The organism is Streptomyces sp. NPDC025833 (assembly GCF_055558055.1).
On sequence record NZ_JBVHNF010000009.1, the window covers coordinates 168262 to 225180 of the forward strand.

Below are 56919 nucleotides of genomic sequence, written 5' to 3' on the forward strand. Positions count from 1 at the left end.
CGTCCGGACGGCCGACGGGGTGGATGCGGAAACCGGTGTCACCGGGTGCGCCGGCGCCGTCCGGGGCGGGGAGGAGGCCGTGGGCGCGGGCGGAGACGTATCCGAACGGGAGGCCGTCGCCGTGGCTCACCCCGAAGGCCCCGGACGCACCGGAGGCGGGCCCGCCGCGGAGGAAGCCGCCCCCGGGCGACGGCGTGCCGCCGCCGTCCTCGTCGCCTCCCCCGGGGAGGCCCTGGAGGCGGGCCAGGAAGCTCGCCGAGGGCGGCGGCGGGGCCGCCTCCGCGAACACGTTCTTCAGCGCGCGCTGGGCGTCGGCCTCCGCCTTGCAGCGGGCGCAGGTGGCCAGGTGCGCGAGGACCCGCTCACGCGCCTCATGACCGAGCTCCCCGTCCACCAGGGCGGAGAGCCAGTCTCCCAGGTGCTGCTCCGCGAGACGCGCCTCGCCGGCAGGTTTCGGTCGTGATCCACTCACGCGGTCGCGCCCCCTCCTCCCAGAGCCGGGACCCGGGTCAGGAAGGAGCGCCGCTCGGCCGCGCGTGCCTCCGGAGAGCGGTGCGCGAGGGCCTTGCGGAGCTGGGAACGGCCGCGGTGGATGCGGGAGCGCACCGTGCCCAGCTTCACGCCGAGGGTGGCGGCGATCTCCTCGTACGACAGTCCCTCGATGTCGCACAGGACGACGGCGGCGCGGAACTCGGGCGCCAGGGTGTCGAGGGCCTGCTGGACGTCGGCGTCGAAGTGCGCGTCGTTGAAGAGCTGCTGCGGGGTGGGCTCGCGGCTGGGCAGGCGCTCGGCCGCGTCCTCGCCGAGGGCGTCGAAGCGGATGCGCTGCTTGCGCCGGACCGTGTCCAGGAAGAGGTTGGTGGTAATGCGGTGCAGCCAGCCCTCGAAGGTGCCCGGCGAGTATGTCGACAGCGAGCGGAAGACCCGGACGAAGACCTCCTGCGTGAGGTCCTCCGCGTCGTGCTGGTTGCCCGTCAGCCGGTAGGCGAGGCGGTACACCCGGCCGCTGTGCGTGCTGACGATCTCGTCCCACGTGGGCGGAGTCCACGCCTGCCCGTCCGCGTCGGTGGAGAAGGTCGCGGTCTGGGCGTCGCCTGCGGCGGCGCGGCTGTCAGCAGCGGTGTCGGTCACGAATTTCGGCCTGCCCGCCGACCCGAGGAAGCGCCGTAGCACTCCGCCCCGGTCCCCGGGTGCGGCCGCACCTCCCCTGTCGGCTCTGGTGGTGTCCAGTGGAGCCCCTACCATAGCCACCTCGCCCGTTAGCTCCGGATAAGCGGTTTTACGAGAATTTGATACGTGCTGATACGGCTCATACGGCTGCGTCAGCAGTTGCTCGGTGCCCCGATCCACCTCTCGCCCCCCGTCGCTTCCGCGGCCACCTTCTCTTCCCTGTAAACGCCTGGTCCCATCTGCGGGTTCCCGTCGCCAACGGATACAGTCACGCCGAGGCAACCACGGGGACAGGAGAGGGTCATTACCGGCAACCGGCAGACGAGCTGGGCGTTCGCCGACGCCTTTGTCGCCGAGGACGAAGCGCTGCACTGGGCCCGCGACCGGGCCCGGGAGGCAGGGCTGCGCTCGGTGATGCCCAGCACGGGCGCCGCGCTGCGACTGCTCGCCGCCTCCGTGGACGCGAAGGCGGTCGCGGAGATCGGCACGGGCTGCGGGGTGTCCGGCATCCACCTGCTGCACGGGATGCGGCCGGACGGGGTGCTCACCACGGTGGACCTGGAGCCGGAGCACCAGCAGTTCGCCCGGCAGGCGTTCCGCGTGTGCGGCTTCGCGAGCAACCGGGCCCGGTTCATCCCCGGCCGCGCCCTGGACGTGCTGCCGCGGCTCGCGGACGCCGGCTACGACCTCGTCTTCTGCGACGGCGACCGGCTGGAGTACCCGGACTACCTCGCCGAATCGTTGCGGCTCCTGCGGCCGGGCGGCCTGGTGGTCTTCGAGGGCGTCTTCGCCAACGGCCGTACGGTCGACTCGGGGCCGCAGCCGACCGAGGTGCTGCGGCTGCGGGAGCTGCTGCGCACGGTCCGCGAGAGCGCGGAGCTCGTCTCGTCGCTGCTGCCGGTGGGCGACGGGCTGCTGTGCGCCGTCAAGCGGTGATCCCGGGCGCGGAACTCCCCGGGGACGCGGCTGCCCCGGCACCGCGTACGGTGCCGGGGCAGGCGTAAGGACAGGATCGCTGGGACGTCAGACGACGACCTTCTTGAGGGCGTCGCCGAGCGCCTCGGCCTCGTCAGGGGTCAGTTCGACGACGAGTCGACCGCCGCCTTCGAGCGGAACGCGCATGACGATGCCCCGCCCCTCCTTGGTCACCTCGAGCGGGCCATCACCCGTCCGCGGCTTCATGGCCGCCATGCTCGTTCCCCTTCCTGAAACCCAGCTCATCGTCTGCCGACGGCCCACGAGGGCACCGCCCGTCCGCGACGGACACGCGACACCGGCATCGAACACATTGCTTCCAGGCCATTATCCCGCATCGCAGGACCCGATGACCAACATCGGTCGGCATCGCTTGGGCAACGCGCGCGAGCAAAACCACCCAATTCGGCGATGTGGCTGCGATACTGCGCCACCGCACACAGATCGACTGCCCGGCAACCCCCCGGATTTCTTTGACGCAGGTCACACGTCCACTCCGGCCCCGGGCCCGTGATCTCCGCCATGCTGTCCTCAGACAGGGGCGTACCGAGCGGTACGTCACCAGCCCACCGGAGGGGATGCGCCCATGGCCGACACCGTGCTCTACGAGGTGAGCGACGGACTCGCGACGATCACGCTGAACCGCCCCGAGGCGATGAACGCCCTGGACACCGCCACCAAGGTCGCGCTCCGGGAGGCGGTGGAATCGGCGGCCGGCGACACCGCCGTACGGGCGATCCTGCTAACCGCCGCCGGGGACCGGGCGTTCTGCGTGGGCCAGGACCTCAAGGAGCACATCGGGCTGCTGACCGCCGACCGCGAGACCGGGTCCGAGCGGACGATGAGGACGGTCGGCGAGCACTACAACCCGATCGTGCGGGCGCTCGCCGGGGCCCCGAAGCCGGTGGTCGCGGCGGTGAACGGCGTCGCGGCCGGCGCCGGGTTCGGCTTCGCGCTCGCCGCGGACCACCGGGTGGTGGCCGACACCGCCGCCTTCAACACCTCGTTCGCGGGCGTGGCCCTGACCGCGGACTCCGGGGTCTCCTGGACGCTGCCCCGGGTGGTCGGCCCGGGCCGCGCCACCGACCTGCTCCTCTTCCCGCGCGGCATCGGCGCCCGGGAGGCGCTGGAGCTGGGCATCGCCGACCGGGTCGTCCCGGCCGCGGAGCTGCGCGCCGAGGCCGAGAAGACGGCCCGGGCGCTGGCCGACGGGCCGACGGTGGCGTACGCGGCGATCAAGGAGGCCGTCGCCTACGGGCTGACGCACTCGCTCGCCGAGACGCTGGAGAAGGAGGACGAGCTGCAGACCCGGGCCGGGCGGTCCGAGGACCACGCGATCGCCGTGCGGGCGTTCGTGGACAAGGAGAGGCCGAGGTACCTGGGACGGTAGCCCGGCCCTCCCGCCGTCAGCCGGCGGCCCGCGCCACGCAGGCCGCCAGGTGGTCGTCGACCAGGCCGCACGCCTGCATGAGCGCGTACGCCGTCGTCGGGCCGACGAACCGCAGGCCCCGCTTCTTCAGTGCCTTGGCCAGGGCCGTCGACTCCGGGGTGACGGCCGGCACGTCGGCGAGGGTCCGCGGGGCCGGGCGGCCGGCGCGGTCGGGGGCGTGGGACCAGATCAGCTCGTCCAGGTCGCCCTCGGCCCAGCCGGCGAGCTCGCGCGCGTTGGCGAGCGTGGCGTCGACCTTGGCCCGGTTGCGGATGATGCCCGGGTCGGCCAGCAGCCGCTCGCGGTCGGCGTCGGTGAAGGCGGCGACCTTCTCGATGCGGAAGCCGGCGAAGGCGGCGCGGAAGCCCGGGCGGCGGCGCAGGATCGTGATCCAGGACAGGCCCGACTGGAAGGCCTCCAGGCTGAGCCGTTCGAAGAGGGCGTCGTCGCCGTGGACCGGGCGGCCCCACTCCTCGTCGTGGTAGGCCACGTAGTCGTCGGTGGACAGGGCCCAGGGGCAGCGCAGGGCGCCGTCCGGCCCGGCGACGGCGGCGGTCATCGCCCGTCCTCCGGTTCCTCGGCGCCGTCCGCGGGGCCGGGCCGCTCGGGCGCGGCGGCGGCCCTGGCCCCGGCCAGCGCGGACTCCAGGTCGGCGATGCGGGCGTCCCGTTCGGCCAGTTCGGCGGCGATCCGGCCGAGCGCGTCGTCGACGTCCGCCATGCGGTAGCCGCGCGGCGTGACCGGGAAGCGCAGGCTCTCCACGTCCGCGTGGTGCACCGGGCGGTCGGCGGGGAGCGGGTCCCGCAGTCGCTCGGGCGCCACCTCGGGCAGCGGGGCGTTCTCCCCGCCGCCCACCACCGCCAGGGTCACCGCGGCGACCACGACGGCCAGCGCGACGACCAGGAACAAGAACATCACCATCGACAGGGGTCCCCACGCTCGGTACCGGACGCTGTGCCGGAAGCAGAATCCGTCAGGCTCCGATCGTGCCATGCGAGGCTGACGGTTAGGGTCACAGGCGGCCGTACAGCGGGACGTACTAGGAAAGGCACAGCGGATGCTCAGGCTGGGCAGGCGGGAATTCGGGCCGCACGAGCCGGTGGTCATGGCGATCGTGAACCGGACTCCGGATTCCTTCTACGACCGGGGAGCCACCTTCCGCGACGAGCCGGCCCTGGCACGGGTGGAGCAGGCGGTGGCCGAGGGCGCCGCGATCATCGACATCGGCGGGGTCAAGGCCGGCCCCGGCGAGGAGGTCACCGCCGAGGAGGAGGCGCGCCGCACGGTCGGTTTCGTCGCGGAGGTACGGCGCCGGTTCCCCGACGTGGTGATCAGCGTGGACACCTGGCGGGCCGAGGTCGGCGAGGCCGTCTGCGAGGCGGGCGCGGACCTGCTGAACGACGCGTGGGGCGGGGTCGACCCGGGACTCGCCGAGGTCGCCGCGCGGCACGGGGCGGGGCTGGTGTGCACGCACGCCGGCGGTGCGCAGCCGCGTACGCGTCCGCACCGGGTGACGTACGACGACGTCATGGCCGACATCCTGGAGGTGACCCTCGGGCTGGCCGAGCGGGCGGTCGCGCTCGGTGTCCCCCGGGAGTCCGTGCTGATCGATCCCGGGCACGACTTCGGGAAGAACACCCGGCACAGCCTGGAGGCGACGCGGCGGCTGGACGAGATGGTGGCCACCGGGTGGCCGGTGCTCGTGTCGCTGTCCAACAAGGACTTCGTGGGCGAGACGGTGGACCGGCCGGTCAAGGAGCGGCTGATCGGCACGCTGGCGACGACCGCGGTGTCCGCCTGGCTCGGGGCGCGGGTGTACCGGGTGCACGAGGTGGCCGAGACCCGTCAGGTGCTGGAGATGGTGGCGTCCATCGCCGGGCACCGGCCCCCCGCGGTGGCCCGCCGCGGCCTGGCCTGACCGGCCGGGGGCGCCGCCCCCGCGCACACCCGGCCCGGCCTGGGTGGCCGGGCCGGTCCGGGGCGCCGGGTCAGCGGCCCGCCTCCTTCGAGACCAGGGCCACCGCTTCCTCGACCTCGTCCGTCACGTGGAACAGGAGCAGGTCCTTCTCCGCCGCCTTGCCCTGGGCGACCAGCGTGTTGCGCAGCCAGTCCACCAGGCCGCCCCAGTACTCGCTGCCGAACAGGACGATCGGGAAGCGGGTGACCTTCTGGGTCTGGACCAGGGTCAGCGCCTCGAACAGCTCGTCGAGCGTGCCGAGGCCGCCGGGCAGGACCACGAAGCCCTGCGCGTACTTCACGAACATCATCTTCCGCACGAAGAAGTACCGGAAGTTCAGCCCGATGTCGACGTACGGGTTGAGCCCCTGCTCGAACGGCAGCTCGATGCCGAGGCCGACCGAGGTGCCGCCCGCCTCGCAGGCGCCCTTGTTGGCCGCTTCCATGGCGCCCGGGCCGCCGCCCGTGATCACCGCCCAGCCGGCCTCCACCAGCCCCTTGCCCAGCCGCACGCCCGCGTCGTACTCCGGCGAGTCGGCCGACGTCCGCGCCGAGCCGAAGACGCTGATCGCCGGGGGGAGTTCCGCCAGGGTGCCGAAGCCCTCGATGAACTCCGACTGGATGCGGAGCACGCGCCAGGGGTCGGTGTGCACCCAGTCGGTGGGCGCGCGCTCGTCCAGCAGCCGCTGGTCGGTCGTGCTGGCGGTGACCTGGCCCCGCCGTCGGAGGACCGGTCCGAGCCGCTGCTCGTCCGGCGGCTGTTTCTTCCCCTCGGGGTTGCCGGTAGCCATGTGCGCTCCCTCCGCTTGCCGGTAGTTCGATCTCAGACTAGATCTACGCGGGTTACGGAGGGGGGAAATGGGCGTGTCCGGTACCGAGCGCCGAGCCGCACGGGCTACGCGGTGAGCCAGTCGCGCAGGCGCTCCTCGCCCGCGAGGATCTTGGCGGTCTCCACCCGCTCGTCGCGCTTGTGCGCCAAGTGGGGGTTGCCCGGGCCGTAGTTGACGGCGGGGACGCCGAGCGCGGCGAAGCGGGAGACGTCCGTCCAGCCGAACTTGGGCCGCGGCTCGCCGCCCACCGCCTCGATGAAGGCCGCCGCGGCCGGGTGGGAGAGACCGGGCAGCGCGCCGCCGCTGTGGTCGTCGATCACGAACTCCTCGACGCCGCAGTCCGCGAAGACCTCGCGGACGTGCGCGATCGCCTCGTCCCCGGTCCGGTCGGGGGCGTAGCGGAAGTTGACCGTGACCACGCACTCGTCGGGGATGACATTGCCGGCCACTCCCCCGCCGATGCGGACCGCGTTCAGGCCCTCGCGGTACTCCAGGCCGTCGATCACCGGCCGGCGGGGCTCGTAGGACGCCAGGCGGGCCAGGACGGGGGCCGCCGCGTGGATCGCGTTGGAGCCCATCCAGCCGCGCGCCGAGTGGGCCCGCTCGCCCTTCGTCCTCAGCAGCACCCGCAGCGTGCCCTGGCAGCCGCCCTCGACCTCGCCGTCCGAGGGCTCCAGCAGGATCGCGAAGTCGCCCGCCAGCCAGTCCGGGTGCGCCTCGGCGACGTGCCGCAGGCCGTTGCGCTCCGCCTCGACCTCCTCGTTGTCGTAGAAGACGAAGGTCAGATCGCGGTTGGGGGCGGGCACCGTGGCCGCGATGCGCAGCTGCACCGCCACGCCCGACTTCATGTCGCAGGTGCCGCAGCCCCACAGCACGCCGTCGTCGTCGAGCCGGGAGGGGACGTTGCCGGCGATCGGCACGGTGTCGATGTGGCCGGCCAGGATGACGCGCTCGGCGCGGCCCAGGTTCGTCCGCGCGACCACGTTGTTGCCGTGCCGGTCCACCGTCAGGTGGGGCAGGGCGCGCAGGGCGGTCTCGATGGCGTCCGCGAGCGGCTTCTCGGTACCGCTCTCGGACGGGAAGTCCACGAGCCGCGCGGTGAGCGAGGCGGCGTCCAGCGTGAGGTCAAGCGAGGTGTCGGCCATGGTCACGACCCTAGCGCGCGGCCGGTCGGCGCCGGTCGCGGCGTGTGGCGCGGACCGCTCGTGAGGGCGGGGCGGGGCTCCAGTACCTTGTACGCGTGCCAGAGCCGTACCCCACCCGTCCCAGGCGACGCGGTCGCCTCTTCCGTTACACCGGGGCCCTGTTGGTCCTGTGCGGTGTCGCCGCGTACCTCGTGGTGCAGTACATAACCGGAGGCGGCGGGGTGCGCGGCTGCACGGTGGTCTCGGCCTCAGGTGACGGGGAGTCGTACGAGTTCACGCCCGAGCAGGCGGTGAACGCGGCGACGATCGCCGCAGTCGGCACCGGCCGCGGGATGCCCCAGCGCGCCGTGACGATCGCGCTGGCGACGGCGCTCCAGGAGTCCGAGCTGCTGAACATCGAGCACGGCGACCGGGACTCGCTGGGGCTGTTCCAGCAGCGGCCCTCCCAGGGCTGGGGCACCGAGCGGCAGATCATGGACCCGTCGTACGCGGCGGGCATCTTCTACGCGCACCTGGCCAGGGTGCCGGACTACACCGGTCTGCCGCTGACGGTGGCCGCGCAGCGGGTGCAGCGCAGCGGCTACCCGGAGGCGTACGCCAAGCACGAGCCGGACGCCACGCTGCTCGCGGCGGCCCTGACCGGGCGGGCCGCGGCCACCCTGACCTGCGACGGGCGTCCGCGGCGCACGGACTCGGCGCTCGGTCCGGACGCCGTGCGGGCCGCGCTGGTACGGGACTTCGGGCGGGACGCGTTCCAGGAGACCGGCGCGGCGGTGGGCGGGACGCCCGTGCCGTCGCCGTCCCCGTCGCCGAGCGTGACCGCGACCGCGCGGGGGCGGACGGTGATCGTGCCGGTGCCCGAGGGCGCGACGGTGGACGCGAGCGGGCGCGACGGGCGCGCGCGGGGCTGGCAGCTCGCGCAGTGGGCGGTGGCCAACTCCTCGGCGCTGCACATCCGGCAGGTGTCGTACGCGGGCCGGGTGTGGACCGCGGGGAGCGACGGCGACGAGTGGCGGACGGTGCCCCCGGCGGGGACCGCCGGGGCGGAGCAGTCGGCGGGGGCGGTCCGGATGGTGACCGGACAGTAGTGCGGCGGGTCACTCCGGCGGGTTGTGCGCCGCCGGAGGGTCCGGCCGTCCGGGTGGGTGGCGGACCCGGCGCGGGAGCCCTTGGGAGTCAAGGGCCGGAAGGATTCTGCGCGCGGCGGGGCGGACACTCTTTGCCCGTTTTTATCCACACCTGATAATGCGATGCGTTATCCATTCTTTACCTGGGGCGTCCGCAACCTTCGCGGGCCGCGCGTCGGTAGTCACGGCGTCCGGGCCGGACACGAGCCCGGGCGCAGACACCGTCACCTCCCGTCGAATGGAGCATCATGTCCCTCCCCCTGACCCGCCGGATCGCCCGTGCCGCGCTGCTCGTCGCAGCGGGAGCGGCCGCCGGGGTCGGTGCGGCCGGCTCCGCCGGTGCGGCCACGAACCTGCCGGCGGCGACCCCGAACCTGGGCGGCCTGACCGCACTGGACGGGGCGCACGTCGGCAACACCGTCGACGGTGCCGCGCGGAACGCCACCACCCTCGCGGGCCGCACGGGCGGCAAGGCCGTCGAGCAGACGGTGCCGGCCGCCGGCCGGACCGGCGGCGGCGCCGTGAAGAAGGCGACGCCCCTCGTGCAGAAGGCCGCCGGGGACGCGGCCGGCACCGCGGGCAGGCTCCTCGGGGACGCCGCCGCCGGTGCCACCAAGGGCGGGCTGCCGACCGACTCGCTCACCAAGGGCGGTCTGCCGACCAAGGGGCTGCCCACCAAGGGGCTCCCGCTGGGCTGAGCCCCCAGGCGGCCGACGGGGCCCGGGACCGCGCGTCCCGGGCCCCGTCGGTCCGTGCGGAGGGCGGCCGGTCAGGCCGTCAGGCGGGCGACCGCCGCGCGCACGCGCTCGTCCGTGGCCGTGACGGCCACCCGGACGAACTTCTCGCCGGCCTCGCCGTAGAAGTCGCCCGGGGCCACCAGGACGCCCCGCTCGGCCAGGGCGGCGACCGTGGTCCAGCAGGACTCGTCACGGGTGGCCCACAGGTACAGGCTCGCCTCGCTGTGCTCGATGCGGAAGCCCTGGGCGAGCAGGGCCGTCCGGAGCGCCTCGCGGCGGGCGGCGTAGCGCTCGCGCTGCTCCCGCACGTGGGCGTCGTCGCCGAGGGCGGCCACCACGGCGGCCTGCGTCGGCGCGGAGGTCATCATGCCGCCGTGCTTGCGGATCTCCAGCAGCGGGCCCAGCACGGCCGGGTCGCCGGCGACGAAGGCCGCGCGGTAGCCGGCCAGGTTGGAGCGCTTGGAGAGGCTGTGGACGGCGACGATGCCGTCGTAGGAGCCGCCGTTGACGTCGGGGTGCAGGACCGAGACCGGGTCGGCCTCCCAGCCCAGCTCCAGGTAGCACTCGTCGGAGAAGACCAGGACGCCGTGCGCGCGGGCCCAGGCGACGATCTCGGTCAGTTCCCGCTTCGGCAGGACCCTCCCCGTCGGGTTGGACGGGGAGTTCAGCCAGAGCAGCCTCAGGTTCGACGGGTCCAGCTCGCGCGGGTCGTCGTAGACCTCGTACTCGGCGCGGGCCAGGCGCGCGCCGACCTCGTAGGTCGGGTAGGCCAGGCGCGGGTGGGCGACCTTGTCGCCGGGGCCGAGGCCGAGCTGGGTCGGCAGCCAGGCCACCAGTTCCTTGGAGCCGACGACCGGCAGGACGTGGCGGTGGGTGACGCCGCGGGCGCCCAGGCGGCGCTCCAGCCAGCCGGTGATCGCGTCGCGCAGCGCGGGGGTGCCCCAGACGGTCGGGTAGCCCGGCGAGTCGGCCGCGTCGATCAGGGCCTTCTGGACCAGCTCGGGGACCGGGTCGACCGGGGTGCCCACCGAGAGGTCGACGATCCCGTCGGGGTGCGCGGCGGCCGTCTTCTTGTACGGCTCCAGCTTGTCCCAGGGGAAGGCGGGGAGCCGGTCGGAGACTGCGGACACGGGAATCAGGCTCACTTTCGTACGGTGCGGCAAACGTCTCGGCCCCGTGCGGCGCCGATCGAGGCGATCGGGCCGTACGGGACCGAGGCGGCGCGGTGCGGGTGCCGCTGGACGCTCAGACGTTCACTCGCCCTGCGGCGGCAGCGCGGCGACGAAGGGGTGGTCGCGCTCGATCAGCCCCAGCTTGCTGGCACCGCCGGGCGAGCCCAGCTCGTCGAAGAACTCGACGTTCGCCTTGTAGTAGTCCTTCCACTCCTCCGGAGTGTCGTCCTCGTAGAAGATCGCCTCGACCGGGCAGACCGGCTCACAGGCACCACAGTCGACGCATTCGTCCGGGTGGATGTACAAGGACCGCTGGCCCTCGTAGATGCAGTCGACCGGGCACTCCTCGATGCACGCCTTGTCCTTCACGTCGACACAAGGCTGCGCGATGACGTAGGTCACGCTGTCGTTCCTCCTCGATAGGGCGCTGGCGGGCCTCCTCAGGCTCCGCCGCCTGGCGCGCGGGAGCGCGGCGTCGTCGATGCCCGCCCCTAGTATCTCCGTTCCGGGGCTTGATCCGTACAGGAGGGGTGAACTCACCGGTGGAAATCTCGGCAACAGGACGGATGGAAGTCCGAATCACCCCTTCTGACGTGGGGAAACGGGTCGCCGTACGGCGCTTGGGCGAACCCGGTGCTGGGCCGGAGCGGTTCACTGACACGGTCGGTGTTCTCACATCATGGGACGGCGGCGTGCTCATGATCACACGGCGGGACGGGGAAAGTGTCGGAATCCCGCAATCCGCCCTGGTGGCCGGGAAGGTCGTGCCGGCCGCCCCGGCGCGCCGCCGCGGTCCCGCCGCCTCCTACCCGGAGCTGGCGCGGGTCGCCGCCCGGGCGTGGCGGCCGGTGGAGAGCGAGCGGCTCGGCGAGTGGGAGCTGCGGGCCGCGGTCGAGGAGGCCCCGCGCGGTGCGCCCGGGGGCGGGGCGGCGGCCGGGCCGCGAGCGGGCTTCACCCGCCGGGCCAACAGCGTGCTGCCGCTGGGCGATCCCGGGCTCCCGCTCGACGAGGCCCTGGACGCGGTACGGCGCTGGTACGGCGCGCGGGGCCTGCCCGCCTACGTTCAGACCGCGACCGGCGCCGAGGGCACCCAGGAACTGCTCTGCGCGGAGCTGGAGCGGCGCGGCTGGGTGCGGGAGGTGACCGCCGAGCTGTGGACCGGCGGCCTGGCGCCGGTCGCGGACCGGGCGGAGGGCGCGGGTGTGGTCCTGTCCCGGACGGCGGACGCCGACTGGCTCCGCCGGTACCGGCGGAAGGGGCCGAGCGAGGTGGCCCTGCGGGTGCTGGGCGCCGGCCCGTCGGTGTGGTTCGCGTCCGTGCCCGGCGCCGGCCCGGGCGAGCCGCCGGCGGCGATCGGGCGGTGCGTCGTGGACGGGCGCTGGGCCGGGTTCGCCGCGGTCGAGGTGGACCCCGGCCGGCGGCGGCAGGGGCTGGCCACCGAGGTGATGGCCGCGCTGGCCCGGCGCGCGCTGGACGAGGGCGCCTCGGCGGCCTGGCTCCAGGTGGAGGCGGACAACGAGGGCGCCCGGGCGCTCTACCGCGCGCTCGGCTTCACGCCCCACCACGCCTACCACCACCACCGGGCTCCGGAGCCGGGGACACCGGCCGGCGCCGGACGCTCGTAGAACCCACCGCGGAAGGGCATGAGCCTGCCATGCGTCACCCATATCTGCCGCCCCCGTACCCGCCCCCGCCGAAGCGCTCGGCCGAGCTGCGGCGCCGGTTCGCCGAGGAGGCCCGGTCCGAGCGGCCGGACCTGTCGGCGCTGTGCCTGCTGATCGGCGCGGAGACGGACGGCTCGCTCGACGAGCCGGGCATCGACGCCGCGCAGGCCGAACTGGACCGGCTGGCGGGCGAGCTGCCGTACCGGCCGGGCGGGCCGCACGCGTGGGCGGAGGCCGTACGGCGGCTGCTCGGCGACCGCCACGGGTTCCACGGCACGCCGGGCGACTACCAGCGGGTGGAGTCCTCCCTGCTGCACGAGGTGCTGCGGCGGCGGCGCGGCCTGCCGATCCTGCTGTCGGTGGTGTGGCTGGAGGTCGCGCGCCGGGCGGGGGCCCCGGTGTACGGGGTCGCGCTGCCGGGGCACTTCGTGGTCGGGTTCGGCACGGCGGCGGAGCAGGTGCTGGCCGATCCGTTCGACACCGGGCGGGTGCTGACCGGGACGGACGCCGAGCTGCTGGTGGCGGGCGCCACGGGGGCGCCGCTGGAGTCCTCGATGCTTCAGCCGGCGCCGCCCCTGGAGGTCGTCCAGCGCGTCCTGAACAACATGCGGGCGTGGGCCGCGGCGCGGCCGGAGCGGTCCGACGTCGCGCTGCGGGCGGTGGAACTGGCGCTGCTGATCCCCTCGCACCCGGCGCGGCTGCGCTACGAGCGCGGGCAACTGCTGGTGCAGCGGGGGGAGTTCGTCGCGGGCTCCGAGGAGCTGGCCGCGTACGCCGACCTGATCGAGGTGGTCGACGAGCCGGCGGCCCTGAAGGTGCGCCAGGAGTCCCGGATCGCGCGGGCCAAGCTCAACTGAGCGGCCGGCGGCGCGTGCTCACAGCCACCCCTTGTCCCGGGCCACGCGGACCGCCTCCGCCCGGTTGCGCGCCGCCAGCTTCTGGATGGCCGTCGACAGGTAGTTGCGGACCGTGCCCGGGGAGAGGTGGAGCGCCTGGGCCAGCTCCGCGTTGGTGGAGCCGTCGGCCGCCGCGCGGAGCACCTCGCGCTCGCGGTCGGTGAGCGGGTTCGCGCCCTCGGCGAGCGCGGCGGCGGCCAGGGTGGGGTCGATGACCCGCTCCCCGGCCAGCACCCTGCGGACCGCCTCGGCGAGCTGGGCGGCCGGGGCGTCCTTGACCAGGAAGGCGTCGGCGCCCGCCTCCATCGCGCTGCGCAGGTAGCCGGGCCGTCCGAAGGTGGTCAGGACGACCAGCCTGACCCCCGGGAACGCGCGGTGCACCCGGGCCGCGGCCTCGATGCCGGTGCAGCCGGGCATCTCGATGTCGAGCAGCGCCACGTCCACGCCGTGCTCGCCGACGGCGGCGAGCACCTCGTCGCCGCGCGCGACCTGGGCGACGACCTCGATGTCGTCCTCCAGGCCGAGCAGCGCGGCCAGTGCCTCGCGGACCATCGACTGGTCCTCGGCCAGCAGGACCTTGATCGTGCGCGTCATGCCCCGGATCCTACGTCGGCCGGCAGGGCGGTGGGCACGCGGGCGACCAGCCGGAACCCGTGCTTGACCCGGCCCGCCTCCAGTGCGCCGCCGGCCTTCTCCAGGCGCTCGGCCAGGCCGGTCAGGCCGTTGCCGGGGCCCCCGCCGGAGCCGCCGGACCCGTCGTCCTCGACGCAGAGTTCGAGCACCGGCCCGTCCAGGGTCTGGCGGTGCAGCAGCCGCACGAGGCAGCGGCCGGCGCCGCTGTGCCGGACCACGTTGGTGACCGCCTCGCGCAGCACCCAGGCGAGGGCGGACTCGGACTCCTCGGGGACGCCGGTGAGATCGGGCTCGGCGGGCACCTCGGCCGTGACCCCGGCCGCGGTCAGGGCGACCTGGGCGCCGGCGAGTTCGGCGGCGAGCCGGGGCCGCCGGTACCCGGTGACGGCCTCCCGGACGTCCACCAGGGCCTGCCGGCTGACCTGTTCGATGTCGGCGACCTGCTGGGCGGCCTTGTCCGGGTGGGCGGGCAGCATGCGGCCGGCCAGCTCGCTCTTCAGCGTGATCAGGGACAGGGAGTGGCCGAGCAGGTCGTGCAGGTCGCGGGCGAGCCGCAGGCGTTCCTCGTTCGCGGCGAGCTGGGCGACGGTGGCCCGGGCCTTGCGCAGCTCGACGGTGGTGCGCACCAGCTGGCCGACGCCGCTCATCGCGAACCCGATGAGCAGGACGAGCAGGATCAGCCCCCGGGCCTCCTGCTCGTCGGTGCGCAGGCCGATCAGGTACATCACCACGCCGGAGGCGGGGATGGCCCAGTAGGCCGCCCGCAGCGGCAGGGCGGCCCCGCAGGCGACCGACAGGTAGACGAAGAGGCCCAGCCAGGCGCTGCCGAGGGTGAGGGCCAGGGCGGGGGCGAGCACCCCGAGGGTCCCACCGAGGGCGTAGACGGTCCGCGGGGAGGCCGGCCGGCCCATGTTGCGGAACACCAGCGTCAGGTAGATCCCGACGAACACGGTGAGGCCGAGGGCGCCGGCCACCGTGGCGCCGGTGCCGTGCCCGCCGTCGACCAGGTCGCGGACCGGCGAGCTGAGGAAGACCAGCCAGACGGCGATCCACAGCGTCTTCACCAGGATCTCGCGCCAGTTGCGGGGCGTCCGGCCCAGGGAGGTGGGCGCGTCCGCGCCGTCGTTCGGGTCTTCCGTCGTCGTGCTCACGCCTTCAGCGTGTCCTTCCGGTACAGCCAGGCCGCGCCGCCCGCGAAGAGGACGAAGGAGACGGCGAGGACGGCGAGGTCCTGGGCCCGCGGTGCCTGGCTCTGCTCGACCGCCCGCCCGAGGGAAGCGTACGCGTGGGTGGGCAGCCAGTCGGCGATGCCCTGGAGCCACCGCGGGAAGGTGGTGGTCGGCATCCACAGGCCGCCCAGCATGGACAGGCCGAAGTAGATGATCATGGTGAGGGGGCGGACCGCGTCCCCACTGGCCAGGTAGCCGAGGGCGACGCCGAGGGCGGCGAAGACCAGGCTGCCCGCCCAGATCGCGCCGGTGAGGCCGAGCCACTGCCAGGGGCCGAGGCGGACGTCCTTCACCGCCGCGGCGACCACGAACACGACCACGATGGACGGCAGGCTGACCACGGCCGCGCTCGCGGTCTTGGCGAGGACGTAGCCGCGCCCGGGCAGGGTGGTCAGCCGCAACTGCCGTACCCACCCGCTCTCGCGCTCCTTGGCGATGCGCTCGGAGTTGCCCATGAGGACGGCGGTCAGGGCGCCGAAGGACGCCATGGAGACCATCATGTAGGTCGGCAGGGTCAGACCGGTGCCGTCCAGCTTCTCGTGGCTGTCGGCGCTGCCCGCGATGAGCAGGAACAGGCCGGCGGGGTAGAGCACGGAGAAGAACAGGAACTTGCGGTTGCGCAGGGCGCGGGACACTTCCAGTCTGATCAGGCTGTTCACGACTGCTTCGCCTCCTCGGCGGCGGTGATGGCGACGAAGGCCTGCTCCAGGCCAAGGCCGGCGACTTCGAGATTGCGGGGGTAGACGCCGAGGCCGTAGAGGGCGTGGACGGTCGCGTCGGCGTCGGAGGACTGGATGCGGACGGTCTGGCCGGACACGTCGACGGAGGTGAGGAAGGGCAGACCGCGCAGCGCGGCCTCGTCGATCTCGCCCTCCAGGTCGAAGGCGACGCGCCGGGCGCCGGCCCTGGCCTTGATCTCGGCCGCCGTGCCGTCGGCGAGCAGGCGGCCGCGGTGCAGCACCAGCACCCGGTCGGCGATGGCGTCGGCCTCTTCCAGGTAGTGGGTGGCGAAGAGGACCGTGCGGCCCCGGTCGGCCTGCTCGCGCATGGTGGCCCAGAACGCCTGGCGGGCGGAGACGTCCATGCCGGTGGTGGGCTCGTCCAGGATGATCAGGTCGCTGTCGCCGGCCGTGGCGAGGGCGAACCTGACCCGCTGGGCCTGGCCGCCGGAGAGCTTGTCGGCCTTGCGGTCGGCGATCTGGGCGACGCCGGCGCGGGCCAGCACGTCGGCCACCGGGTACGGCCTCGGGTGCAGGGAGCAGGCCAGCTTGACCAGTTCGGCGACGGTGACCCCGTCCATCAGCCCGCCGCTCTGGAGCATGGCCCCGACCCGCCCGGCGACGATCGCCTCGCGCGGACCGGTGCCGAACAGGCGCACGCTGCCGCTGTCGGGGGCCTTGAGCCCGAGGAGCAGGTCCAGGGCGGTGGACTTGCCGGCCCCGTTCGGGCCGAGGAGGGCGACGGTCTCGCCCGGGTACAGCCGGAGCGAGAGGCCGTCGACGGCCCGCACGTCCCCGTACGTCTTGGTCACCTGGTCGAACCCGACCACCGGGGTGGTGGTGGCCGGTGCCGCTGTCGTCGTCATGGTGACCATGCTGACGGCCGGGGCCGGGTGCCCGGCAGTGTCGGCGGTCCCGGGTGCCGGATGACAGATGTCATACCCGGACCCGCCGGGCCGGGCCGCGGTCGGCCGCGGCCCGGCGGGTCCGGCGGAGCGCCTAGTTGGGTTCCGTGGAGATGACCGCGACCCGGTTCGTCCTGCTGATCAGCGCCTGGCGCAGGGCGGCGTAGACGTCCTCGGGCGTGACGGCGGTCTTCTTGCCGTTGCCGCGGGTGATGAGCACGCCGTCGAACGCCTGGCCGTACAAATCCTTCAGGGCGTTCAGGTCCGGCTTGTCGACCAGCTTGCCGCCGACGGCCGTGACCCTGAGGAACTTGCGCAGCGAGTTCTGCGGGCTCATCGGGACCGAGTGGGCCGGGTCCGTCTGCACGGTCACCCGGTCCGACATCGCAGGCTGCGCGAACTCCCTCATCTCCCGGTCGACCTCGGCCTTGGAGACCGTCGGCTGCCTGGTGGTGGTCGGCACCGTGACCGGGGCAGCGGCGCCCGTCTCCACCAGCGTGCGGTACGCCTGCTCCACCGCCTGGGTGGAGCGGCCGGCGTCGATGGCCGTGCCCGCCTTGCCGTAGACGGCCACGGCCTTGCCGGAGCTGAAGTCGATGGTGCCGTCGGTGACCGAGCCCGAGCCGCCGCCGGCCTGCTGGAGGGCGGCCTGGAGCTTCTCCTCGTCCACCGGCATGACCGGCTGGACCACGCGCTTCTCGCCGAACAGGGAGCCGACGACGTGGACCGGGTTGTAGTCGCTGCGGGCCGCCTCGCTCACCGTGGCCTGGTAGTCGAACTGGAGGCCCGCGTTCTGCGGCGCGAGGGTGACCGACCTGCCGCCGACGGACAGCTTCAGCGGCTGGTCGACCCGCTTGCCGAAGGCGTCGTCCAGTTTCTTGACGGCGTCGTCGCGGGTGCCGCCGCCGATGTCGACGCCGAGCACGGTGGTGCCCTTGGGCACGTCGGTGTGGTTCATCAGCAGCCCGGCACCGTAGGCGCCGCCCGCGACTACGATCACACCGACGGCGAGCAGCACCAGCTTGCTGCGGCCCTTCTTCTTCGGCTTGGCCGCGGCCTTGGGCGTGCTCCTGGGCGCGGCGGCCGGTGCCGGCTCGGCCGCCGCGGGCACCGCCGGACCGTCGGCGTGGCCGCCGAACGGGGACGTGCCCGCGCCGGGGACGGCCGGGGCGCCGCTGCTGACGGTGTGTCCGGAGACGTTTCCGGCGGCCGGCGGGCGGTAGCCGGGCGTGCCGGGCTCGGGGGCCGGCTTCTGCGGGGTGAGGATCGCCGTGTCGTCGCTCAGCCCCCCGCCGGGGACGCCCGCGGGGCCGTCGAGGTCGGCGAGGGCGCTGCGCGCGGGCGGGGTGCCCTGGCCGCCGAAGCCGGGCACCGCCGGGGCGCCGAAGGGGTCGTTCGGCTTCGGGCCGGGGCCGCCGGCCGGTCCGCCGAGGGTGCCGTCGCCGGTGACCGGACCGCTGGTGGGGCCGGCCGGGCCGGGGCGGCCGCCGGGGCCGTCGAAGCCCCCCTCGCCGCCGGTGCCGCCGTGGCCGTGGGCACCGCCCGCGGCGCCGCCGTGGCCGTCGTGCCCGTCCGGGCCCGGCGCGCCGGCGCCGAAGCCGTCCTGGCGGCCGGCGCCCGCGGCGAAGCCGTCGCCGCCCTCCGCGCCGTGCTCCGCGAAGTACGGCAGGTCGTCCCGGCGGGGCTCGCCGGAGCCGGGGCGGGAACCGCCCAGCGGACCCGCGGTCAGCGCCTCGGTCACGTCGAAGGAACCGGTGCCGCCGCCGTGGCCCGGGGCGACCGGGCCGCCGGTGGCGCCGGGCAGGCCCTTGCCGTTGGTGCCGCCGGGGCGGGAGCCGCCCGGCACGCTCATCGAGCCGACCACCCCGCCGGGGCGGCCGCCCCCAGGGCGCGCGCCGGTGGTACCCGCCGCGCCGGACGCCCCCGGACCACCCGCACGGGGGCCCGGTGCACCGGCGGAGGGCGCCGGAGCGCCGGAACCGGCGGCGTGCTGGGCGCCGTTCGCGCCGCCGGTGGCCGGACCGCCCTTCTGGGGCCCGGACTTGCGGGGCGCGAACCAGTCGCTGGTCTTCTCCTCCGCCTGGGCCGCGGGCTCGGCCGGGGCCTCGGCGGGCGCCGGGGCGGCGGGCGTCCGGTCGGCCGCGGGCCGCGGCTCGGCGGCGGGCGTCTCCTCCCCGGAGTCCTCGCCGTCCGCGACGGGCGTGCGCATGACGACCGGCGGGATGGGCCGGGACCCGGGGATGTTGATCCGGATCCGGGTCGTCAGCGTGGTCTCGGTCTTCTTCTCCTCCGGCCGCGCTCCCGAACGGCCCGCGCCCGCGCCGTCGTCGGGAGCCGAGGGGGTCCCGTACGGCGGCGTGCCGGAGGGGTATGCGGTTCCGCCGCGCCCGTGGGGCCCGGAGGACGGAGTGTCAGTTTCACGGCTCAAGACAGGTTCTCCCGGTTGGCTCCGCCGCCCGTTTCGCCCTCAGCTGGGGGTACCCCCTGTTCGAGCGCAGTCGAGATGGGGGAGGCTCGGCGGCGCGCACCACCATACTGGCCGCTACTGGCGCTTATCCCATGACCGCCGAGTAAACCCGCACCGGACTCCCACGCGCGACGCACGGCGAAGTGGTACGTCACTTGCCAAGTCGGGCGGGCCCGGCGCCGGGTTGCCGTCCGGCGCCGACGGTGGCACAGATCACAGCGAGGGCCATGCCGCCGAGCAGGAAGAGATAGGAGCCGCCGCCCGCGCCGAACAGGAAGTCGCCTTCCGCGCGCGTGGTGGTGAGCAGGACGACGGTCACCACCCAGCCGGCCGCCGGTGCCACCGCGCCGCCGCGGCTGCGGGTGGCGTACGCCCCGCCGAGGAAGGCCCCGGCGGCGCCCGCGAGTGCCAGCAGCAGCCCGCCGGGGAACCAGGCGGCCTGGATCAGCGCCCCGGCGAAGGCCACGACCGCGCCGAGCAGGAACAGTCCGACGAGGGCCGCGGCCCGCCCCAGGGAGGGCGCACGCAGCGGCCGGGCGAGCGCCGAACCCGGTCCGCCGCCGCTCATGACGCCTCCTCGACCCCGGCGAACAGGTCGGTCTCCCCGGGCTGTCCCGCTCCGCGCACCAGTTCGTAGTACTCGGTGGTGAACAGCGGCTGGGCGAGTTCGTTGGAGAGCGCGAAGTACGGCTCCGCGACCTCGATCTGGGTGGCGTGGGCGCGCATCGCGGCGGCCTTGGCGGCGGCGTGCGCGGTGCCGTCGACCGCGGTGGTGATCCGCGCGTCGTCGACCACGCCCGGTACGTCGTCCACGTCCGCGCCCTTGTCGAACGGCAGGGTGCCCAGTTCCTCCTGGAGGCGGGCGAAGGCGGCCTCGGCGACGGAGCGCGGGACGCGGTTCCAGTACACCTTGGCGACCCGGTGGCCCCGTTCGGCCGCGAGGTCGACCGCGCGCATGGCGACGCGGTGGGCCTGGATGTGGTCCGGGTGGCCGTAGCCGCCGCCGTCGTCGTACGTCACGACGACCTGCGGGCGGACCTCCAGGATCACGTCGGCGAGCAGACCGGCGGCCTCGTCCGGGTCGGCGCGCCAGAAGCTGCCGGGGTCGTCGTTGTCGGCGAGGCCCATCATCCCGGAGTCGCCGTACCGCCCGGCGCCGCCGAGCAGCCGGCCGTCCGTGACGCCGAGCGCGGCCAGCGCCGCGCCCAGCTCGCCGCGCCGGTGCGCGCCCAGCGCGGGACCCGTCAGGTGCCGCAGCTCCGGCGGGATGACCTCGCCGCGCTCGCCCAGGGTGCAGGTGACCAGGGTCACGTGCGCACCCTCGGCCGCGTACCGCGCCATGGTCGCGCCGTTGTTGATCGACTCGTCGTCCGGGTGCGCGTGCACCAGGAGCAGACGCCGGGAGGGCAGTTCCGTCATGGGACCACCCTACGAGGTGGCGGCCCCCGCGCTCCCGCCGTCGCAGTGCGCCGGACGGTGCGCCGGGACCGGTGCCCCGCCCGCCGTCAGAACTTGATGCTGCCGATCATGCTGGCGACGTTGGTCGTCAGTTCGCTGATCGTGGGCGCGATGGTGGAGGAGGCGAGATAGAAGCCGAGCAGGACGCAGATGACCGCATGACCGCCCTTCAGTCCTGACTTCTTGATCAACAAGAAGACGATGATCGCCAGCAGCACCACCGCCGAAATCGAGAGTGCCACGGCGGCTCACCTCCAAAAGATCCCAGGGGACGCGGGTTCTAGATCAGTTGAGCAAATCAATGCGGACGCGAGCAGTTTCATACCCACACAGCGGTAGTGATCATAACTATGTGTACTCGCGCATCGCTCGGCGCACAGCCGCACAAGGGGGCGCATGGCCAATATGGTCGGGGTATGACGACCGAGGCTGACTCCTTCCCCCGCCGACACGCGCGGACCCAGCGGTTCACGCTCGGCGCGCCGCGCGCGTTCACCGTCGCGCCCGACGGTTCGCGTGTCGCTTTCCTGCGTTCCGGCTCCGGCACCGACCGGGCCAACTCCCTGTGGGTGATGGACCTTCCCGAGGGCGCCGAGCGTCCGGCGGCCGATCCGCGCGCGCTCCTCGGGGGCGCCCGCGAGGAGCTCCCGCCCGAGGAGCGGGCCCGCCGCGAGCGCAGCCGCGAGGGCGGCGCCGGGATCGTGGGCTACGCCACCGACCAGGCGGTGGAGTTGGCGGCTTTCGCCTTGTCAGGGCGGCTTTTCACGGCGGGGCTGCGGGCCGGGACCACCCGTGAACTGCCCGTTCCGGGGCCGGTGATCGACCCGCGCCCGTCCCCCGACGGGCGGTACGTGGCGTACGTGTCCGGGGGCGCGCTGCGCGTGGTGGGGGCCGGCGGGGACGGCGACCGGGCCCTGGCCGAGCCGGAGTCGGCGGGCGTCGGCTATGGTCTCGCGGAGTTCGTCGCGGCCGAGGAGATGGGCCGTTCGCGGGGCTTCTGGTGGGCGCCGGGGTCGGACCGGCTGCTCGTGGCGCGCGTGGACGACACGCCGGTGCGGCGGTGGTGGATCTCGGATCCGGCCCACCCCGAGCGTGAGCCAAATAACGTCAGGTACCCCGCGGCGGGCACTCCGAACGCGGACGTGCGCCTGTTCGTCGTCGGCCTCGCCGGGGAGCGCACGGAGGTGGCGTGGGACCGGTCCCGCTACCCGTATCTGGCACGTGTGCACTGGTCAGCGGCGGGTGCGCCGCTGCTGCTGGTGCAGGCGAGGGACCAGAGGGGCCAGTTGATCCTGGCGGTGGACCCGGACACCGGGGCCACGCGGATGGTGCACGCGGACGAAGATCCAGATTGGCTTGAATTGTTCGCCGGAGTGCCCTGCTGGAGCCCTTCCGGGCAGCTTGTCCGGGTCGCGGACGAGGGCGGCGCCCGGGTTCTCGCGGTCGGCGAACGGCCGCTGACCAGCGCGCAATTGCATATTCGAGCGGTTCTGGACGTGGGTGCGGCGGACGTACTCGTTTCCGCCTCTTCCGGTACGGAGGCCGAGGCGACGGAAATTGGCGAAGTTCATGTGTACCGGGTGAACGAACTGGGCGTGGAACGGCTGTCCCGGGAGCCGGGCGTGCACACGGCGGTGCGCGCCGGGAACGTGACCGTCCTGGTGTCCGCGACCCTCGGCCGGCCGGGCACGCGGGCGCAGGTGCTGTGCGACGGGAAGCCGGTGGCGACTGTCCGGACACACGCGGAAGATCCGGGTTTGTCCCCCCGGGTCACGCTCACCGAGGGGGGCGCACGCCGAATTCCGTGCGCCGTGCTTATGCCACGGGACTACCACGGTGACACTCCCCTGCCGGTCCTCGTGGACCCGTACGGCGGTCCGCACGGCCAGCGGGTGGCGGCCGCGCACAACGCCCACCTCACCTCGCAGTGGTTCGCCGACCAGGGTTTCGCGGTGGTCGTCGCCGACGGCCGGGGCACCCCGGGCCGCTCGCCCGCCTGGGAGAAGGCGGTCCGCGACGAACTGGCGGCCGTGGTGCTCCAGGACCAGGTGGACGCGCTGCACGCGCTCGCCGAGCGGTACCCGCTGGACCTGGGCCGGGTGGCGATCCGGGGCTGGTCCTTCGGCGGCTACCTGGCGGCGCTGGCGGTGCTGCGCCGCCCGGACGTCTTCCACGCGGCGGTGGTCGGCGCCCCCGTCACCGACCTGCGCCTCTACGACACCCACTACCAGGAGCGCTACCTCGGCGACCCGGCCGAACAGCCCGAGGTCTACCGCCGCAACTCGCTGGTCGACGACGCGGGCCTGGTCGACCCGGCCGAGCCGCACCGCCCGATGATGGTCATCCACGGCCTGGCGGACGACAACGTGGTCGTCGCGCACTCCCTGCGCCTGTCCTCGGCGCTGCTGGCCGCCGGCCGCCCGCACGAGGTGCTGCCCCTGTCCGGGGTCACCCACATGACCCCGCAGGAGGCGGTGGCGGAGAACCTGCTCCGGCTCCAGCTCGACTTCCTGCGGCGCTCCCTCCCGCCGGCCGGCCGCTCGTGAACCGCGGTGACACCCGGGTGACGTCACCGACACGGCGCCGACACGCGGAGGCGGCATCCTGAACTCCGTGCGGCCGTGCGGGTGCCGTGGACGGGCCGGGGTGCACCAGGTCACCCCGGCCCGTCGCCGTTCACCCGGCGCTCGGGCGGCGGGGCGGGCGTGACCGCCCGCGCCTCCGCCGCGAAGTGGCACGCCGAGGGGTGGGCCGCGGGGCCCCGCGTGTCGCGGAAGACGGCGGGGACCGCCAGCTCCGGCACCTCGCGCGCGCAGCGCGGCTGCGCCTTCCAGCAGCGGGTGCGGAACCGGCAGCCCGAGGGGATGTCCGTCGGCGAGGGCACGTCCCCGGTGAGGATGATCCGCTCGCGGCGCTCCCGGGCCGCCGGGTCGGGCACGGGCACCGCGGAGAGCAGCGCCTGGGTGTAGGGGTGCGTCGCGTGGTCGTAGATCTCGGCGTCCCGCCCGGTCTCCACGATCCGGCCCAGGTACATGACCCCGACCCGGTCCGAGATGTGCCGGACGATCGACAGGTCGTGCGCGATGAAGACGTACGACAGGTCGAACTCCGTCTGCAGCCGGTCCAGCAGGTTGATCACCTGGGCCTGCACCGAGACGTCCAGCGCGGACACCGGTTCGTCGGCGACGATGATCTCGGGGCGCAGCGCCAGTGCCCGGGCGATGCCGATGCGCTGGCGCTGGCCGCCGGAGAACTGGTGCGGGTACCGGTTGACGTACTCCGGGTCGAGGCCGACCACGTCCAGCAGTTCCCGCACCCTGCGGCGGCGGTCGCCCCTGGGCGCGGCCCCGGGGTGGATGTCGTACGGCTCCCCGACGATGTCGCCGACCGTCATCCGCGGGTTGAGCGAGGTGTACGGGTCCTGGAAGACCATCTGGATGTTGCGGCGCACGGCCTTCAGCGCCCGGCCGCCGAGTCCGGTGATGTCCTCCCCCTTGTACCGGATGGCGCCGGCCGTGGGGCGCTCCAGGCTGCACAGCAGCTTGGCGACCGTCGACTTGCCGCAGCCCGACTCGCCCACGATCCCCAGGGTCTCGCCCCGGTGGAGCGTGAAGTCGACGCCGTCGACCGCCTTCACCGCGCCGACCTGCTTGCGGAACAGGACGCCCCGGGTCAGCGGGTAGTGCTTGACGAGGCCCTCGACCTCCAGGACCGGCTCAGTGGTCGGGGCCATGCAGGCACTCCCTCCAGAAGTGGCAGGCGCTGTCCCGGCCGTCGGCCACCGCGTACCGCGGGGGCTCGTCGGTGCGGCACACGTCCCGGGCCATCGGGCAGCGGGGGTGGAAGGAGCAGCCCGGCGGGATCCGCGCGAGGTTCGGCGGGAGGCCCTTGATGGCGTACAGCTCCCGCCCCTTGCGGTCCAGCCGGGGTACGGAGTCCAGCAGGCCGCGGGTGTAGGGGTGGGCGGGCGCCTTGTAGAGGTCGTGCACGGGCGCGGACTCGACGATCTTCCCCGCGTACATCACCGCGATCCGGTCGGCGACGTCGGCGACGACCCCCAGATCGTGCGTGATCAGGATCAGCCCCATGCGGTACTCGCGCCGCAACTCGGCGAGCAGGTCCATGACCTGGGCCTGGACCGTGACGTCCAGGGCGGTGGTCGGTTCGTCGGCGATGACGAGTGCCGGTTCCAGGGCCAGCGCCATGGCGATCATGATCCGCTGGCGCATGCCGCCGGAGAACTGGTGCGGGTAGTCCCGCACCCGCTGCGCCGCCCCCGGGATGCGCACGCGGTCCATCAGTTCGACGGCCCTGGCCCGGGCGTCCTTCCTGGACATCCCCCGGTGCACGACGAACATCTCGCCGAGCTGGTCGCCCACGGAGAGCACCGGGTTGAGGGCCGACAGCGCGTCCTGGAAGATCATCGCCATCCCGGCGCCCCGGATCCGGCGCCGCTCCGGCTCCTTCAGCCTCAGCAGGTCCTGCCCCTTGAAGAGGACCTGCCCCGCGGTGATCCGGGCCGGCGGGGTGTCCAGGATGCCCATCACGGCCTGCGCGGTGACGGACTTGCCCGACCCGGACTCGCCGAGCACCGCCAGCGTCTCCCCCGCGTCCACCGCGCAGCCGACCCCGTCGACCGCGTGGGCGATGCCGTCCCGGCTCCGGAACTCCACGTGCAGGTCGCGCACTTCGAGCAGCACGGCGCCGTCACCTCAGTTTCGGGTCGAGGGCGTCGCGGACCGCGTCGCCGAGCATGATGAAGGCCAGCACCGTGACGGCGAGGGCGCCCGCGGGCCAGAGCAGGGCGTGCGGGGCGTTGCGGATGAAGGGGGAGGCGGCCGAGATGTCGATGCCCCAGGAGACGCTGGGCGGTTTCAGGCCGACGCCGAGGTAGGACAGGGTCGCCTCCAGGGAGATGTACGTGCCGAGCGCGATGGTCGCGACGACGATGACGGGCGCCACGGCGTTCGGCGCGATGTGCCGGAGCAGGATGCGCGTGTCGGAGGCGCCGAGGGCGCGGGCGGCCTGGACGTAGTCGTTCTGCTTGGCGGTGATGACCGCGCCGCGGGCGATGCGGGAGATCTGCGGCCAGCCGAGCAGCACCATGAACCCGATGACCGGCCAGACGGTGTTGGAGGTCACGACCGAGAGGAGGACGAGACCGCCGAGGACGACCGGGATGGCGAAGAAGATGTCGGTGACCCGGGAGAGCACCGAGTCGGGGACACCGCCGAAGTAGCCCGCGAGCCCGCCGAGCACGGACCCGAGCAGGGCCACCCCGAGCGTGGCGCACAGCCCGACCGTGACGGACGCGCGGGCGCCGTAGACGGTGCGCGTGTACACGTTGCAGCCCTGTCCGTCGTACCCGAACGGGGCACCCGGTGCCGGGCCGTCCTGGGCCTTGGCCAGGTCGCACGTCAGGGGGCTGCCGGAGGCGATCGCCGAGGGCCACAGCGCGACGAACACCAGGAAGAGGATGACCAGGGCGGAGAGCAGGAAGACCGGGTTGCGGCGCAGGTCCCGCCAGGCGTCGGACCACAGGGAGCGGGGCCGGCCCGCGGGGCCCGTGCCGAGGGGGCCGCCCGGGGTCCGCTCCAGCGTGGCGGCCTCGCTCGCGCCGAGGTCCATCGCGCCGCCCATGCCGGTGCCCGCGATCGCCCCCTCGGCCTCGTACGGCTGGTCAGGCATAGCGGATCCTCGGGTCGAGTACGGCGTAGAGCAGGTCGACGAGCAGGTTGGCGATCAGGAAGACCAGCACGAGCACGGTCACGAAGCCGACGACGGTCTGGGTGTTCTGGCGCAGGATGCCCTGGTAGAGCTGGTAGCCGACGCCGTGGATGTTGAAGATCCGCTCGGTGACGATCGCGCCGCCCATCAGCGCGCCGATGTCGGTGCCGATGAAGGTGACGACGGGGATCAGGGAGTTGCGCAGCAGGTGACGGGTGACGACCCGGTGCCGGGGCAGGCCCTTGGCGATCGCCGTGCGGACGTAGTCGGACCGCTTGTTCTCGGCGATGGAGGTGCGGGTCAGGCGGGTGACGTAGGCGAGGGAGACGGAGGCGAGGACCAGCCCGGGGACGATCAGCTCGTCGTAGGAGCCGTAGCGGACCGAGGGCCTGATCCAGTGCCACCTGATGCCGAGCAGCAGTTGCATCAGCAGACCGGTGACGAACGTCGGCACGGAGATCACCACGAGGGTGGCCAGGAGCACCCCGGTGTCGACGGGCCGGCCGCGCCGCAGTCCGGTGACGACGCCCAGCGTGATGCCGAGGACGATCTCGAAGAGGACGGCCACGACGGTGAGCCGGGCGGTGACCGGGAACGCCGTCGCCATCAGCTCGGTGACCGGCTGCCCGTTGAACGCCGTGCCGAAGTCGCCGGTGAAGACCTTGCCCATGTAGGTCAGGTATTGCTGCCACAGCGGCTCGTCGAGGCCGAACTCCCGCTCCAGCTGGGCGGCGGTGGCCGGGTCGCAGGCCCGCTCCCCGCACAGGCCGGCGACGGGGTCGCCCATCACGTTCACCATCAGGAAGATCAGCAGCGTGGCCCCGACGAAGACCGGGACCATCTGGAGCAGCCGCCGGACGACGTAGCGCCCCATGCCGGCTCAGCCGACCCTGATCTCGTTGTACACGGGGACGCTGAACGGGTTCAGCGCCACGTCGGACAGCCGGTCGGAGTAGCCGGCGCTGCCGTTCTGGTACCAGAGCGGGATGGCGGCCATGTGGTCGCGCAGCACCTTCTCGGCCGCCTGGAAGCCGGCCACCGACCTCGCGGTGTCGGTCTCGGCGTTGGCCCGGTCCACGAGCCGGTCGAACCGCTTGTCGGACCACCGGCCGTCGTTGGAGGAGGCGCCGGTGTAGTAGAGCGGCTGGAGGAAGTTCTGGATGAGCGGGTAGTCCATCTGCCAGCCCGACCGGAACGGGCCGGTCAGCTTGTGCTGTCCGATCCGGTTGCGGAAGTCGGCGAAGGTGCCGACCGGATTGCCGACGCAGGCCCGGTCCTCGCCGAGGGCGTTGTTGATGGAGTTGCACACGGCGTCCACCCACTGTTTGTGCGAACCCGTGTCCGCGTTGTACGTGATCCTGACCTGGCCGCCGGGGATGCCGCCGCCCTCCTTGACCAGCCTCCTCGCCCGCCCGGGGTCGTAGCCGCAGGCCGGACCGCACAGGCCGGCGTCGAAGCCGCCCCGGGCGCCGAGCACCGGGGAGGTCCAGTCGCCGGCCGGCGTCCGGGTGCCGCGGAAGATGGCGTCGGTGATCTGCCGGCGGTTGATCGCCATGGACAGGCCGGTGCGGACCTTCTCCGCGCCCGGCTTGTTCCACGCCTTGTCGTAATAGGGGAAGGCGAGGGTCTGGATGATGCCCGCGGGAGTGTTGATGTAGCGGCCGCCGAGATCGCCCTTGACGTTCTTGAGCTGTGCGGCGGGGATGTCGTCGACGAGGTCGAGGTTGCCGGCCAGCAGGTCGGTGTAGGCGGTGTTGCTGTCGGTGTAGACGAGGAGGGTCACGCCCTCGTTGCGGGCCTTGTCCGGCCCGGGGTAGCCCTTCCACCTCCGCAGGTACATCTGCGCCCCCCTGGTGTAGGACTCGACGGTGTAGGGGCCGTTGCCGACCGGCTTGCGCACCCAGGCCGCGTGGTCGGTGAAGAAGGCGCGGGGCAGCGGGGCGAAGGCCGCGTAGCCGAGGGTGTCGGGGAAGCCGGAGAACTTCTGGTTCAGCCGCACGGTGAAGGTGTGGTCGTCGACCACCTTCAGGCCGGCCAGGGTGGGGGCGCTCTGCCTGCCGGTGTCGGGGTGCACCTTGTCGTAGCCGTCGATGTAGCCGAAGAAGTAGGCGTTCTTCTGGTTGTTGCGCAGGCTCGCGCCGTAGTTCCAGGCGTCCACGAAGGACCGGGCGGTCACCTCCTCGCCGTCGGAGAAGGTCCAGCCTTCCTTGACGCGGACGGTGAAGTGCTGCGAGTCCGCGGTCTCGATGGAGCGGGCCAGCCAGTCGCGGGCCCGACCGGTCCGCGGGTCGTACTTCTTCAGGCCCCGGAAGATCATGTCGAGGACCTTGCCGCCCTGCACCTCGTTGGTGTTGGCCGGCTCCAGCGGGTTCTGCGGGTCGCCCCAGGAGGAGCTGAGCACGGCGCCGCCGTTGCCGCCGCCGCTCGTCCCGCAGCCCGTGGCCGCGAGCGCCGTCACCAGCGCACCGGCGGCCCAGCGGGCGTACGTGCTGCCACGCATGGCGCCTCCTCCATGACGCTCGATCACTTTCCGGTCAATAGGGAGACATACCGCACATACCGCACGGCCACCGCCCGGGGAGGCGGCCGTTGGAGGGACGGGTCATCCGAATGCACGCACCGCCGCCCGGCCCCGTTGATGATCTTGACTCGGCAGCGCAATAGATCCTCGCGTACCGATGCGGAAACGTTGGATTCCGTCGGGCCGATGTACGTATTTCGACACTCCACCGTCCGCATATCGAACTTCTTGACCGTTTCGCGTAGTTAGTCCGATGTGAAGCACGGATTGATTACAACGTGCAACCCGCGTAGCTACGGTTTGGTCAAGGGGAGGCAAAAAACGTAAAGAGCGAACCAAGGCGGTCGAGAATTTATTGACCTTGAATGAATTGCGTTGAAAAAGTCCGGCGTAGCCCGTAGGGGAGCGCCCTGCGGAGTCATCAGACCCTCCCTTGGGCCAGGAGCAACATGACCCCCCCAACTCCATCTGCGGCTGCCCCGCTTGAGGTGACCGACGAGACCGCTGCGAAGCCGATCGCTTCGGACGGTTCAAAAGGCAGCGAAGGCCGCTCTCCGGGACGTCTTGCCTGGAAGCGCTTCAAGCGTGACAAGACGGGCGTCATCTCCGCGTACGTGGTGATCTTCTTCTTCGTCGTGGCGATCACGGCGCCGCTGATAGCCAAGCTGTACGGCAAGGACCCGTACACCACGTACGCGAGCGCGAACCCGAACCTGCTCAACATGTTCTCGTACCCCTCAGGCCCCAACGGCGGCATGAGCTCGGACTTCTGGTTCGGCGTCGAGCCCCAGCTCGGCCGGGACGTGTTCACCTTCCTGCTCTACGCGATCCGCACCTCGCTGGGCATCGCCCTCGCCGCCACCCTGCTCACCGTGTTCCTGGGCGTGGTCATCGGCGTCACGGCCGGCTACCTCGGCGGCAAGACGGACTACCTCGTGGGCCGGATCATCGACATCCTCCTGTCGTTCCCGTCCACCCTCTTCTTCATCGCCTTCATGCCGGTCGTCTACGGGCTCTTCATCGCCCCCGACGAGGACATCCCGACCTGGCTGCGGGCCACCGGTCTGATCATCGTCCTCGCCACCTTCGGCTGGGCCTCCATCGCCCGACTGCTGCGCGGCCAGGTACTCGGCCTGCGCGAGCGGGAGTTCGTCGAGGCCGCCAAGGTCACGGGCGCTTCGCCGCGGCGCATCGTCTTCAAGGAACTGCTGCCGAACCTGTGGACGCCGATCATCATCCAGGGCACGCTGATGCTCCCGGCGTTCGTCACCGCTGAGGCGGGTCTCGCCTTCCTCGGTGTCGGCATGATCGACCCGACCCCGGACTGGGGCGTCATGATCCAGCGCGGCGCCATGTTCTACACCGAGGACATCACCTTCATGCTCTTCCCGGGCCTGTCCATGGTGATCTTCGTGCTCGCGTTCAACCTCCTGGGCGACTCCGTGCGTGACGCACTCGACCCCAAGTCCAAGCGCTGACCTCTCTCGGCTCTTCAGGACCACGGCAACGGCGCCGAGGGTGCCGGGAACCCTTCATCTCTCCCACTTTCCAAGGCAGGAAGACATGTCCTTCTCCCGTAGAAACTTCCTCATCGCCACCGGCGTCGCCGCGGCATCGACCTCGGTGCTGAGCGCCTGCAGCAGCGGCAGCGAGGGGGGCTCCGGGCAGAACGACGGCCCCCAGGTCAGCGGCTCCAAGACGACCTCGATCCCGGTCGGCACCAAGGCGGACTCGACCGGCCCGGCCCCCGAGGTCAAGGGCGCGGTCAAGGGCGGGACGATCTACTCGCTCCAGCAGTTCGACATGGACCACATGGACCCGGCCCAGATCTACAACTCGACCGAGGCCGCCATCACGGTGCCGCTGCTGCGCGCCCTGACCGGTTACCGGCTCGACGACAAGGGCAACGCCACCCTGGTCGGTGACGCCGCGACCGACGCCGGCACCATGAAGGACGGCGGCAAGACCTGGTCCTTCACGCTGAAGGACGGCCTGAAGTGGGAGGACGGCGCCGACGTCACCGTGGAGGACGTGCGCCACACCTTCGAGCGCCTCTTCGCCTCCTTCATCACCGAGGGCCCCCGCTACGTGCAGACGTGGCTGGAGGGCGGCGACAAGTACAAGGGCCCCTACACCGGCAAGAGCCTCAGCTCCATCGAGGTCGACGGCAAGACCATCACCTTCCGTCTGAACGAGGCCCGCGCCGACTTCAACTACACGCTCGCGATGCGCGGCTACGCCCTGGTGCCGAAGAAGCACGACACCAAGGAGAAGTACGACAAGCGCCCGTTCTCCTGCGGTCCGTACAAGATCGGTGACCGCAAGATCGGCAAGTCGATGACCTTCGTGCGCAACGAGCACTGGGACGCGAAGACCGACCCGGTCCGCAACGCCTACCCGGACCAGTACGTCTTCCAGATGGGCTACGAGCTGGTCGCCTCGACCGACCGCTGGATCGCGGACCAGGGCAACGACCAGTACGCGGTGCCGATCTTCAACGAGGTCGCCCCCGAGCGCATCGCCCAGGTCCTCACCAAGCCGGAGCTGAAGCAGCGCGTCCTCACCGCGGTCGACACGGTCACCTACTACTGGCCGATCAACACCACCCGCATCAAGGACGTCAAGGTCCGTCAGGCCATCAACTGGGCCTGGCCGCACCAGCAGGTCCAGACCATCAACGGCGGCCGGGCCACCACGGAGATCGCCTCCACGATCCTCGCCCCGGTGACCCCCGGCTACACCAAGTACGACCTGTACGGCGCGCAGACGACGCCGGGCGGCAACCCCGAGAAGGCCAAGGCCCTGCTGAAGGAGGCCGGCAAGCTCGGCCAGAAGCTGGTCATCGCCTTCCAGCAGTCCGACACCCAGGTGAAGGTCGCCGTCGCCGTCAAGAACGCCCTGGAGGCGGCCGGCTTCACGGTCGTCACCAAGCAGGTCGACAAGTCGACCTTCTACACCCAGATCGGCAAGATCGACAACGACTTCGACCTGTTCGGCGCCGGCTGGAGCCCGGACTGGCCGGGCGGCTACTCGGTCTTCTACCCGTGCTGGAGCGGCAAGAACATCGGTGACGGCCGCAACAACTACTCGCAGCTCAACGACCCGAGCATCAACAAGGCGATCGACGCGGCCTCCAAGATCGCGGACGTCGAGCAGGCCAACAAGGCCTGGGGCAACGTCGACAAGATGATCATGGAGCAGGCCGCGGCCGTGCCGGACTACCACAAGATCCGTAACTACCTGTACGGCTCCAAGGTCGGCAACGTCATCTGGGACGGCGCCAACACCTGCGTCGCGCTCTGCAAGCTCTACGCCAAGAAGTAAGCAAGCCCGACCTGTCGGGGGCGGCCATCCCGCATGGCCGCCCCCTGCGGCCCACCCCCCTCTACTTCCCTCCCGGCGACGGCGCCCCGTCCGGAAAGTCACGCCTCATGTTCCGCTTCCTTGTCCGCCGAGTCATCGGCGCGCTGGTCATCTTGCTGATCATCAGCGCCATCACCTTCTGGCTCTTCTACGCCGTGCCGCGTGACCCCGCCATGATGTCCTGCGGCAAGAACTGCACGCCCGAGAATCTCGAGCAGATCCGGAAGAACCTGGGCATCGACAAGCCGATCCCGGTGCAGTACTGGTCGTGGCTCGTGGGCATCTTCGCCGGTCGCAACTACCCCGGGTACGACTACTGCCACGCGCCCTGCCTGGGCTACTCCTTCGCCAACCGCGAGCCCGTCTACGACACGATCATGGACCGGCTGCCCACCACCCTGTCGCTCGCCCTCGGCGCGGCCGTCGTCTTCCTGATCCTCGGCATCGGCGCGGGCATGCTCGCGGCCGTCAAGCAGGGCAAGTTCCTGGACAAGTTCGCCAGCTCCGCCTCGCTGCTCGGCTCCTCCCTCCAGGTCTACTTCGTCGGTTACATCGCGATGTTCTTCTTCGTCGCGCAGCTCGGGTGGCTCGACCAGCCGCAGTACACCCCGCTGACCGAGAACCCGGGCGCCTGGTTCTCGGGCCTCCTGCTGCCCTGGCTCGTCCTCGCGATCATCTTCACGGCCAACTACACCCGTATGACCCGCTCCCAGCTCGTCGAGCAACTGAGCGAGGACTACGTCCGCACGGCACGGGCCAAGGGCCTGTCCCGGGCCAACGTGTTCTTCCGGTTCGCCTGGCGCGGTGCGATGGGCCCGATCGTCACGGTGTTCGGCATCGACCTGGGCACGCTGATCGGTGGCGCCATCATCACCGAGTCGACCTTCAGCCTCCAGGGCATCGGCCGGCTCGCGGTGAAGTCCGTGGACCAGAGCGACCTGCCCATGCTGCTCGGTGTGACCCTGCTGGCGGCCGGCGCGATCGTGTTCTTCAACATCATCGTGGATGCCGTCTACGCCTTGATCGACCCGCGGATCCGGCTCGCCTGACCTCCGCCCCCACCCCGTACCTCCCCGCCCCACCCGGCGATCTCTCCCGCATCACCCCCTCAGGAGCGTCCCCGTGACGAGCACCGATCAGCAGCCGTTCCTCTCCGTCAGGGACCTACAGGTCCACTTCTCCACCGAGGACGGCATCGTCAAGGCCGTCGACGGGCTCAGCTTCGACCTCGTCAAGGGGCAGACGCTCGGCATCGTGGGCGAGTCGGGCTCCGGCAAGTCCGTCACCAACCTGACGATCCTGGGCCTGCACGACCGCGACCGCACCGCGATCGAGGGCGAGATCCTGCTGGACGGCAAGGAGCTGCTCACCGCCTCCGAGCGGGAGATGGAGCGGCTGCGCGGCAACAAGATGTCCATGATCTTCCAGGACGCGCTGGCCTCGCTGTCGCCGTTCCACACGATCGGCACGCAGATCGGTGAGACGTACCGCAAGCACACCGGCGCCTCCAAGAAGGAGGCCCGGGCGCGGGCGATCGAGATGCTGAGGCGGGTCGGCATCCCCCAGCCCGACGTGCGGGTGGACGACTACCCGCACCAGTTCTCCGGCGGTATGCGCCAGCGCGCGATGATCGCCATGGCGCTGGTCTGCGACCCCGAGCTGCTGATCGCGGACGAGCCGACCACCGCCCTGGACGTGACCGTGCAGGCCCAGATCCTGGACCTGCTCAAGGAGCTCCAGCAGGAGTTCGGCACGGCCATCATCTTCATCACCCACGACCTCGGTGTCATCGCGGACATCGCGGACGACGTGCTCGTGATGTACGGCGGCCGGTGCGTGGAGCGGGGCACCAAGGAGGAGGTGCTGAGCGACCCCCAGCACCCCTACACCCTCGGCCTGCTCGGCTCCATGCCGAGCCTGGACGGCCCGGTCGACGTGCCGCTGACGCCGATCCCCGGGTCGCCGCCGTCGCTGCTGAACCCGCCCACCGGCTGCCGCTTCCACCCGCGGTGCACCTTCACCGACAAGGTCGCGGGCGGGCTGTGCTCCACGGAGCGGCCGCTGCTGGACGTGGTGGACGGCAGGGGATCGGCCTGCCACCTCCCCGCCGGGCAGCGGGAGGAACTTTTCGCCGACTTCACCGCCTCCCGGCACTGACGTACACGAGACGGGATTCACCATCATGAGCAACGCGCAACCGCTCCTGGACGTCAGCGGTCTGACCAAGCACTTCCCCATCAAGGGCGGCTTCCCGATCAAGCGGACGGTCGGCGCCGTGCAGGCCGTCGACGGCCTGGACTTCCAGGTCGCCGAGGGCGAGAGCCTGGGCCTGGTCGGCGAGTCCGGCTGCGGCAAGTCGACCACCGGCCGGCTCATCACCCGGCTGATGGAGCCGACCGGCGGCAAGATCTCCTACCGCGGGCAGGACATCACGCACGCGGGCCGCAAGCAGCTCGCCCCCATCCGCTCCGAGATCCAGATGATCTTCCAGGACCCGTACGCCTCGCTGAACCCGCGGCAGACGGTCGGCAAGATCATCTCGGGTCCGATGGAGATCAACGGCATCGACCCGGCGGGCGGGCGCGAGGCGCGCGTCCGTGAGCTGCTGGAGATCGTCGGCCTCAACCCGGAGCACTTCAACCGGTTCCCGCACGAGTTCTCCGGCGGCCAGCGCCAGCGCATCGGCGTCGCCCGGGCCCTCGCCCTGGAGCCCAAGCTGATCGTCGCCGACGAGCCGGTCTCCGCCCTGGACGTCTCCATCCAGGCCCAGGTCGTCAACCTGCTCCAGAAGGTGCAGCAGGAACTCGGCATCGCCTTCGTGTTCATCGCCCACGACCTGGCGATCGTCCGGCACTTCTCGCAGCGCGTCGCGGTCATGTACCTCGGCAAGATCGTGGAGATCGCCGACCGCGACGACCTGTACGAGAACCCGCGCCACCCGTACACGCGGGCCCTGCTGTCCGCCGTGCCCGAGGCCACGGTGGACGAGGTGCCGCGCGAGCGCATCCGGCTGACCGGTGACGTGCCGTCGCCGATCAACCCGCCCTCCGGCTGCCGCTTCCGCACCCGCTGCTGGAAGGCGACCGAGAAGTGCGCGACCGAGGCGCCCGCGCTGGTCCGGGTGGAGGGCAACAAGCCCGGCCACCTGACGGCCTGCCACTACCCGGAGACGGCGGACACCGCCCCCTCCCCGCGCCTCACCAAGGACCCCGAGGCGGCGGCCTGACACACCCCTTTTCGTCAGCCGCCCCTTCGCGGAGCGGACTTTCACCGGCCCATTGACCCGAGCCCATGAACGTCCGGTCCAGGGGACGAAGGCCCGCACCTCCCCCGGTGCGGGCCTTCGCCGTGCGGGCCGTGGGTCCGTGCGGTGGGCGGTGGGCGGTGGGCGTTGATCACAACGGCCCTTTCCTGAACGGCAGTTCAGCACGGTGTGGCAGACTGGCACGGTGACGGATCATTCGTTCGCAGATCTCTCGCTCGCCGCCCTGTACGACAGCCTCAACCCGTGGGGACCGGGTGACGACTTCTACCTCGGGCTGCTGCGGGAGGCCGGGTCCGTGCTGGACATCGGCTGCGGCACCGGCCGGTTGCTGCGGCGGGCCCGGGCCGAGGGGCACCGCAGCCGGCTGACCGGCCTCGATCCGGCCGCCGCCATGCTCGTCCAGGCCCGCCGGGCGCGACCCGACGTCGAGTGGGTGCTCGGCGACGTGCGGGTGCACGGCTGGCGGGCCGAGTTCGACCTCGCCGTCATGACCGGGCACGCCTTCCAGGCACTGGTGACGGACGAGGCGGTCCGGGTCTGTCTGCGCGCCGTCGCCGCGGCGCTCCGGGACGGCGGCCGGTTCGTGTTCGAGACCCGGAACCCGGACGCCCGCCCCTGGGAGCGGTGGACCCCGGACCGGGTCCACCGGGCCACCGCCGCCGACGGCAGCCCGGTGCGGGTCCGGCACGAGGTGCAGGGCGCCGGCCCGCGCGGGGACAGGGTGCACTTCACCGAGACCTACACCGGCCCCGGCTGGCCCGCCCCGCGGGTCAGCCACAGCGTCCTGCGCTTCCTGGACGCCGGGGCCCTGGCGGTATTCCTCGCGGAGGCCGGTCTGACGGTCGCCGAACAGTACGGGGACTGGCGGCGGGGCCCGCTGACGCCCGACTCGCCCGAGATCATCACCGTGGCGCGGAAGGCGTAACCGCGCCCGGCGTTGCCTGCGCCGGGCGTGATGGTCCTCATGCCCGTGATCACTGGTTGACGGTCGCGGCCGTGGCATATGTTTTCGAACGCACGCGCGCGAGGTCCGGCAGGGTCCGCACGTCCCACCCGCCCGTCCCCCGGACCCGTCACCCCGAGGTAACTCGCTCCGCCATGCCCTTACGCCCGCCCGCCGGCCGCGTCCGCCCGTCTGGCTGATACCGGTCCCCTGGACGCTCGCGCTCGGCCTGTGGGGCCTGTCCCGGCAGCGCAGTGTGTGGCGGGACGAGGCCGCGACCTGGATGGTGGCCCGGCGGTCCGTCCCCGAGATCTGGCACCTGCTCGGCCAGATCGACGTCGTGCACGTGCTCTACTACCTGCTGATGCACGTCCTGTTCTCGTGGTTCGGGGCGAGCACCACGACCCTGCGGCTGCCCTCGGTGCTGGCCGTGGCGGTGGCGGCGGGATGTGTCGCGGCCCTCGGCCACCGGCTGGCCGACGCCCGGACCGGCGTGGCCGCGGGGCTGGCCCTCGGGCTGCTCCCGGCCGTGCAGTTCTCCCTCCAGGACGGGCGCCCGTACGCACTCGTGTGCGCGGGCGCCGCCGTCTCGACGCTGCTCCTCGTCACCGTGGACGGGGCGGGGGGCCGCGCCGGGCGCTGGGCGGCGTACGGGGGGACGGTCCTGGGGTGCGCGCTGCTGAACTGGCTCTCGCTGCTCGTCCTGCCCGCGCACCTGGTGACCCTGCTGTGGGTGCGGGCCGGGCGGGCGGTCCTGGCGCGGTGGGCGGTGGCCGCGGCGGCGGCGGGCGCCGGGGCGCTGCCGCTGGTCCTCTACAGCCGGACCCAGTCCCACCAGGTGGCCTGGATCCCGGCGCCGACCTGGCACACGCTGATCGGTCCCGCGGTACTGCTGGTGATCGGCGGGGCCGGGGCCCTGCTGGACCGGCCGCGCGCGGGCCGGCTGTCGGCCGCGGCCGTCGGGCTGCCGCTGCTGGCGGTGCCGCAGCTCTCCCTCCTCGCCGTCTCCCTGGTCCACCCCCTCTTCCTGGACCGCTACGTCCTGTTCGGCATGCTGGGCCTGGCGCTGCTGATCGGCGCCGCGCTGGGCGCGGCGGCGCGGTCGGCGGAACCGCGGTTCCCGCGCGCCTCGCACTGGATCGTGCCGGTGGCGACGGCGACGGCACTGGTGGCGCTGCTCCCCGTGTCGCTGGCGAAGCGGTCCCCGGCCAGCCGGGTGGACGACGTCCTGGCGGTGGCCGCGTACGTCCGGGACCTGAAGCGGCCCGGGGACGCGGTGGTCTTCCTGCCGGCGGAGCGGCGCGACACGGCCGAGGTCTCCCCCGGCGACTTCGCCGGGCTGCTGGACGTCGCGCTGGTGCGCGGGCCGGCGGAGTCCGGGACGCTGAAGGGCGTGGAGGCCGGTCCGGACCGGATACGGACCGCGATGCCGGCACGACCGCGCATCCTGCTGGTCACCGATGCCCCGGAGGTGGCGCCACCGGTGTCGGCGGCGCGGGACAGGGCGAAGGCGGAGGTGCTGCGGCGGCACTTCACCGCGGTGGCGGACCACCGGGTCCGCGGCCGCCGCCTGACGGTCTACGAACGCCGGCCGGCACCGGACCACCGGCCCTGAGGCCCGGGGGACCGGCCGGACAACCGTCCCGGCCGGGCGGCCCGCCCGAGCGCCTTCACCCCGGCACCACCGCCCCGGTACGCCCCCGTCCGTGCCCTCCGGGAACGGCCGCCGACGGCCGGCTCCCGCCCCCGGTCCGGTTACGGCGTCTTGGCGCCCCCGTCCTCCAGCGCCGCCAGGGCCGGGTCCAGCACGATGTCCTCGGCGCGGGCCTCGGTGGTCGGGTCCTCCGGGAAGTGGCAGGCCGTCAGGTGGCCGTCCCGGTTGCCGGAGAGCCGGACCAGCGGGGGCTCCTCGGACGCGCACTTGTCCTGCGCCTTCCAGCAGCGGGTGCGGAAGCGGCAGCCGGAGGGCGGGGAGATCGGGGACGGGACGTCGCCGGCGAGGCGGATGCGCTCGCGCTGGGGCTCGTCCGCCTCCGTCAGGGTCACCTCCGGGACCGCGGAGAGCAGCGCGTGGGTGTAGGGGTGGCGCGGGCGGGCGTAGATGGAGTCCCGGTCGCCCACCTCGATGATCTTGCCGAGGTACATGACCGCGACGCGCTGCGAGAAGTGCCGGACGATCGCCAGGTCGTGGGCGATGAACAGGAACGCGATGCCGAGTTCCTGCTGCACCTTCTGGAGCAGGTTGACGACCTGGGCCTGGATGGAGACGTCCAGGGCGGAGACCGGCTCGTCGGCCACGATCAGCTTCGGCTCCAGGGCGAGGGCCCGGGCGACGCCGATGCGCTGGCGCTGGCCGCCGGAGAACTCGTGCGGGAACCGGTTGAAGTGCTCCGGGTTGAGGCCGACGATCTCCAGCAGCTCACGGACGCGCGCCTCGCGCCCGCCCGCCGGGTCGATGCCGTTGATCTCCATCGGACCCGAGATGATCTTGCCGACCGTCTGCCGCGGGTTCAGCGACGAGTACGGGTCCTGGAAGATCATCTGGATCTCGGAGCGGATGGGGGCCAGTTGCTTGCGCGTCGCGTGGCTGATGTCCTGCCCGCGGTAGGTGATCGTGCCGCTCGTGGGTTCCATCAGCCGGGTGATGAGCCGGCCGGTGGTCGACTTGCCGCAGCCGGACTCGCCGACCAGGCCGAAGCTCTCCCCCTCGTGCACGGTCAGGTCCAGGCCGTCGACGGCCTGCACGGCGCCGACCGTCCGCTTGATCGGGAAGCCGCCCTTGACCGGGAAGTGCTTGACGAGCCCCGAGACCGTGAGCAGCGGCTCCCGTGCGGCGTCGGCACCGGCCTCGCGGGCGGCGGGAAGGACCAGGTCCTCTGTCATGACGGGTTGTCCTCCCTAGCCCAGTCGGGGCCTGATCTCTTCGACGAAGATGGTTCGCTTCTCCTCGGTGCCGAGGTGGCACGCCGAGGAGCGGTCCGGTCCCAGCGCGGGGCGCTCCGTGGCGCAGCGGTCGCCCTCGACCCGGTCCCGGAAACCGCACCGGGGGTGGAAGCGGCAGCCGGGCGGGGGCGTGAGCAGGCTCGGCGGCGTACCGGGGATCGGGGTCAGCGGGGTGCCGAGGTCGGAGTCCAGCCGGGGCATGGAGTTCAGCAGGCCCCAGGTGTACGGGTGCCGGGGGGACCTGAGGACCTCGTCGACCGTGCCGCGCTCCACCGCGCGCCCGGCGTACATCACCATGATGTCGTCGGCCATGTCGGCGATGACGCCGAGGTCGTGGGTGATGAAGACGATTGCCGTGCCGAACTCCCGCTGGAGGTCCTTGAGCAGGTCCAGGATCTGGGCCTGCACGGTCACGTCCAGCGCCGTGGTCGGCTCGTCGGCGATCACCAGGTCGGGGTCGCAGACCAGCGCCATGGCGATCATCGCGCGCTGGCGCATACCGCCGGAGAACTGGTGCGGGTAGTCCCGTGCGCGCTCCTTGGGGTTGGGGATGCCGACCTTGGCCAGCATGTCCACGGCCCGCTCCCAGGCCACCTTCTTCGAGGCGCCCGTGTGCTTCATGAACGGCTCGGCGATCTGCCGGCCGATCGTGTAGAAGGGCGACAGCGCGGTGAGCGGGTCCTGGAAGATCATCGCCACCCGGTTGCCGCGCAACCGCTCCATCTCCTTCTCGGTGGCGGTGATGAGTTCCTTGCCGTCGAGGACGATCTCCCCGTCGACCGTGGTGAACAGCGGGTCGTGCAGCCCGAGGATCGTCAGGTTGGTGACCGACTTGCCCGAACCCGACTCGCCCACGATGCCGAGGGTCTTCCCGCGGTGCAGGTCGAAGGAGAGCCCGTCGACGGCCTTGACCGGGCCGTCCTCGGTGGAGAACGTCACCTGGAGGTCGCGCACCGAGAGGAATCCGTCCGGCCCGGTCGGGGCCGGTGCGCCCTCGGCCTTGGTCACTGTGGTCACGATGCTTGGTTCTTCCTAGGAGAGCCGGATGCGGGGGTCGATCCACGCGTAGGTGATGTCGGTCAGGATGTTGATGACGAGGATGAAGAAGGCCCCGAACAGCATCACGCCCATCGTCAGCGGCAGGTCCTTGTTGACCGCGCCGTCCACCGCGAGCCGGCCGATCCCCTGGAGGGAGAAGGTCAGTTCGGTGACGACGGCACCGCCGAGCATGGAGCTGACGTCGATGCCGAGCACGGTGACGATGGGGATGAGCGAGCCGCGCCAGGCGTAGCGCAGGAAGACGTACTGGCGTGACATGCCCTTGGCCCGGGCGGTGCGCACGTGGTCCTCGGCGAGCTGCTCGATCATCGACGAGCGCGCCATACGGGTGTACTGCGCGGTGAAGATCGTGGCCATCACGCAGACCGGGATCGACATGCCGACGAGCCACCCGAGCGGGTCCTGGGTGAAGGGCACGTACCGGGGGTCCTCCATCCAGCCGGTGCTGTAGACGAGGACGGTCAGCACGACCGGGCCGAGGAAGTAGATCTGGAACGAACTCAGCACCATGGACACGCCGGTGGCGGCCTTGTCCACCAGTGTTCCGCGCCGGTAGGCGGCGATCATGCCCGCGCCCACGCCGACGATCAGGAAGACGATCGCGCCGCCGACCGTCAGGGTGAGGGTCAGCGGGAACCGGTCCATGATCGTGCTCCAGACCATGTCCCCGGAGTAGAACGACTGCCCCAGGCAGGGGGCCGAGCAGTGACCGGTGGGGAAGTCGCGGCCCGTCACGATGCCGGACATGAAGTCCCAGAACTGCTGGGCCAGGGGCAGGTTGAGGCCGAGGGCCTCCCGGATGTCCGCCAGCCGCTGGGGCGAGCAGTCCTTGCCGCAGGCCAGGGAGGCGTAGTCGGAAGGGGCGGCCACGAAGAGGAAGAACGTCGCCGCCCCGATGAGGAAGAGCGTGACGAAGGCGCCGACCGTGCGCCGGATGATGAACTGAAGCATGGCGGGCTGGCTGCTCTCTGCGGAGACGGTGGGGTAGGGGGCGCCCGGGGCGGGGGCGCGCTCGCTGGTCGCGCGCCCCCGCCCTCAGCCGCGGGTCACGACTTCAGGAACAGCCGGCTGACGTCGATGAGGCTGGACACCGAGCCGTAGCGGGCACCGCCCACGTTGCCGCCGGAGATCTGGAACTGCTTCGTGTACCACAGCGGCGCCGCCGGGATGACGTTCTCCAGCAGGTAGTGCTGGGCTTCCTTCCAGGTCTTGGCGGCCTCGGCCGGCTGCTGGGTCAGCGCCTTCTTGACGAGGGCGTCGACCTTCGGGTCCTTGACGTGCGAGTAGTTCGCGGAGCCGTCGAAGACCTGCGTGCCGTCGTAGATCGGCGTGACGACCGTGCCCGGGGACGGCCAGTCCTGGCCCCAGCCGGTGACGTAGATGTCGTACGGGTTCTTGAGCTTGCCGATCTGCTCGTAGTAGCTCGCCGCGTCGACCTCCTTGGCGACGATGTCGAAGCCGACCTTGGTCAGCGCGTCCTCGATGGCGACCTTGCGCTTCTGTCCGGCCTCGCTGTTGGCGTAGGCGAGGACGAGCTTCTTCTCGGCGGCCGGGACGCCCGCGAGGATCTCCTTGGCCTTGGCGATGTTGCCCTGCGGGGACTTCAGCCGGCCGTAGGGGTCGTAGGTCGGCTCGTAGCCGGGCAGCGTCGGCGCGAAGTAGTTCGGCGCGACGTCGCCGCCGTAGGCGCCGCCCTCACCGGCGATCAGGGACTTGGAGTTGATCGCGTAGGTGACGGCCTCGCGGACCTTCTTGTCCTTGACCCGGTCGAGGTTGAAGGTGAGCGTCATGACGTAGGGCTGGTAGCCCTTGACCGTGCGCTTGCTGGCGTCCGGGTTGTTGATGACGTCCTGGATCTGGGTGGCCTCGACGCCGCCGGTGAGCTGGATGGCGTTCCGGTTCTCGCCCTTGTCCGCGATCAGCCGCTTGGTCTGGGTGGACTCGGTGACGCCGAACTGGAAGTCGTAGCCGTCGACGTACTGGTGGCGCACGGCGTCGGTCTTCGGGTCCCAGTTGGTGTTCCGCACCAGCTTCAGGCTCTTGCCGACCTTGTTCTCGGCGATCTTGTACGGGCCGGTGGCGACCGGCTTCTTCTCGTACTTCTCCTTGGTGTCGCCCTTCGCCGGCACGACGGCGTACCCGGCCATCGCGAGCGTCTGCGGCAGGTCCGGGCGCGGCTGGTCGAAGTGGAGGACCACCGTCTTGTCGTCCGGGGTGTCCAGCACCGAGGCCGGCAGGTGCTTGCCGTCGAAGCCGCCGGCGGGCAGCGCCTTGCGGTAGTCGGTGCCGCTCAGCCAGGTCTGGAGGTAGGTCGGGCCGTCGAAGATGAACTTCGCGTACAGGCGCTCGATGCTGTGCCGGACGTCGGCCGAGGTGATGGCGTTGCCGTTCTCGTCCTTGATGCCGTCCTTGAGGGTGAAGGTCCAGGTCTTGCCGCCCTCGGAGGACTTGCCGGAGTCGGTGGCGAGGTCGCCGACGACCGACACGTTGCCCTTGTCGTCCTCCTGGAACTGGGTCAGGCGGCGGAAGAGCAGGTTGGCGACCTGGCCGGCGTCGGAGACGTAGATCTGGCCGGGGTCCAGGTGGGAGAGGCCCGCCTCCTGGTACACGGTGATCGTGCCGCCGGGTTTGGCGCCCGGCACCTCCTTGGCGGGGCCCGCCGATCCCGCCGCGTCGACATAGGTGACCGCCTTCGACTGGACCGCCGCCTCCTTCTGGTCCTTCTTGGAGTCCTTGTTGGACTTGCCGCCCTCGTTCTTCGAGCAGCCGGTGAGAGCGAGGGAGCCGGCCGCGAGGGCGATCACAACGGCACGCGCTCCGCGGGCGCGATGAGACATCATGGGGCGAATCCACCTACCTGTCGTTTGTTATCCGCGAGATCTGCCGTGCGCCGGCCGGCGAGGGCCGGCGGGGGCGGCAGTCACCCCCCACCCAACGGACGGTCTAGCGACCGGACTTGGGGTCGAACGCGTCCCGTACGGAGTCCCCGAGGAGGTTGAAGCACAGGACGAAGATCACCAGCGCCATCCCGGGGAAGAACATGAACGCCGGGTCCTGCTCGGCGTACCGGGCGCCGGCGGCGAAGAGGCGCCCCCAGTCGGGCGTGGGCTCGACGAACCCGACACCCGCGAAGGACAGGAAGGCGATGCTGAGGATGGTGCTGGGCAGCTGGTACGTGAACTGCACCAGGATCGGGGTGACGACGTTCGGCAGGATCTCCCTGCGCACGATCCGCCACGGCGAGGCGCCCGAGACCTTCGCCGCTTCCACGAACTCCCTCTCGCGCAGGGACAGTACGGTGGAACGCACCAGTCGCGCCATGCCCATCCAGCCCAGCAGCCACAGCACGATCAGCATGGCCAGGGCGCGGAAGTAGGTCGGCGTCTCCTCGCGGGGGTCCACGAAGAACGACGTCACGACGGGCATGAAGGCGATGAAGAAGAGCTGTTGCGGGAAGGAGAGGAAGAAGTCGGTGCCGCGGCCGATCCAGTAGTCCGTACGACCGCCGAAGTAGCCGCCGACCAGGCCGATCACCACACCGGTGAGCATGATGAGCGTGGTGATGCCGAGCGCCATGTACAGCGAGGTCCGCATGCCGTACACCAGCATGGCGAACAGGTCGCGGCCGTACTGCGGTTCGACGCCGAACCAGTGGTCGCCCGAGACGCCGCCCAAGTAGCCCAGGGGAAGCCCGAATTCGTCGAGCACGGGCTTGTCGGCATAGGTGGGGTCCTGGCCGTACAGGGTGTACGGATCGGTGCCCGGCAGCTTGGCGAGCAGCGGCGCGAGGAGGGCGACGACGAAGTAGCCGATCACCACGACGGCACAGATCACGCCCGTGCGGTCACGCTTGAAACGCAGCCACATCAGCCGGCCGGGGGACCGGCCCACGAGCTTGACGGCCTCGGTCTTCGTCGCCGGCTCTGGTTCGCCGTCGACGACGACCGACGCCCCGCCGCCCTCTACATCGATAGGACTTGTCACGGTTCGTCCGTTTCACAGGTATAGGTGTGAGAGGTTCCCGGGTACTCCGAGGACGCGCGAAACCGCAGCCGGACGCGCGTAGTTCTACAGCCGAATCACACCGCTGGACGTGACGGACCGACCCACTTGGTGTTCGTGACACCGCGCATGGGTTTCCTCCTCATGACTCCACGTGTTCACCAACAGGAGAGGGTTACCGTCTTCCTTCCGACACCCCTGACGGAAGGTCAGACACCCCCTGGTGCTCGTGAGTCGGCGCTGTCCCCACAGCGCGAGACCCATTGACCCGAGCGCTACGCGGCTAACTATCTGCCATGAGCCAGGTGGCGACCACTGTCTTTAAATCTCAATTCAGTCACAGCTGAGGCGAACAACTCCCAAAAAGTGGACAAACTGTTCGCCGGGAGAACGCCGCGAAACGGACGTGTTACATGGGTATCGGTCGAGCAACCCCGCAATCCGGACACCGGGTGGCGGAATTTCGATCTTGGGGCCGCGGAAAACGGGTTGCAAAAAGCCCGGGTGCCCCCATCATGGGGGCACCCGGGCTCAACAGGCGGGTGATCAGCCGTGCTTGGCGCGGCTCGCGGCGCGCGCCCGCTCCCGCTGGTCGAGGTTGACCTTGCGGATGCGAACCGCTTCCGGGGTCACCTCGACGCACTCGTCGTCGCGGCAGAACTCCAGGGACTGCTCCAGCGACAGCTTGCGCGGCGGCACGATCGCCTCGAACGAGTCGGCCGAGGACGACCGCATGTTCGTGAGCTTCTTCTCCTTGGTGATGTTCACGTCCATGTCGTCGGAGCGCGAGTTCTCGCCGACGATCATGCCCTCGTACACCTCGGTGCCGGGCTCGGTGAACAGCACGCCGCGCTCCTGGAGGTTCGTCATCGCGAACGCGGTGACGGCACCGGAGCGGTCGGCGACCAGCGAGCCGTTGTTACGGGTCTGCAGGGTACCGAACCACGGCTCGAACCCCTCGTGGATGGAGTGGCCGATACCCGTGCCGCGGGTCTGCGTCAGGAACTCGGTACGGAAGCCGATGAGGCCGCGGGAGGGCACGACGAACTCCATGCGGACCCAGCCCGAGCCGTGGTTGGACATGTTGTCCATCCGGCCCTTGCGGACGCCCATGAGCTGGGTGACGGCACCCATGTGCTCCTCGGGCACGTCGATCGTCATGCGCTCGACGGGCTCGTAGGTCTTGCCGTCGACCTGCTTGGTGACGACCTGGGGCTTGCCGATGGTCAGCTCGAAGCCCTCGCGGCGCATCTGCTCGACCAGGATGGCGAGCGCCAGCTCACCACGGCCCTGGACCTCCCAGGCGTCGGGGCGCTCGGTGTCCAGCACGCGCAGCGAGACGTTGCCGATCAGCTCGCGGTCCAGGCGGTCCTTGACCTGGCGGGCGGTGACCTTGCGGTCCTTGACGGCCGCCTTGGCGTCCGCGCCCTTGCCGGTGCCGCCGCGGCCGACCAGCGGGGAGGTGTTGGTGCCGATGACCATGGAGATCGCCGGCTCGTCGACCGTGATCAGCGGGAGGGCGATCGGGTTCTCGGTGTCGGCCAGGGTCTCGCCGATCATGATCTCCGGGATACCGGCGACGGCGCAGATGTCACCGGGGCCGGCCTTCTCGGCGGGCTTGCGGGTGAGCGCCTCGGTCATCATCAGCTCGGTGATGCGGACGTTGCTGATCGTCCCGTCGCGCTTGATCCAGGCGACCGTCTGGCCCTTGCGCAGCTCGCCCTGCTCGACGCGGAGCAGCGCGATGCGGCCGAGGAAGTTGTCGGCGTCCAGGTTGGTGACGTGGGCCTGGAGCGGGGCCTCCTCGTCGTAGGTCGGGGCCGGGATGTGCTCCAGGATGGTGGAGAAGAACGGCTCCAGGCTGTCGGAGTCGGTGGGGACCGTGCCGTCGGCCGGCTTGGTCAGCGAGGCGACGCCGTCACGGCCGCACGCGTAGACGATCGGGAACTCGATCTGGTCCTCGTCCGCGTCCAGATCCAGGAAGAGGTCGTAGGTCTCGTTGACGACCTCGTCGATCCGGGAGTCCGGGCGGTCCGTCTTGTTGATGCAGAGGATGACGGGCAGGCGCTGCTGGAGCGCCTTGCGCAGCACGAAGCGGGTCTGCGGGAGCGGGCCCTCGGAGGCGTCCACCAGGAGCACGACGCCGTCGACCATCGACAGGCCGCGCTCGACCTCGCCGCCGAAGTCGGCGTGGCCGGGGGTGTCGATGATGTTGATCGTGATCGGCTCCCCCCCGTCCTTCGGGTGGTACTTGACCGCCGTGTTCTTGGCGAGGATCGTGATGCCCTTCTCACGCTCCAGGTCGTTCGAGTCCATGACCCGGTCGTCGACCTGGTCGAGCTGGTGGGCGGCGAAGGCACCGGCCTGCTTCAGCATGCCGTCGACGATGGTGGTCTTGCCGTGGTCGACGTGGGCGACGATGGCGACGTTGCGGATGTCGTGACGCGTTGCAGTCACAGGCATGGTGTGGCGTACTCCCGGAGTTGAGGACTGCCCTGCGCGTACGTCCGTGTCGCGCGGGCCCTGCCGGGCTGGACACGCCACGGCCTCACCCCATGGTACGTGCCGTTCGCACCCGGGGCTCGCCGGGCCGTCCTAGCCCTTGCCGGGGCTCGCCGAGACCTTCGCTCCCTTCTTCAGGAACCCCATGTCCTGGAAGACGGGTGTCTGGAAACCGAAGGCTCCCGTGTTGACCAGGCTTTTCCGTGCCGCCACGAGCTGGGGGCGCTGGTAGAGCGGGATCGATCCGGCGGCGGCCCAGATGCGGGAATCGGCCTGCCGGATCAGATCGCTCGCCTCGCCCTCGTCCAGGGTCGTCGCCGCCTCGTCGAACAACTGGTCGACCAGGTCGGTGCCGACCCGGGTGTAGTTCTGCTCGACGTTCACCGAGCCGTCCGCCGCCGGGACGGGCTTGGCGTAGACGGGCCGGGCGTCGGTGGCCGGGAAGGCGGAGGAGGGCCAGGAGTACAGGGCGAGGTCGTAGTCGCCGGCGGCGATGTGGTCCTTGAAGTAGCTCTCGTCGGAGACCTTGGTGATCGTCGCGCCGATGCCGACCTGCCCCAGCATCGCCGAGATCCGCTCGGCCACCGAGTTCAGGGTGTCCGAGCCGGGACCGGAGGGCAGGACGAAGCGCAGCGCGAGGGGCTTGCCGTCCTTGGCGAGCGGTCCGGCCGGCGCGGCGGCCGGGGCGGCCGTGCCCTTGGGCGCGTAGGCGCCGGACGGACCGCCGTGCCGGCCGGAGCGGCCGCGCTGGTCGTCGGTGCTCCCGTGGGGCTCGTCCCTGTCGTCGCCGCGGTTCCCGCCGTCCTCGCGGTTCCCGGCGTCCTCGTGGTTCTTGCCGTCCTCGTGGTTCTTGTCGTCCTCACCGACGACGTACTCGCCGTCGTCCCCGCCGTCCGACGGGTCCTCGTCGTGGTGCTCGGGGCCGGCCGCCTTCCCGCCCTTCTTCTCCTCCTTGAGGGGGCCGCCGCGCACCCAGCCGGCGTCGGCGAGCAGCGCCTGCGCCTCCTTGGCGTCCTGGCCGCCGAGCGCGCCGCTGCCGTCGGCGTAGGCGGCCTGCCCGGACAGGGCGAGGTGGCTGCCGACCGGGACCGCGGGCAGCCCGAGCGGGGTGAGCACCAGCCGGGCCAGTTCCGTGCGGTCCAGGGCGCGGGCGACGGCCCGGCGGACCCGTTCGTCGGCGAGGGGGCCGGCGGAGCCGTTGAGGGCGAGCTGGGTGTAGGTGGGCTCCAGCGACTTGCGGACCTCGACGTCGCGCAGCGCCTGCTGCTGCTCCAGGTAGCGGGTGACGGCCTTGCCGAGCTTCTCCTTGCCGGCGCGCACGGTGTCGGAGTCGAAGCCGTGGGCGCGTGCCCACGCCCGCAGAGTCCCCAGGGACGTCCTGCCCCCGCCCTGGAGCGGGGTGCCGGTGCCCTTCCCGCGGTTGGCGAGCCCGATCCGCTGGGCGTCGGCGGCGTCGACCTCGGCGAGGTCCACGCTGCCGTCGGCCAGCGCCGCGGCCCGCTTGTCGCGGGACACGGCGTGCAGGACGATCTCGTTCAGCTTGGCGGGCCTGCCCCACCAGCGCGGGCTGCGGGTGAGCACCACGTCCTTCTTCGCGGTGTCGACCTTCTCCACCCGGAAGGGCCCGCCGGTGACCTTCAGCTTGCGGCGGGCGCCGTCGTTGAAGGCGTCCGGGGTGCCCGTGACGTCCTTCGGGTACAGCGGGGAGAACAGCGACTTCCAGTCGGCGTAGGGGCGGGAGAAGGTGACGCGGACCTGGAGGTCGCTGTCGCCGCGCTCGATTTTGGCGATGCGGTCGTAGCCGGCGTTGCGGGCGGTCCAGTAGGCGCTGCTGCCGCCGGACAGGGCGCGCCACTGGGCGACGAAGTCGGCGGCGCCGATCTCGCGGCCGTCGCTCCAGACGGCCTGCTGGTTCAGCTTGTACAGCACGACCTGACGGGGCTCGGTCTCGATGACCTTGGCCGATTCCAGGTAGTCGGGATCGGCCACCGGGCGGCCGTTCGCGTCGAGCCGGAACATCGAGGGCAGCACGGCCTGGGCGATCCGGGCGGTGCCGGCGTCGGCGTCGGCCTGGAAGGTGTTCAGCGTCTCCGGCAGGGCGTCCACGGCCCACTTCAGGGTGCCGCCGTCGGCGACCAGGTCCCGGGCGACCGGGACGATGTCCTGCCCGGCCAGCGGGGTGCTGGGCTTCTCGTCCGAGCCGCAGCCGGTGAGCAGCGGCACGGTGAGCGCGCCGGCGCCGAGGAGGGCGAGCGGGCGGGTGAGGCCCCGGCGGGGGCGCCGGGGCGCGGCCGCGGTGGTGCGGGGCGGTTCCGCGGCCGGCCGGGCCCCGCACAGGAGCCGCTCAGCGATGCAGGCCCGCGCCCCCTCGGGGTGCTGCCGAACGTCGTGGGACATCTCTGCTACCTCCGGGGAGCCGCGGGCCTTATGCTCACTTTTGTCGGCATATGAAACTGATCACTTTTGGCCGTATATGGAGCTGATCAGATCTATGCGGCCACTGAAGAGGAAAGGATCCGGCAACGGTGGGCGACACGGCGGCGACGGCCGGCAAGCCCACCCGTGCGGCGCAACACACCGGGCGGTGCACCCGTGCACACCGGCCAATCGCTGCACGTCCCTTCACACCGGCGGGCGTGAGGCGCAACACTCCAAGGCGCATGCACGTTGCCGCTCATGGCCCACCGGACCCGTGGAAACGAGGGCAAGTCATGTCCGTGCACGACGACATCAACGCCGTCCAGCGCTGCCTCGACGACCTGCACCGGTCACTGGGCCGCCTGGAACACCAGCTCGGCGTCAGCGGCCTGGAGATACGCCGGGTCCGGCTGGACGCCGACCACCTGCGCGAGAGCGTGGCCCTGCTGCGGGAGGCCGCCGCCGCACCCGCCGCGCCCCACCGGCCCGACCTCGTCACCATCTCCGACGCGCCCTACGACATCAGCCTGTGGACGGATTCGGACGACGAGGGCCTGGGCGCCCGCGACCGCCGCGCCCCCTGAACCCGCTACCGACCGGAGTCCCCTTTGGCCACTGGTACGGAACCCCAACGGAACACCGGCGGCGTACGCAGCGGTACGCGCGCCGCGATCCCCGCCCCGCACCTGCGGACCGACCGCTGGTGGCTGGCGCCCGCCGTCACCGCGGCCGGTCTGTTCGCCTTCGTCGTGTACTCGACCTGGCGGGCCTTCGCCGGCGCGGACTACTACGCGGCGCCCTACGTCTCGCCGTTCTACTCGCCCTGCCTGGCGCAGAGCTGCCGGACCATGCACGGCGGCCCCAACGCCGAACTGTTCGGCGGCTGGTGGGGCGTCTCGCCCGCGATCATCATCCTGATCTTCCCGCTCGGCTTCCGCCTGACCTGCTACTACTACCGCAAGGCGTACTACCGGGCCTTCTGGGCGTCACCGCCCGCCTGCGCGGTGGCCGAGCCGCACCGCACGTACACCGGCGAGACCCGCTTCCCGCTGATCCTGCAGAACGTCCACCGGTACTTCTTCTACGCCGCCCTGCTGGTGGCGGGCGTGCTCACGTACGACACCGTGCTGGCCTTCCGGGACCCGCACCACCGCTGGGGCCACATGGGTCTCGGCACCCTGGTCTTCCTGGTGAACATCGTCCTGATCTGGGCGTACACCCTTTCCTGCCACTCCTGCCGGCACATCGTCGGCGGCAAGCTCAGGCACTTCTCCAGGCATCCGGTGCGCTACCGGGCGTGGCGGTTCGTCGGCCGGCTCAACGCCCGCCACATGCAGCTGGCCTGGGCGTCACTGCTGAGCGTGGCGCTCGCCGACTTCTACGTGTACCTCGTCGCGTCCGGGGTCTTCGACGATCCGCGGTTCTTCTAGATGAGTGGGGCTTTGCGATGACCGTGGTCGACCGGCAGGAGTGGGACGTCGTCGTGGTCGGGGCCGGCGGCGCCGGGCTGCGGGCCGCGATCGAGGCACGCGAGCGGGGCGCCCGTACGGCGGTGATCTGCAAGTCGCTGTTCGGCAAGGCGCACACGGTGATGGCCGAGGGCGGCATCGCGGCGGCCATGGCCAACGCCAACGAGCACGACACCTGGCAGGTGCACTTCCGCGACACCATGCGCGGCGGGAAGTTCCTGAACCAGTGGCGGATGGCCGAACTGCACGCGCAGGAGGCCCCGGACCGGGTGTGGGAGCTGGAGACCTGGGGCGCGCTGTTCGACCGCACCGGGGACGGCCGGATCTCGCAGCGCAACTTCGGCGGCCACGAGTACCCGCGGCTCGCGCACGTCGGCGACCGCACGGGCCTGGAGCTGATCCGCACCCTCCAGCAGAAGATCGTCGCCCTCCAGCAACAGGACTTCCGGGAGACCGGCTCCTACGAGTCCCGGCTCAAGGTCTTCCAGGAGTGCACGGTCACCCGCGTCCTCAAGGACGGCGAGCGCGTCTCGGGCATCTTCGCCTACGAGCGCGAGACCGGCCGCTTCTTCGTCCTGGAGGCGCCCGCCGTGGTCCTCGCGACCGGCGGCATCGGCAAGTCCTTCAAGGTCACCTCCAACTCCTGGGAGTACACCGGCGACGGCCACGCGCTGGCGCTGCTGGCGGGCGCGCCGCTGGTGAACATGGAGTTCGTGCAGTTCCACCCGACCGGCATGGTCTGGCCGCCGTCGGTGAAGGGCATCCTCGTCACCGAGTCGGTGCGCGGCGACGGCGGGGTGCTGCGCAACTCCGAGGGCGAGCGGTTCATGTTCGACTACGTCCCGGACGTCTTCAAGGACAAGTACGCCGAGTCGCAGGAGGAGGCCGACCGCTGGTACGAGGACCCCGACGCCAACCGCCGGCCGCCGGAGCTGCTCCCCCGCGACGAGGTGGCCCGCGCGATCAACGCCGAGGTGAAGGCGGGGCGGGGCTCACCGCACGGCGGTGTCTTCCTCGACGTCTCCACCCGGATGCCCGCCGAGGTGATCCGGCGCCGGCTGCCGTCCATGTACCACCAGTTCAAGGAGCTGGCGGACGTCGACATCACGGCGGAGGCGATGGAGGTCGGGCCGACCTGCCACTACGTGATGGGCGGTGTCGCGGTCGACTCGGACACCGCGGCGGCCCGCGGGGTGCCGGGGCTGTACGCGGCCGGCGAGGTGGCCGGCGGCATGCACGGCTCCAACCGGCTCGGCGGCAACTCGCTCTCCGACCTGCTGGTCTTCGGCCGGCGGGCCGGCTGGCACGCGGCCGAGTACGCCCGGGCGGCGGCGCACCGGCGCCCGCCGGTGGACGGCGCCGAGATCGACGCGGCCGCGGCGGAGGCGCTGCGCCCCTTCTCCGCGGAGGCGGGGGGCGGGGCGGCCCCGCCGGAGAACGCCTACACCCTGCACCAGGAGCTCCAGCAGGCCATGAACGACCTGGTCGGCATCATCCGCCGCGCCGGCGAGATGGAGCAGGCCCTGCACAAGCTGGCCGAGCTGCGCACCCGGGCGCGGCGGGCCGGCGTGGAGGGCCACCGCCAGTTCAATCCCGGCTGGCACCTCGCCCTGGACCTCAGGAACATGCTGCTGGTCAGCGAGTGCGTGGCCCGGGCCGCGCTGGAGCGCACCGAGTCGCGCGGCGGGCACACCCGCGAGGACCATCCGGCGATGGACCGGGCCTGGCGCCACGTGAACCTGCTCTGCGCCCTCGCCGACCCGGCCGGGGGTCTCGCGGCGGCCGATCCCGCCCGCGGCCAGATCCGGCTGACCCGCGAGAGCACCGAACCCATCCGCCCGGACCTGCTCGCCCTCTTCGAGAAGGAGGAGCTGGTCAAGTACCTCGCCGAAGAGGAGCTGTACGAGTGAGCAGCTACGAGGCCCGCTTCCAGGTGTGGCGGGGCGACGGACAGGGCGGTGGCCTGCGCGACTTCACGGTCGAGGTGAACGACGGCGAGGTCGTCCTGGACATCGTCCACCGCATCCAGGCCACCCAGGCGCCCGACCTGGCCGTGCGCTGGAACTGCAAGGCCGGGAAGTGCGGTTCGTGCTCGGCCGAGATCAACGGCCGTCCCCGGCTGCTGTGCATGACCCGGATGTCGGTCTTCGACCGCGCGGAGACGGTCGTGATCACCCCGCTGCGCGCCTTCCCGGTCGTCCGCGACCTGGTCACGGACGTCGGCTTCAACTACCGCAAGGCGCGCGAGGTCCCGGCGTTCGTGCCGCCCGCCGGGCTGGGTCCGGGCGAGTACCGGATGTCCCAGGAGGACGTGGACCGCTCGCAGGAGTTCCGCAAGTGCATCGAGTGCTTCCTGTGCCAGGACACCTGCCACGTGGTGCGCGACCACGAGGAGAACAAGCAGGCGTTCGCCGGCCCGCGCTTCCTGATGCGCGTCGCCGAACTCGACATGCACCCGCTGGACGCGGCCGCCGCGAACGGCCTGGACCGCGCCCGGAGCGCGCAGGACGAGCACGGCCTCGGCTACTGCAACATCACCAAGTGCTGCACGGAGGTCTGCCCCGAGAACATCAGGATCACCGACAACGCCCTGATCCCCCTGAAGGAACGGGCGGTGGACCGCAAGTACGACCCACTGGTGTGGCTGGGCTCGAAGATCAGACGCCGGACGCCGTGAGGGAGCCCGGCGCGCGCACGGACTCCCGTCAGCGCACCCAGTCCTCCCGGTACGCCCGCCAGTCCGCCTCCGTGGCCGCGAAGTCGACGTAGAGGGCGACGCCGAAGCGGGCCCGGTCGGCGTCCGTGCGGGACAGGCCCAGGCGGACACCGCGCACGGCGGCGGGGACGGTCTCGGCGTGCGCCCAGTGGCCGAACCGGTTCTCGTGGTAGAAGGGCAGGCCCATCAGCAGGTCGGTGCCGTCCGGGGTGACCTCCAGGGCGAGGCCGGTCTGCTGGGCCACGTAGCCGCCGTACAGGCTCTCCAGCGGTTGCATGGTGTCGTACGACATGACGGCGATCTGGTCCACGCGCCGGGCCACCTGCCCGAAGTAGGCCTGCGACCACCACTTGGGGTGACCGGTGGTCGCGCCCCAGAAGGAGTGGAAGGCGGGCAGCGGGTCGATCTGGTGGGCGGCGACGGACAGGACGGCGCCTCTGGAGTGGGTGAGCCGGCGCAGGCCGTCCAGGAGGCCGAGGTAGTCGCGATCGCCGGAGTGCAGGGGCTCCAGGTCGAGGTGGACGCCCCGGAAACCGGCGTCGAGGACCGCGCGGGTGGAGACGAGGACCGCCGTGCGGGTGGCCGGGTCGTCCAGGCGCAGCCCGTCGGGGGTCTCACCGGCGAGCTTGTCGCCGAGCCAGGCCTGGACGCGGACGTCCGGCAGCTCCCGGCGCAGGGCCGCCGTCAGTTGGCGGGCCCGCGGGTGGGACGACGCGGGGAGCGTGCCGTCGTGTTCGAGGGGGCCCGCGTGGACGTACAGGTCCCGGATGCCGGTGCCGTGCAGGCGGCGCGCGAGTGCCCTGACGTCCCGGTCGGTCTTCCGGCCGTCCACCCAGGCGTGCCCGAGCCAGAGGGCGTCCCGGTTCCGGGTGCGGGTGCCGGGCGCCGGATCACCGGTGTAGGCGAGGCGCAGCGCCGTCTCACCGGCGAGGAGCGGAACGAGGAGGAGGGCGAGTACGGCGACGACCCCCCGAACCACCCACCGCCTGAGCGCACGCGACCTCGCCACCACGACCGGCCGCCCACCCCCGGAGACGCCGACCGGAGGCCCGCCACCAGGCCCTGCTTCGGTGTCGGCTGCGGGCGGGGTCGCGTCGGCGGGGGTCGGAGATCCGCTGTCGGGAGGCGAGGCCACGCCCTCGGGCAGCGCCGGGGGCGCCTCCGGGGTGCCGGAGGCCGCGGGGGGCCCGCCGGGGAGCGGAGGCGCGTCGCCGGCCGGTGACTTCGGGCCGGGCGGCCCCGCGGTGGACCCGTTCGGCTTCGGCGGGGTCGCCCGGCTCCGTGCCGGCCGGTTCTCGTCCGTCCGTTCGTCGTCCATTCCGCCCCCTGCGCGTCTGGTCCCCCACCCGTATCCATCCCGCTCGCGCGGCCGTCTACCTGCCCATACGCTCCGAAATGTGACGTCCTCCCTGATTCGGGGCCGGCCCCGGCACGCCACGGCGCACATACGGATGCGGGTGGCCCATGCCGTGCTGGGCGCCCTGACGGGAGCCACGTGGCTGGTGCTGCCCGTGATGACGGTCCCGACCCACGGTCCGGTTCCCGCCGCCGCGGTCGGCACGGTGGCGGGCGCCGCCGCCCCGCAGCAGGACGGGACGTCGTCCACCGACCTCGTGCTGCCGCTGGTCGCCGCGGGCGCGGCCGTGGTGCTGGCCGGATACGGCGCCGTGCGGCGCACCCGGCGGGCCCGCACCCGTACGACTCCGGGGGCACTCCCGGCGGCGCCCCCCGGGTCCGGCCCGGCCGACTCCGCGCGCCAGGCGCGGGCGGCACTGCGACTGGTCGACGACTGCGTACGGACCGGCCGGGAGGAACTGTCCTTCGTCCGGGAGCGCTTCGGGGAGCGGCGGACCGAGCCGTTCACGTCGGCGCTGCGTGCCGCGGAGAGCGAACTGTCCGCGGCGTTCACGCTCTGGCGGCGTCACGAGCAGGGCCTCCCCGAGGAGGCGGGCGCCCGGCGCCGGGCGCTGGCCGCGGTGATCGGCCGGTGCGCGGAGGCGGGCCGCCGGCTGGACGCGGAGGCGCCGGCGCTGGACCGGCTGCGGGGGTTCGCCGCGCGGGGCGCGCTCGGCCCGGTACCGGAGCCGGCCGAGGAGGGCGTCGGCGCGGCGCTGGAGGTGGCCGAGCGGCGGTTCCGGGAGCTGACGGGGCGGGTGCTGACCGCGCGGCGCACCCTGGCCGCCCTCCGCGGGTCGTTCGCCCCCACCGCCACCCGCTCGGTCACCGGGTACGCCGAAGAGGCCGAGGACCGGCTGCTGTTCGCCACCGCACGGCTCAACGAGACCCGCCGGGCCGCCGACGCGGGCGACCCGCGGCGGGCCGTACGGCACCTGCGCGCCGCCGAGGGCGCGGTGGCCCAGGCGGCGGCGCTGGTGGACGGCGTGGAGCGGCTCGCGGCACAGTTGCGGGAGGCCGCCGCCCTGGTGGCGGCCGCGGAGGCCGAGCCGCCCGGGACACGGGGCGCGGACGCCGGGACCGCACCGGCCGCGGACAGGCCGCCCGCCCGGGCCGCCGGGGTGCCGGGGGCGGTGCGCGCGGAGCCGGGCGCGGAGCCGTACGACCCGCTGGACGCGCTGCGCCGGATCACCCGTACCCGCGAGCGGCTGGACGGGACGGGACCCGGCGGGCCGGACGGCGCGGCGCTGCTCGCGGCCCGCGCCTGCGTCGCCGGGGCGGAGGAGTTCGTCACGGTGCACCGGGGGGCGGTGGACGTGGCGGCCCGGGCCCTGCTGGCGGAGGCGGTGCGGGAACTGGCCGCGGGCAACGCCTCCCCGGCCGATGCCGCGGCCCGGGAGGCGCGGGAGCTGGCCGAGCGGGACGTGCGGGCCCACGGCACCCCGGACGCCGGTGCCGGGGGCGGCTCGGCCGGGCTCGCCGGTGCCGTGCTCGGTGGCATCCTGCTGGCCGAGGAGCCGGACGGCGGCCCCCCGGCGGCCTTCGGCGGCCCCGAGACCCGCTCACGCCACCGCCCCTGACCCGCGGCCCGCCCCCGCCCCACACCCGGGCAACGCACCTCGTGGAGCGGTGACCGACGGTCAGAACAGGCTCAGCAGTGCCTCCGCCGGGTCCGTGAGCCCGCCCTCCCCGCCCGGCAGGGGCAGTTCGAACCAGACCGTCTTGCCGTGGGGCGTCCGGCGCGAGCCCCAGGCCGCGCTGAGCAGCCCGACCAGCTGGAGTCCCCGTCCGCCCTCGTCGGTGTCCCGGGCCCGCCGGCGCCGCGGCTGCACGAGCCCGGAGTCCCAGACCTCGCAGACCAGTGTCCGGTCCAGCAGCAGCCGTAGCCGTATGTCGCCCTCGCCGTACCGCAGGGCGTTCGTCACCAGTTCGCTGACGAGCAGTTCCGTCGTGTCGACCAGCGGTTCCAGACCCCAGGACAGCAGGCGCCCGCGGGCGTACTCGCGGGCCCGGCCGACGCTGCGCGGCTCGCGGGGCAGGGTCCAGTCGCCCACGGAGTCGGCGGGCAGTCCCTGCACCCGGGC

General features: G+C 72.3%; 51 protein-coding genes (2 of these 51 cut by a window edge). 20 read left to right on the forward strand and 31 right to left on the reverse strand.

All coding sequences use genetic code 11. The features are described 5' to 3' along the window. Together ACZ4K2_RS17815 and sigE are read right to left on the reverse strand one after the other, a co-directional pair. On the reverse strand, positions 1–472 hold the 5' end (the start) of the coding sequence (locus tag ACZ4K2_RS17815) for an anti-sigma factor family protein (RefSeq protein WP_467473760.1). It extends 560 nt beyond the left edge of the window; only the first 472 of its 1032 coding nucleotides appear in the window; its start codon is at positions 470–472; its stop codon lies off the left edge, out of view. Further along, positions 469–1173: an RNA polymerase sigma factor SigE gene (gene sigE / locus ACZ4K2_RS17820; protein WP_467473762.1), complete on the reverse strand. Its 705-nt coding sequence runs from the start codon at positions 1171–1173 to the stop codon at positions 469–471. Before sigE ends, ACZ4K2_RS17815 begins: the two co-directional genes overlap by 4 nt. Before the next feature lie 234 nt (positions 1174–1407). On the opposite strand from sigE, the gene ACZ4K2_RS17825 reads away from it, so the two are divergent. Beyond that, positions 1408–2106: an O-methyltransferase gene (locus tag ACZ4K2_RS17825; RefSeq protein ID WP_467474060.1), complete on the forward strand. Its 699-nt coding sequence runs from the start codon at positions 1408–1410 to the stop codon at positions 2104–2106. A gap of 87 nt (positions 2107–2193) precedes the next feature. On the opposite strand, the gene ACZ4K2_RS17830 is transcribed toward ACZ4K2_RS17825, so the two are convergent. Continuing rightward, positions 2194–2361 carry a DUF3117 domain-containing protein gene (locus ACZ4K2_RS17830; RefSeq protein WP_018544333.1) on the reverse strand — a complete coding sequence of 56 codons (168 nt, stop codon included), beginning with the start codon at positions 2359–2361 and terminating at the stop codon, positions 2194–2196. Between the two features lie 370 nt (positions 2362–2731). Here ACZ4K2_RS17830 and chcB point away from each other — a divergent pair, with 370 nt between their 5' ends. Beyond that, the gene (gene chcB, locus ACZ4K2_RS17835; protein ID WP_467473764.1) at positions 2732–3535 is read left to right on the forward strand and encodes a 2-cyclohexenylcarbonyl CoA isomerase; all 804 of its coding nucleotides are present in this window, start codon (positions 2732–2734) and stop codon (positions 3533–3535) included. A gap of 16 nt (positions 3536–3551) precedes the next feature. On the opposite strand, the gene ACZ4K2_RS17840 is transcribed toward chcB, so the two are convergent. Both ACZ4K2_RS17840 and ACZ4K2_RS17845 read right to left on the reverse strand, forming a co-directional pair. After that, complete coding sequence (locus ACZ4K2_RS17840) at positions 3552–4133, reverse strand: DNA-3-methyladenine glycosylase I (protein WP_467473765.1); 582 nt, start codon at positions 4131–4133, stop codon at positions 3552–3554. After that, positions 4130–4495, reverse strand: a complete 366-nt coding sequence (locus ACZ4K2_RS17845; RefSeq protein ID WP_467473767.1) for a DivIVA domain-containing protein — start codon at positions 4493–4495, stop codon at positions 4130–4132. Before ACZ4K2_RS17845 ends, ACZ4K2_RS17840 begins: the two co-directional genes overlap by 4 nt. 136 nt (positions 4496–4631) lie before the next feature. On the opposite strand from ACZ4K2_RS17845, the gene folP reads away from it, so the two are divergent. Further along, positions 4632–5492, forward strand: a complete 861-nt coding sequence (gene folP, locus ACZ4K2_RS17850) for a dihydropteroate synthase (protein WP_467473769.1) — start codon at positions 4632–4634, stop codon at positions 5490–5492. 70 nt (positions 5493–5562) lie between these two features. On the opposite strand, the gene ACZ4K2_RS17855 is transcribed toward folP, so the two are convergent. Continuing rightward, positions 5563–6321, reverse strand: a complete 759-nt coding sequence (locus ACZ4K2_RS17855; protein ID WP_467473770.1) for an LOG family protein — start codon at positions 6319–6321, stop codon at positions 5563–5565. A 104-nt stretch (positions 6322–6425) separates the two neighbouring features. Continuing rightward, on the reverse strand, positions 6426–7505 hold the full coding sequence (gene dapE / locus ACZ4K2_RS17860) for a succinyl-diaminopimelate desuccinylase (RefSeq protein ID WP_467473773.1): 1080 nt from the start codon (positions 7503–7505) through the stop codon (positions 6426–6428). Positions 7506–7600: 95 nt separating this feature from the next. Between dapE and ACZ4K2_RS17865 the strand changes: the two genes are divergently transcribed. After that, a complete protein-coding gene (locus tag ACZ4K2_RS17865) occupies positions 7601–8593 on the forward strand; it encodes a VldE C-terminal domain-containing protein (protein ID WP_467473775.1) in 993 nt (330 codons plus the stop codon). Positions 8594–8880: 287 nt separating this feature from the next. Further along, positions 8881–9330 (forward strand): ATP-binding protein, encoded by a 450-nt coding sequence (locus ACZ4K2_RS17870; RefSeq protein ID WP_467473777.1) that lies wholly within the window; start codon positions 8881–8883, stop codon positions 9328–9330. A 71-nt stretch (positions 9331–9401) separates the two neighbouring features. Here ACZ4K2_RS17870 and ACZ4K2_RS17875 read toward each other — a convergent pair whose 3' ends face one another. After that, positions 9402–10499 carry a bifunctional succinyldiaminopimelate transaminase/glutamate-prephenate aminotransferase gene (locus tag ACZ4K2_RS17875; RefSeq protein ID WP_467473778.1) on the reverse strand — a complete coding sequence of 366 codons (1098 nt, stop codon included), beginning with the start codon at positions 10497–10499 and terminating at the stop codon, positions 9402–9404. Positions 10500–10622: 123 nt separating this feature from the next. Next, on the reverse strand, positions 10623–10943 hold the full coding sequence (gene fdxA / locus ACZ4K2_RS17880) for a ferredoxin (RefSeq protein ID WP_030746389.1): 321 nt from the start codon (positions 10941–10943) through the stop codon (positions 10623–10625). Between the two features lie 140 nt (positions 10944–11083). Between fdxA and ACZ4K2_RS17885 the strand changes: the two genes are divergently transcribed. Further along, positions 11084–12166, forward strand: a complete 1083-nt coding sequence (locus ACZ4K2_RS17885; protein WP_467473781.1) for a GNAT family N-acetyltransferase — start codon at positions 11084–11086, stop codon at positions 12164–12166. Positions 12167–12195: 29 nt separating this feature from the next. After that, complete coding sequence (locus tag ACZ4K2_RS17890) at positions 12196–13062, forward strand: transglutaminase family protein (RefSeq protein WP_467473782.1); 867 nt, start codon at positions 12196–12198, stop codon at positions 13060–13062. Positions 13063–13080: 18 nt separating this feature from the next. On the opposite strand, the gene ACZ4K2_RS17895 is transcribed toward ACZ4K2_RS17890, so the two are convergent. The 8 genes from ACZ4K2_RS17895 to ACZ4K2_RS17930 form a co-directional block, all read right to left on the reverse strand. Then, entirely contained in the window at positions 13081–13695 is a 615-nt protein-coding gene (locus ACZ4K2_RS17895) for a response regulator (RefSeq protein ID WP_467473784.1), read from the reverse strand. Beyond that, a complete protein-coding gene (locus tag ACZ4K2_RS17900) occupies positions 13692–14885 on the reverse strand; it encodes a sensor histidine kinase (protein ID WP_467473786.1) in 1194 nt (397 codons plus the stop codon). Before ACZ4K2_RS17900 ends, ACZ4K2_RS17895 begins: the two co-directional genes overlap by 4 nt. Next, positions 14882–15622, reverse strand: coding sequence for an ABC transporter permease (locus ACZ4K2_RS17905; RefSeq protein WP_467473788.1), 741 nt, complete (start codon positions 15620–15622; stop codon positions 14882–14884). The genes ACZ4K2_RS17900 and ACZ4K2_RS17905 overlap by 4 nt, the downstream gene beginning before the upstream one ends. Beyond that, positions 15619–16548, reverse strand: a complete 930-nt coding sequence (locus ACZ4K2_RS17910) for an ABC transporter ATP-binding protein (RefSeq protein WP_467473790.1) — start codon at positions 16546–16548, stop codon at positions 15619–15621. Before ACZ4K2_RS17910 ends, ACZ4K2_RS17905 begins: the two co-directional genes overlap by 4 nt. A 133-nt stretch (positions 16549–16681) precedes the next feature. Then, on the reverse strand, positions 16682–19015 hold the full coding sequence (locus tag ACZ4K2_RS17915) for a hypothetical protein (RefSeq protein WP_467473792.1): 2334 nt from the start codon (positions 19013–19015) through the stop codon (positions 16682–16684). A gap of 190 nt (positions 19016–19205) precedes the next feature. Then, positions 19206–19622, reverse strand: coding sequence for a DUF6113 family protein (locus ACZ4K2_RS17920; RefSeq protein WP_467473794.1), 417 nt, complete (start codon positions 19620–19622; stop codon positions 19206–19208). After that, entirely contained in the window at positions 19619–20473 is an 855-nt protein-coding gene (gene mshB / locus ACZ4K2_RS17925) for an N-acetyl-1-D-myo-inositol-2-amino-2-deoxy-alpha-D-glucopyranoside deacetylase (protein ID WP_467473795.1), read from the reverse strand. Before mshB ends, ACZ4K2_RS17920 begins: the two co-directional genes overlap by 4 nt. Positions 20474–20559: 86 nt before the next feature. Then, positions 20560–20754 (reverse strand): hypothetical protein, encoded by a 195-nt coding sequence (locus ACZ4K2_RS17930; RefSeq protein ID WP_467473796.1) that lies wholly within the window; start codon positions 20752–20754, stop codon positions 20560–20562. Positions 20755–20928: 174 nt separating this feature from the next. Here ACZ4K2_RS17930 and ACZ4K2_RS17935 point away from each other — a divergent pair, with 174 nt between their 5' ends. Beyond that, complete coding sequence (locus ACZ4K2_RS17935; protein WP_467473797.1) at positions 20929–23058, forward strand: S9 family peptidase; 2130 nt, start codon at positions 20929–20931, stop codon at positions 23056–23058. 110 nt (positions 23059–23168) lie between these two features. Here the strand turns inward: ACZ4K2_RS17935 and ACZ4K2_RS17940 are convergent, their stop codons facing one another. From ACZ4K2_RS17940 to ACZ4K2_RS17960, 5 genes are read right to left on the reverse strand one after another with little or no spacing between them, the layout of a single operon-like run. Further along, positions 23169–24245: an ABC transporter ATP-binding protein gene (locus ACZ4K2_RS17940; RefSeq protein ID WP_467473799.1), complete on the reverse strand. Its 1077-nt coding sequence runs from the start codon at positions 24243–24245 to the stop codon at positions 23169–23171. Then, positions 24229–25212 carry an ABC transporter ATP-binding protein gene (locus ACZ4K2_RS17945; RefSeq protein WP_467473801.1) on the reverse strand — a complete coding sequence of 328 codons (984 nt, stop codon included), beginning with the start codon at positions 25210–25212 and terminating at the stop codon, positions 24229–24231. The genes ACZ4K2_RS17940 and ACZ4K2_RS17945 overlap by 17 nt, the downstream gene beginning before the upstream one ends. Before the next feature lie 7 nt (positions 25213–25219). Continuing rightward, the gene (locus ACZ4K2_RS17950) at positions 25220–26200 is read right to left on the reverse strand and encodes an ABC transporter permease (RefSeq protein WP_467473803.1); all 981 of its coding nucleotides are present in this window, start codon (positions 26198–26200) and stop codon (positions 25220–25222) included. After that, a complete protein-coding gene (locus tag ACZ4K2_RS17955; protein WP_467473805.1) occupies positions 26193–27113 on the reverse strand; it encodes an ABC transporter permease in 921 nt (306 codons plus the stop codon). Before ACZ4K2_RS17955 ends, ACZ4K2_RS17950 begins: the two co-directional genes overlap by 8 nt. Positions 27114–27119: 6 nt before the next feature. Next, on the reverse strand, positions 27120–28739 hold the full coding sequence (locus tag ACZ4K2_RS17960) for a peptide ABC transporter substrate-binding protein (protein ID WP_467473807.1): 1620 nt from the start codon (positions 28737–28739) through the stop codon (positions 27120–27122). A gap of 509 nt (positions 28740–29248) precedes the next feature. Between ACZ4K2_RS17960 and ACZ4K2_RS17965 the strand changes: the two genes are divergently transcribed. The 7 genes from ACZ4K2_RS17965 (at position 29249) to ACZ4K2_RS17995 (ending at position 37946) form a co-directional block, all read left to right on the forward strand. Beyond that, a complete protein-coding gene (locus tag ACZ4K2_RS17965; protein ID WP_467473808.1) occupies positions 29249–30238 on the forward strand; it encodes an ABC transporter permease in 990 nt (329 codons plus the stop codon). Positions 30239–30323: 85 nt separating this feature from the next. Next, positions 30324–32084, forward strand: a complete 1761-nt coding sequence (locus tag ACZ4K2_RS17970; protein WP_467473810.1) for an ABC transporter substrate-binding protein — start codon at positions 30324–30326, stop codon at positions 32082–32084. A 107-nt stretch (positions 32085–32191) separates the two neighbouring features. After that, complete coding sequence (locus tag ACZ4K2_RS17975; RefSeq protein WP_467473812.1) at positions 32192–33172, forward strand: ABC transporter permease; 981 nt, start codon at positions 32192–32194, stop codon at positions 33170–33172. 73 nt (positions 33173–33245) lie between these two features. Next, positions 33246–34280 (forward strand): ABC transporter ATP-binding protein, encoded by a 1035-nt coding sequence (locus ACZ4K2_RS17980; protein WP_467473813.1) that lies wholly within the window; start codon positions 33246–33248, stop codon positions 34278–34280. Between the two features lie 25 nt (positions 34281–34305). Further along, positions 34306–35349, forward strand: coding sequence for an ABC transporter ATP-binding protein (locus tag ACZ4K2_RS17985; protein WP_467473815.1), 1044 nt, complete (start codon positions 34306–34308; stop codon positions 35347–35349). A 223-nt stretch (positions 35350–35572) separates the two neighbouring features. After that, positions 35573–36313 (forward strand): class I SAM-dependent methyltransferase, encoded by a 741-nt coding sequence (locus ACZ4K2_RS17990; protein ID WP_467473816.1) that lies wholly within the window; start codon positions 35573–35575, stop codon positions 36311–36313. Between the two features lie 274 nt (positions 36314–36587). Next, the gene (locus tag ACZ4K2_RS17995) at positions 36588–37946 is read left to right on the forward strand and encodes a glycosyltransferase family 39 protein (protein ID WP_467473819.1); all 1359 of its coding nucleotides are present in this window, start codon (positions 36588–36590) and stop codon (positions 37944–37946) included. Positions 37947–38086: 140 nt separating this feature from the next. Here the strand turns inward: ACZ4K2_RS17995 and ACZ4K2_RS18000 are convergent, their stop codons facing one another. The 7 genes from ACZ4K2_RS18000 to ACZ4K2_RS18030 all read right to left on the reverse strand — a co-directional run bounded on the left by ACZ4K2_RS18000 (position 38087) and on the right by ACZ4K2_RS18030 (position 49234). Next, positions 38087–39214 (reverse strand): ABC transporter ATP-binding protein, encoded by a 1128-nt coding sequence (locus tag ACZ4K2_RS18000; RefSeq protein WP_467473820.1) that lies wholly within the window; start codon positions 39212–39214, stop codon positions 38087–38089. 15 nt (positions 39215–39229) lie between these two features. Next, complete coding sequence (locus tag ACZ4K2_RS18005) at positions 39230–40291, reverse strand: ABC transporter ATP-binding protein (protein WP_467473821.1); 1062 nt, start codon at positions 40289–40291, stop codon at positions 39230–39232. 15 nt (positions 40292–40306) lie between these two features. Continuing rightward, positions 40307–41284 carry an ABC transporter permease gene (locus ACZ4K2_RS18010; protein ID WP_467473824.1) on the reverse strand — a complete coding sequence of 326 codons (978 nt, stop codon included), beginning with the start codon at positions 41282–41284 and terminating at the stop codon, positions 40307–40309. A gap of 95 nt (positions 41285–41379) precedes the next feature. After that, entirely contained in the window at positions 41380–43173 is a 1794-nt protein-coding gene (locus ACZ4K2_RS18015; protein ID WP_467473825.1) for an ABC transporter substrate-binding protein, read from the reverse strand. A gap of 103 nt (positions 43174–43276) precedes the next feature. Then, the gene (locus ACZ4K2_RS18020) at positions 43277–44317 is read right to left on the reverse strand and encodes an ABC transporter permease (protein ID WP_467473827.1); all 1041 of its coding nucleotides are present in this window, start codon (positions 44315–44317) and stop codon (positions 43277–43279) included. Positions 44318–44881: 564 nt separating this feature from the next. Then, entirely contained in the window at positions 44882–46798 is a 1917-nt protein-coding gene (gene typA / locus ACZ4K2_RS18025) for a translational GTPase TypA (RefSeq protein WP_467473829.1), read from the reverse strand. A 132-nt stretch (positions 46799–46930) separates the two neighbouring features. Next, positions 46931–49234: an ABC transporter family substrate-binding protein gene (locus ACZ4K2_RS18030; RefSeq protein ID WP_467473831.1), complete on the reverse strand. Its 2304-nt coding sequence runs from the start codon at positions 49232–49234 to the stop codon at positions 46931–46933. Between the two features lie 314 nt (positions 49235–49548). On the opposite strand from ACZ4K2_RS18030, the gene ACZ4K2_RS18035 reads away from it, so the two are divergent. The 4 genes from ACZ4K2_RS18035 to ACZ4K2_RS18050 are packed head-to-tail and all read left to right on the forward strand — an operon-like array spanning position 49549 to position 53401. Next, positions 49549–49839: a hypothetical protein gene (locus tag ACZ4K2_RS18035; RefSeq protein ID WP_467473833.1), complete on the forward strand. Its 291-nt coding sequence runs from the start codon at positions 49549–49551 to the stop codon at positions 49837–49839. A gap of 24 nt (positions 49840–49863) precedes the next feature. After that, on the forward strand, positions 49864–50685 hold the full coding sequence (locus ACZ4K2_RS18040) for a hypothetical protein (protein ID WP_467473835.1): 822 nt from the start codon (positions 49864–49866) through the stop codon (positions 50683–50685). Positions 50686–50702: 17 nt separating this feature from the next. Then, positions 50703–52634: a fumarate reductase/succinate dehydrogenase flavoprotein subunit gene (locus ACZ4K2_RS18045; RefSeq protein WP_467473837.1), complete on the forward strand. Its 1932-nt coding sequence runs from the start codon at positions 50703–50705 to the stop codon at positions 52632–52634. Beyond that, on the forward strand, positions 52631–53401 hold the full coding sequence (locus ACZ4K2_RS18050; protein WP_467473839.1) for a succinate dehydrogenase/fumarate reductase iron-sulfur subunit: 771 nt from the start codon (positions 52631–52633) through the stop codon (positions 53399–53401). Before ACZ4K2_RS18045 ends, ACZ4K2_RS18050 begins: the two co-directional genes overlap by 4 nt. Before the next feature lie 28 nt (positions 53402–53429). On the opposite strand, the gene ACZ4K2_RS18055 is transcribed toward ACZ4K2_RS18050, so the two are convergent. Next, positions 53430–54758: a glycoside hydrolase family 18 protein gene (locus tag ACZ4K2_RS18055; protein WP_467473841.1), complete on the reverse strand. Its 1329-nt coding sequence runs from the start codon at positions 54756–54758 to the stop codon at positions 53430–53432. A gap of 79 nt (positions 54759–54837) precedes the next feature. On the opposite strand from ACZ4K2_RS18055, the gene ACZ4K2_RS18060 reads away from it, so the two are divergent. Further along, the gene (locus tag ACZ4K2_RS18060) at positions 54838–56415 is read left to right on the forward strand and encodes a hypothetical protein (RefSeq protein WP_467473843.1); all 1578 of its coding nucleotides are present in this window, start codon (positions 54838–54840) and stop codon (positions 56413–56415) included. A gap of 60 nt (positions 56416–56475) precedes the next feature. On the opposite strand, the gene ACZ4K2_RS18065 is transcribed toward ACZ4K2_RS18060, so the two are convergent. After that, on the reverse strand, positions 56476–56919 hold the 3' end of the coding sequence (locus tag ACZ4K2_RS18065) for a SpoIIE family protein phosphatase (RefSeq protein WP_467473845.1). The gene runs 2145 nt beyond the window's last position; only the last 444 of its 2589 coding nucleotides appear in the window; the start codon falls outside the window, past its right edge — the gene reads right to left on this strand; its stop codon occupies positions 56476–56478.

Coding starts and splice junctions, on each gene's coding strand:
- ACZ4K2_RS17830 (WP_018544333.1), bottom strand. CDS start 2,361: ATGGCGGCCATGAAGCCGCGGACGGGTGATGGCCCGCTCGAGGTGACC.
- chcB (WP_467473764.1), top strand. CDS start 2,732: ATGGCCGACACCGTGCTCTACGAGGTGAGCGACGGACTCGCGACGATC.
- ACZ4K2_RS17840 (WP_467473765.1), bottom strand. CDS start 4,133: ATGACCGCCGCCGTCGCCGGGCCGGACGGCGCCCTGCGCTGCCCCTGG.
- ACZ4K2_RS17845 (WP_467473767.1), bottom strand. CDS start 4,495: ATGGTGATGTTCTTGTTCCTGGTCGTCGCGCTGGCCGTCGTGGTCGCC.
- folP (WP_467473769.1), top strand. CDS start 4,632: ATGCTCAGGCTGGGCAGGCGGGAATTCGGGCCGCACGAGCCGGTGGTC.
- ACZ4K2_RS17855 (WP_467473770.1), bottom strand. CDS start 6,321: ATGGCTACCGGCAACCCCGAGGGGAAGAAACAGCCGCCGGACGAGCAG.
- dapE (WP_467473773.1), bottom strand. CDS start 7,505: ATGGCCGACACCTCGCTTGACCTCACGCTGGACGCCGCCTCGCTCACC.
- ACZ4K2_RS17870 (WP_467473777.1), top strand. CDS start 8,881: ATGTCCCTCCCCCTGACCCGCCGGATCGCCCGTGCCGCGCTGCTCGTC.
- ACZ4K2_RS17890 (WP_467473782.1), top strand. CDS start 12,196: ATGCGTCACCCATATCTGCCGCCCCCGTACCCGCCCCCGCCGAAGCGC.
- ACZ4K2_RS17895 (WP_467473784.1), bottom strand. CDS start 13,695: ATGACGCGCACGATCAAGGTCCTGCTGGCCGAGGACCAGTCGATGGTC.
- ACZ4K2_RS17910 (WP_467473790.1), bottom strand. CDS start 16,548: ATGACGACGACAGCGGCACCGGCCACCACCACCCCGGTGGTCGGGTTC.
- ACZ4K2_RS17920 (WP_467473794.1), bottom strand. CDS start 19,622: ATGAGCGGCGGCGGACCGGGTTCGGCGCTCGCCCGGCCGCTGCGTGCG.
- mshB (WP_467473795.1), bottom strand. CDS start 20,473: ATGACGGAACTGCCCTCCCGGCGTCTGCTCCTGGTGCACGCGCACCCG.
- ACZ4K2_RS17935 (WP_467473797.1), top strand. CDS start 20,929: ATGACGACCGAGGCTGACTCCTTCCCCCGCCGACACGCGCGGACCCAG.
- ACZ4K2_RS17940 (WP_467473799.1), bottom strand. CDS start 24,245: ATGGCCCCGACCACTGAGCCGGTCCTGGAGGTCGAGGGCCTCGTCAAG.
- ACZ4K2_RS17950 (WP_467473803.1), bottom strand. CDS start 26,200: ATGCCTGACCAGCCGTACGAGGCCGAGGGGGCGATCGCGGGCACCGGC.
- ACZ4K2_RS17955 (WP_467473805.1), bottom strand. CDS start 27,113: ATGGGGCGCTACGTCGTCCGGCGGCTGCTCCAGATGGTCCCGGTCTTC.
- ACZ4K2_RS17960 (WP_467473807.1), bottom strand. CDS start 28,739: ATGCGTGGCAGCACGTACGCCCGCTGGGCCGCCGGTGCGCTGGTGACG.
- ACZ4K2_RS17970 (WP_467473810.1), top strand. CDS start 30,324: ATGTCCTTCTCCCGTAGAAACTTCCTCATCGCCACCGGCGTCGCCGCG.
- ACZ4K2_RS17975 (WP_467473812.1), top strand. CDS start 32,192: ATGTTCCGCTTCCTTGTCCGCCGAGTCATCGGCGCGCTGGTCATCTTG.
- ACZ4K2_RS17985 (WP_467473815.1), top strand. CDS start 34,306: ATGAGCAACGCGCAACCGCTCCTGGACGTCAGCGGTCTGACCAAGCAC.
- ACZ4K2_RS18000 (WP_467473820.1), bottom strand. CDS start 39,214: ATGACAGAGGACCTGGTCCTTCCCGCCGCCCGCGAGGCCGGTGCCGAC.
- ACZ4K2_RS18010 (WP_467473824.1), bottom strand. CDS start 41,284: ATGCTTCAGTTCATCATCCGGCGCACGGTCGGCGCCTTCGTCACGCTC.
- ACZ4K2_RS18015 (WP_467473825.1), bottom strand. CDS start 43,173: ATGATGTCTCATCGCGCCCGCGGAGCGCGTGCCGTTGTGATCGCCCTC.
- typA (WP_467473829.1), bottom strand. CDS start 46,798: ATGCCTGTGACTGCAACGCGTCACGACATCCGCAACGTCGCCATCGTC.
- ACZ4K2_RS18030 (WP_467473831.1), bottom strand. CDS start 49,234: ATGTCCCACGACGTTCGGCAGCACCCCGAGGGGGCGCGGGCCTGCATC.
- ACZ4K2_RS18035 (WP_467473833.1), top strand. CDS start 49,549: ATGTCCGTGCACGACGACATCAACGCCGTCCAGCGCTGCCTCGACGAC.
- ACZ4K2_RS18045 (WP_467473837.1), top strand. CDS start 50,703: ATGACCGTGGTCGACCGGCAGGAGTGGGACGTCGTCGTGGTCGGGGCC.
- ACZ4K2_RS18055 (WP_467473841.1), bottom strand. CDS start 54,758: ATGGACGACGAACGGACGGACGAGAACCGGCCGGCACGGAGCCGGGCG.